At 63.8% G+C, this 50,568-nt stretch carries 38 protein-coding genes (1 of these 38 cut by a window edge); 16 read left to right on the top strand and 22 right to left on the bottom strand.

Annotated elements, in window-relative coordinates; genetic code table 11:
- Nucleotides 1-164 precede the first annotated feature (164 nt).
- On the bottom strand, nucleotides 165-548 hold the full coding sequence (locus ACVOKO_RS02620; RefSeq protein WP_346496985.1) for a GtrA family protein: 384 nt from the start codon (nucleotides 546-548) through the stop codon (nucleotides 165-167).
- An 81-nt stretch (nucleotides 549-629) separates the two neighbouring features.
- Between ACVOKO_RS02620 and glmU the strand changes: the two genes are divergently transcribed.
- Both glmU and ACVOKO_RS02610 read left to right on the top strand, forming a co-directional pair.
- Complete coding sequence (gene glmU, locus ACVOKO_RS02615) at nucleotides 630-1,997, top strand: bifunctional UDP-N-acetylglucosamine diphosphorylase/glucosamine-1-phosphate N-acetyltransferase GlmU (RefSeq protein ID WP_346496983.1); 1,368 nt, start codon at nucleotides 630-632, stop codon at nucleotides 1,995-1,997.
- A gap of 34 nt (nucleotides 1,998-2,031) precedes the next feature.
- Nucleotides 2,032-2,499, top strand: coding sequence for a GNAT family N-acetyltransferase (locus ACVOKO_RS02610; RefSeq protein ID WP_346496981.1), 468 nt, complete (start codon nucleotides 2,032-2,034; stop codon nucleotides 2,497-2,499).
- Between the two features lie 147 nt (nucleotides 2,500-2,646).
- Here ACVOKO_RS02610 and ACVOKO_RS02605 read toward each other — a convergent pair whose 3' ends face one another.
- The 13 genes from ACVOKO_RS02605 to ACVOKO_RS02545 all read right to left on the bottom strand — a co-directional run bounded on the left by ACVOKO_RS02605 (nucleotide 2,647) and on the right by ACVOKO_RS02545 (nucleotide 18,525).
- On the bottom strand, nucleotides 2,647-4,005 hold the full coding sequence (locus ACVOKO_RS02605) for a sensor histidine kinase (RefSeq protein ID WP_346496979.1): 1,359 nt from the start codon (nucleotides 4,003-4,005) through the stop codon (nucleotides 2,647-2,649).
- Between the two features lie 10 nt (nucleotides 4,006-4,015).
- Nucleotides 4,016-5,353 carry a sigma-54-dependent transcriptional regulator gene (locus ACVOKO_RS02600; protein WP_430980696.1) on the bottom strand — a complete coding sequence of 446 codons (1,338 nt, stop codon included), beginning with the start codon at nucleotides 5,351-5,353 and terminating at the stop codon, nucleotides 4,016-4,018.
- A gap of 54 nt (nucleotides 5,354-5,407) precedes the next feature.
- The gene (locus tag ACVOKO_RS02595; RefSeq protein WP_346496977.1) at nucleotides 5,408-6,628 is read right to left on the bottom strand and encodes an ABC transporter permease; all 1,221 of its coding nucleotides are present in this window, start codon (nucleotides 6,626-6,628) and stop codon (nucleotides 5,408-5,410) included.
- A gap of 13 nt (nucleotides 6,629-6,641) precedes the next feature.
- Nucleotides 6,642-7,973, bottom strand: coding sequence for an ABC transporter permease (locus ACVOKO_RS02590; protein ID WP_346496975.1), 1,332 nt, complete (start codon nucleotides 7,971-7,973; stop codon nucleotides 6,642-6,644).
- Complete coding sequence (locus ACVOKO_RS02585) at nucleotides 7,970-8,461, bottom strand: nuclear transport factor 2 family protein (protein WP_346496973.1); 492 nt, start codon at nucleotides 8,459-8,461, stop codon at nucleotides 7,970-7,972. The genes ACVOKO_RS02590 and ACVOKO_RS02585 overlap by 4 nt, the downstream gene beginning before the upstream one ends.
- A gap of 31 nt (nucleotides 8,462-8,492) precedes the next feature.
- A complete protein-coding gene (locus tag ACVOKO_RS02580; protein ID WP_346496971.1) occupies nucleotides 8,493-9,710 on the bottom strand; it encodes an ABC transporter permease in 1,218 nt (405 codons plus the stop codon).
- Nucleotides 9,711-9,764: 54 nt separating this feature from the next.
- The gene (locus ACVOKO_RS02575) at nucleotides 9,765-11,075 is read right to left on the bottom strand and encodes an ABC transporter permease (protein ID WP_346496969.1); all 1,311 of its coding nucleotides are present in this window, start codon (nucleotides 11,073-11,075) and stop codon (nucleotides 9,765-9,767) included.
- Between the two features lie 22 nt (nucleotides 11,076-11,097).
- Entirely contained in the window at nucleotides 11,098-12,321 is a 1,224-nt protein-coding gene (locus ACVOKO_RS02570; RefSeq protein ID WP_346496967.1) for an ABC transporter permease, read from the bottom strand.
- Nucleotides 12,322-12,443: 122 nt separating this feature from the next.
- Nucleotides 12,444-13,748 carry an ABC transporter permease gene (locus ACVOKO_RS02565; protein WP_346496965.1) on the bottom strand — a complete coding sequence of 435 codons (1,305 nt, stop codon included), beginning with the start codon at nucleotides 13,746-13,748 and terminating at the stop codon, nucleotides 12,444-12,446.
- 17 nt (nucleotides 13,749-13,765) lie between these two features.
- On the bottom strand, nucleotides 13,766-14,989 hold the full coding sequence (locus ACVOKO_RS02560) for an ABC transporter permease (RefSeq protein ID WP_346496963.1): 1,224 nt from the start codon (nucleotides 14,987-14,989) through the stop codon (nucleotides 13,766-13,768).
- Nucleotides 14,990-14,992: 3 nt separating this feature from the next.
- Nucleotides 14,993-16,318 (bottom strand): ABC transporter permease, encoded by a 1,326-nt coding sequence (locus tag ACVOKO_RS02555; protein ID WP_430980699.1) that lies wholly within the window; start codon nucleotides 16,316-16,318, stop codon nucleotides 14,993-14,995.
- A 13-nt stretch (nucleotides 16,319-16,331) separates the two neighbouring features.
- Nucleotides 16,332-17,057, bottom strand: coding sequence for an ABC transporter ATP-binding protein (locus tag ACVOKO_RS02550; RefSeq protein ID WP_346496959.1), 726 nt, complete (start codon nucleotides 17,055-17,057; stop codon nucleotides 16,332-16,334).
- A gap of 199 nt (nucleotides 17,058-17,256) precedes the next feature.
- A complete protein-coding gene (locus ACVOKO_RS02545; protein WP_346496957.1) occupies nucleotides 17,257-18,525 on the bottom strand; it encodes an efflux RND transporter periplasmic adaptor subunit in 1,269 nt (422 codons plus the stop codon).
- 215 nt (nucleotides 18,526-18,740) lie between these two features.
- On the opposite strand from ACVOKO_RS02545, the gene glmS reads away from it, so the two are divergent.
- The 3 genes from glmS to ACVOKO_RS02530 all read left to right on the top strand — a co-directional run bounded on the left by glmS (nucleotide 18,741) and on the right by ACVOKO_RS02530 (nucleotide 27,230).
- Entirely contained in the window at nucleotides 18,741-20,573 is a 1,833-nt protein-coding gene (glmS, locus tag ACVOKO_RS02540; RefSeq protein ID WP_346496955.1) for a glutamine--fructose-6-phosphate transaminase (isomerizing), read from the top strand.
- A 624-nt stretch (nucleotides 20,574-21,197) separates the two neighbouring features.
- Nucleotides 21,198-26,423 carry an autotransporter domain-containing protein gene (locus ACVOKO_RS02535; protein ID WP_346496953.1) on the top strand — a complete coding sequence of 1,742 codons (5,226 nt, stop codon included), beginning with the start codon at nucleotides 21,198-21,200 and terminating at the stop codon, nucleotides 26,421-26,423.
- Nucleotides 26,424-26,633: 210 nt separating this feature from the next.
- Entirely contained in the window at nucleotides 26,634-27,230 is a 597-nt protein-coding gene (locus ACVOKO_RS02530) for a PAS domain S-box protein (RefSeq protein WP_346496951.1), read from the top strand.
- 294 nt (nucleotides 27,231-27,524) lie between these two features.
- On the opposite strand, the gene gloA is transcribed toward ACVOKO_RS02530, so the two are convergent.
- The gene (gene gloA / locus ACVOKO_RS02525) at nucleotides 27,525-28,052 is read right to left on the bottom strand and encodes a lactoylglutathione lyase (protein WP_346496949.1); all 528 of its coding nucleotides are present in this window, start codon (nucleotides 28,050-28,052) and stop codon (nucleotides 27,525-27,527) included.
- 391 nt (nucleotides 28,053-28,443) lie between these two features.
- On the opposite strand from gloA, the gene ACVOKO_RS02520 reads away from it, so the two are divergent.
- The 4 genes from ACVOKO_RS02520 (at nucleotide 28,444) to ACVOKO_RS02505 (ending at nucleotide 34,240) form a co-directional block, all read left to right on the top strand.
- Nucleotides 28,444-28,869: a CopL family metal-binding regulatory protein gene (locus ACVOKO_RS02520; protein ID WP_346496947.1), complete on the top strand. Its 426-nt coding sequence runs from the start codon at nucleotides 28,444-28,446 to the stop codon at nucleotides 28,867-28,869.
- Nucleotides 28,870-28,965: 96 nt separating this feature from the next.
- Nucleotides 28,966-31,680 carry a TonB-dependent receptor gene (locus ACVOKO_RS02515; protein ID WP_346496945.1) on the top strand — a complete coding sequence of 905 codons (2,715 nt, stop codon included), beginning with the start codon at nucleotides 28,966-28,968 and terminating at the stop codon, nucleotides 31,678-31,680.
- 56 nt (nucleotides 31,681-31,736) lie between these two features.
- A complete protein-coding gene (locus ACVOKO_RS02510) occupies nucleotides 31,737-32,429 on the top strand; it encodes a PepSY domain-containing protein (RefSeq protein WP_346496943.1) in 693 nt (230 codons plus the stop codon).
- Nucleotides 32,426-34,240 carry a 2Fe-2S iron-sulfur cluster-binding protein gene (locus tag ACVOKO_RS02505; RefSeq protein WP_346496941.1) on the top strand — a complete coding sequence of 605 codons (1,815 nt, stop codon included), beginning with the start codon at nucleotides 32,426-32,428 and terminating at the stop codon, nucleotides 34,238-34,240. Before ACVOKO_RS02510 ends, ACVOKO_RS02505 begins: the two co-directional genes overlap by 4 nt.
- 452 nt (nucleotides 34,241-34,692) lie before the next feature.
- Here the strand turns inward: ACVOKO_RS02505 and ACVOKO_RS02500 are convergent, their stop codons facing one another.
- The 5 genes from ACVOKO_RS02500 to ACVOKO_RS02480 form a co-directional block, all read right to left on the bottom strand.
- Nucleotides 34,693-35,235, bottom strand: a complete 543-nt coding sequence (locus ACVOKO_RS02500) for a DUF411 domain-containing protein (RefSeq protein WP_430980695.1) — start codon at nucleotides 35,233-35,235, stop codon at nucleotides 34,693-34,695.
- A gap of 58 nt (nucleotides 35,236-35,293) precedes the next feature.
- On the bottom strand, nucleotides 35,294-35,593 hold the full coding sequence (locus tag ACVOKO_RS02495) for an EF-hand domain-containing protein (RefSeq protein WP_346496939.1): 300 nt from the start codon (nucleotides 35,591-35,593) through the stop codon (nucleotides 35,294-35,296).
- Nucleotides 35,594-35,654: 61 nt separating this feature from the next.
- The gene (locus tag ACVOKO_RS02490) at nucleotides 35,655-36,803 is read right to left on the bottom strand and encodes a copper resistance protein B (RefSeq protein WP_346496937.1); all 1,149 of its coding nucleotides are present in this window, start codon (nucleotides 36,801-36,803) and stop codon (nucleotides 35,655-35,657) included.
- The gene (locus ACVOKO_RS02485) at nucleotides 36,800-38,617 is read right to left on the bottom strand and encodes a copper resistance system multicopper oxidase (RefSeq protein WP_346496935.1); all 1,818 of its coding nucleotides are present in this window, start codon (nucleotides 38,615-38,617) and stop codon (nucleotides 36,800-36,802) included. Before ACVOKO_RS02485 ends, ACVOKO_RS02490 begins: the two co-directional genes overlap by 4 nt.
- 119 nt (nucleotides 38,618-38,736) lie before the next feature.
- The gene (locus ACVOKO_RS02480) at nucleotides 38,737-39,108 is read right to left on the bottom strand and encodes a CopL family metal-binding regulatory protein (RefSeq protein ID WP_346496933.1); all 372 of its coding nucleotides are present in this window, start codon (nucleotides 39,106-39,108) and stop codon (nucleotides 38,737-38,739) included.
- 413 nt (nucleotides 39,109-39,521) lie between these two features.
- Here ACVOKO_RS02480 and ACVOKO_RS02475 point away from each other — a divergent pair, with 413 nt between their 5' ends.
- The 3 genes from ACVOKO_RS02475 (at nucleotide 39,522) to ACVOKO_RS02465 (ending at nucleotide 43,135) form a co-directional block, all read left to right on the top strand.
- Complete coding sequence (locus ACVOKO_RS02475; RefSeq protein WP_346496931.1) at nucleotides 39,522-40,643, top strand: PLP-dependent cysteine synthase family protein; 1,122 nt, start codon at nucleotides 39,522-39,524, stop codon at nucleotides 40,641-40,643.
- A gap of 34 nt (nucleotides 40,644-40,677) precedes the next feature.
- Entirely contained in the window at nucleotides 40,678-42,708 is a 2,031-nt protein-coding gene (locus tag ACVOKO_RS02470) for a M3 family metallopeptidase (protein ID WP_346496929.1), read from the top strand.
- A gap of 79 nt (nucleotides 42,709-42,787) precedes the next feature.
- A complete protein-coding gene (locus ACVOKO_RS02465) occupies nucleotides 42,788-43,135 on the top strand; it encodes an SH3 domain-containing protein (RefSeq protein ID WP_057627557.1) in 348 nt (115 codons plus the stop codon).
- 566 nt (nucleotides 43,136-43,701) lie between these two features.
- Here the strand turns inward: ACVOKO_RS02465 and ACVOKO_RS02460 are convergent.
- Nucleotides 43,702-44,304 (bottom strand): lipocalin family protein, encoded by a 603-nt coding sequence (locus tag ACVOKO_RS02460; protein WP_346497003.1) that lies wholly within the window; start codon nucleotides 44,302-44,304, stop codon nucleotides 43,702-43,704.
- A 136-nt stretch (nucleotides 44,305-44,440) separates the two neighbouring features.
- On the opposite strand from ACVOKO_RS02460, the gene ACVOKO_RS02455 reads away from it, so the two are divergent.
- From ACVOKO_RS02455 to ACVOKO_RS02445, 3 genes are all read left to right on the top strand, one after another.
- Entirely contained in the window at nucleotides 44,441-44,758 is a 318-nt protein-coding gene (locus tag ACVOKO_RS02455; protein ID WP_346496927.1) for a hypothetical protein, read from the top strand.
- 68 nt (nucleotides 44,759-44,826) lie between these two features.
- Nucleotides 44,827-46,926 (top strand): prolyl oligopeptidase family serine peptidase, encoded by a 2,100-nt coding sequence (locus ACVOKO_RS02450; protein WP_346496925.1) that lies wholly within the window; start codon nucleotides 44,827-44,829, stop codon nucleotides 46,924-46,926.
- A gap of 156 nt (nucleotides 46,927-47,082) precedes the next feature.
- Complete coding sequence (locus ACVOKO_RS02445) at nucleotides 47,083-47,304, top strand: hypothetical protein (RefSeq protein ID WP_346496923.1); 222 nt, start codon at nucleotides 47,083-47,085, stop codon at nucleotides 47,302-47,304.
- An 83-nt stretch (nucleotides 47,305-47,387) separates the two neighbouring features.
- On the opposite strand, the gene ACVOKO_RS02440 is transcribed toward ACVOKO_RS02445, so the two are convergent.
- A complete protein-coding gene (locus ACVOKO_RS02440; RefSeq protein ID WP_346496921.1) occupies nucleotides 47,388-48,596 on the bottom strand; it encodes a pyridoxal phosphate-dependent aminotransferase in 1,209 nt (402 codons plus the stop codon).
- Nucleotides 48,597-48,699: 103 nt separating this feature from the next.
- On the opposite strand from ACVOKO_RS02440, the gene ACVOKO_RS02435 reads away from it, so the two are divergent.
- A protein-coding gene (locus ACVOKO_RS02435) for a S9 family peptidase (RefSeq protein ID WP_346496920.1) crosses the window boundary here: on the top strand, nucleotides 48,700-50,568 show its 5' portion. 240 nt of this gene lie beyond the right edge of the window; 1,869 of the gene's 2,109 nt are visible here — the first part of the coding sequence; its start codon is at nucleotides 48,700-48,702; the stop codon falls past the right edge of the window.

The raw sequence follows: 50,568 nt of genomic DNA, 5'->3' as shown, positions 1-50,568 counted from the left end.
GCCATGCTCGGCAGGGGCTTCACCGGTAGAGCCTCTGCCGAGCATGGCTCGGCACTACAGGTGCCGCGTTCGCGGGGAACGGCATGCTGCTGGGCGCAGTAATGCTGTGCTGGGGCTTTCTCGGTAGAGCCTCTGCCGAGCATGGCTCGCACTACAACCTCGGTTCAGCGGTAGACCACATGCCGCAGCAACAGGAAAGTCACTCCAGCCAGGCCGGCCTCCACCAGCGGCTTCGCCAGCCACGCATACTGAAGACCCAAGGACTGGGCCACCCAGTCGATCAACCAGGTGCTGATCACGGTCATCAGCAGCCATAGCACCAGGAAGCGGGCAAAGCGCTTCCAGCCGTGGCGGTGCTCGCCCTGCGCGGCAAAGGTATAGCGCCCATTGAGCCAGAAGCCGAGCAGGGCGCCGCTGACCCGGCCCAGCAGGTTGCCCGGTGCTACCTGCAGTCCCAGCGCGGTGGCGGCAACAAACACGCCCCAGTCCAGCACCAGCTGCAGCAGGCCAATGGCGATGTATTGGCTGCCCTGGCGGAACAGGCTCATGGTTGTGCAGGCTTGAGTGACGGCCTGCAATGCTAACCCCTTGCGCTTAGAATCCAGAGACTCTCGAAGGAAGTTGTAGGCATGACCCAGCCGCTGCACATCATCATCCTCGCTGCCGGTGCCGGCAAGCGCATGAAATCGCTGCTGCCCAAGGTGCTGCAGCCTATCGCCGGGCGGCCGATGTTGGCCCATGTGATCGAGACAGCGCGTCAATTGCAGCCGGCCGGCATCCATGTGGTTTATGGGCACGGTGGTGAAGCCGTGCGTGCCGCCTTCGCTGATCAACCGGACCTGCTTTGGGCTGAGCAGAGCCAGCAGCTGGGTACCGGCCATGCCGTGCAGCAGGCCATGCCACAGGTTCCTGATACCGCGCAGGTGCTGGTGCTGTATGGCGACGTGCCGTTGATGCGCGCGCAGACCTTGAGCGCGTTGTTGAAAGACGGCCCGCGCCTGGCGGTGCTGGTGGCTGAGCTGGATGACCCGAATGGCTACGGCCGGATTGTCCGTGATGCCGAGGGCAGGGTTGCGGCTATCGTTGAGCAGAAGGATGCCAGCGATGAGCAGAAGCGCATCCGCACGGTGAACACCGGCATCATCACCGCCGAATCGACGGCTCTGCGGCGCTGGCTGTCGGGGCTGTCCAATCGCAATGCGCAAGGCGAGTACTACCTGACCGACATCTTTGCCTCCGCTGCAGATGAGTACGCGGCCGCTGAGCTGGTGCTGGTAAGCGACGCGCAGGACGCCGAGGGTGCGAATGACCCGTGGCAGCTGTCGCAGCTGGAACGTGCCTGGCAGCTGCGTGCGGCCAAGGCGCTGTGCGAGCAGGGCGCGCGTCTGCTGGACCCATCGCGCTTCGATCAGCGCGGCACGGTCACGGTTGGCCGCGACGTGCAGATCGATGCCAACGTGATTCTGGAAGGCGAGGTCGAGCTGGGCGATGGCGTCAGCATCGGCGCCTTCGTGCGTTTGAAGGACGTCAAGCTGGGTGCGGGCACCGAAGTGCGACCGCATTGCGATCTGGAAGGCGTGGTCAGCGAGGGCGCGGCACAGATCGGGCCATTTGCACGGCTGCGTCCGGGTACGGTGCTGGCCGATGGCGTGCACGTGGGCAACTTCGTTGAGACCAAGAAGGTCACGCTGGGCAAGGGCAGCAAGGCCAACCACCTGACCTACCTGGGCGATGCGGTTATCGGCAGCGGCACCAACATCGGCGCCGGCACCATCACCTGCAACTACGACGGCGTGAACAAGTTCCAGACTACGATAGGCGACAAGGTTTTCATCGGTTCCAATAGTTCGCTGGTAGCGCCGCTGACCATCGAGGATGGCGCCACGATTGGTGCGGGCTCGGTGATCACGCGTAATGCGCCGGAGGGCAAGCTGACGGTAGCGCGCACCCGGCAGCAGACCATTGAAGGCTGGGTGCGCCCTGTCAAAAAGTCCTGAGCCACGGCGGGCGCAGCGCGACGAACTCGCGCTGTTGCCGCGGATCGAAGCACGCGCCGCTGAACGCCTGCAAGGACATCCGGCTGCGCAGATATTTGCTGTCAGCCCGACCGACCCGCAGTTGTTTGAGCAGGCATGGCAGCAAGGAATGCTGTGGGTGATTACCAGCGAGCACGAACTGGCTGGTTACCTGATGGCGGGTGTTCTTGAGGCTGATTTCCACATCCAGCAGATGGATGTTGCGCCGGAACATGGGCGCAAAGGTTTGGGCCGGGCATTGCTGCGGCATGCACTGGAGCAGGGCAGGGCGCGTGGCCATCAGCGTGCGGTGCTGAGCACCCTGAGCGACGTTGCGTGGAATGCGCCTTTCTATGCCAGCGAGGGTTTCCGCGAGTGGCCATCGCCGGACTGGAGCGCGGGCATGCGCGAGGTGATGGCGGCAGAGGCAGCGGCAGGCTTCCCGATGGAGCTGCGTTTGGCCATGCAGCGAGCCTTGGAATAGCCGCAAATCGTTTCTTGTGGGAGCGGCGACAGCTTTTGTAGGAGCGGCGTCAGCCGCGAAGTCGGGGCATTTTCAGATCCCCGCTATAACAAGCGCTGATGCGATGTCAGCTTCGCGGCTTACGCCGCTCCTACAAAACGGTGGCTTTCAGTCATGCGGCAGCAGTATCGCCACGCACAGGCCGCCGTCCTTGCGGTTCTGCAATGAAATGCGCCCGCCGTGTGCTTCGATGATCTCGCGGGTCAAGGCCAACCCCAGGCCGGTACCGTTGCGCTTGGTCGAATAGAACGGCATCAACGCGTTCTGCAGCACGGCTTCGTTCATGCCGCTGCCGCGATCCAACACTTCGATGCGCAGCCAGTTGGGCAGCCGTGCGATCCGCACTTCCACCGATTCATCCGCTGCGCCATTGTCGGCGCCGGCTTCGTGCGCATTCTTCAGCAGGTTCAGCATTGCCTGCGAGAACTGCGATTGATCCAGGCGGCTGTACTGCTCATCCACCATCGGTGCCATGCGGAAGTTGATCTGCTGCTGCAGGCCCTGCAGGAACTGGCTCCAGGCGACGGTCTGCAACTGCGGCTGCGGCAGCTTGGCAAAACGGGCATAACCGCGAATGAAACCTTCCAGGTGGCGCGCGCGTTCTTCCACCGTACCGAAGATGTCTTCCAGCCGGTCATAACGGCCACGTCGTACCAGCTCCGCACCGGAATGCGCCAGCGAGGCGATCGGTGCCAGTGAGTTGTTCAGCTCATGGCTGATCACCCGGATCACCTTTTTCCAGGTCTGCACTTCCTGGCGGCGCAGCTCGGCGGTGAGCAGGCGCAGCAGCAGTAGTTCATGCGGGCGGCCGTTCAAATGGAAGGCGCGACGCGACAGGTGATAGATCTGCTCGTCATCGTCATCGTCATCGTCTTCGGCTGCATCCGGGTCACGTACCGCGAACAGGCTGTCGCCGCCGCGAGCGATGGCGTTGCGCAGCTCGATCGGCATGTTTTCCAGCAACTCGTGCATGCGCTGGCCTTCCAGCTTCCAGCCGCCGTGCAGCAGCTTGCGCGCGGCGGTGTTGGAGAAGGTCACGCGCTGCACGCCATCGCCGCCATCGGTGAGCAGCAGCATCGCCACCGGCGTGTTCTGCACCATGGTGTCCAGCAGCAACTCGCGCTGCACCAGCGATTGCCGCTGTTCGCGCAGCACATCGCCGAGCTCGGCGTGGGCCTGCACCAGCTGTGCGAATTCATCATTGCCGCGCCAGTGCACACCAAAGTTGAACTCGCCATCGCGGTAGCTGCTGGTGGTGCCGGCCAGCGCCCGCAGCAGTGAGCGGATCGGTGCGGTGGCGCGGCGCAAAGCCCACCACATGAGTGCAAGCAGGATGACGGTGGACACGCCCGCCACCACCCAGCCACGGTCCATCCAATACGCCAGGAACCACGGCAAGGCCGCCGCCAGGGCCAGCACCGGCAGCAGCCGCAGAAACAGGGTGAAGGTGAAGGAGCGCGTTTTCACAGGGATGTGCTCACTCGCGCGGGATGCCGTGGCGATCCATGCGCCGGTAAAGCGCCTGCCGGCTCAGCCCCAGCTCGGCGGCAGCCTGGGCGATGACGCCGCCGGCCCGTTCCAGTGCAGTGACGATATGCGCGCGATCAGGCTCGTCCGCCGGTGCGGTGGAGCGGGCTGGTGCACGTGGCAGGTTCAGGTCGGCAACCTCGATGCGCGGGCCCTGTGCGAGCAGGGCGGCACGTTGGATGACGTTGCGCAGTTCGCGCACGTTGCCTGGCCAGTTGTGGCGTTGCAGGGCCTGCAGCGCAGGCGCCGACAGCGGCTTGCCGTCGGCGAGGAAGTACTGCGCCAGCGGCAGGATGTCCTCGCGGCGCTCGGCCAGCGGCGGCAGGCTCAGTTCGACGGTGTTGAGCCGGTAGTAGAGATCTTCGCGGAAGCTGCCGGCGCGGATCATCGCCGGCAGGTCGGCATTGGTGGCGCTGACCACGCGCACTTTCACCTGTCGCTCGCGGTTGGAACCCAGCCGTTCAAAGCGCCCGGTTTCCAGTACCCGCAGCAGTTTCATCTGCCCGGTCAGCGACAGGTTGCCGATTTCATCCAGGAACAATGTGCCACCGTCGGCCGCCTCGAATTTGCCTTCGCGCGCCTTGTTGGCGCCGGTATAGGCACCGGCCTCGGTGCCGAACAGTTCGGCTTCGATCAGCTCGGACGGAATGGCACCGCAGTTGAGTGCGACGAACGGCCCTTTGCTGTGCGCCGAGTTGGCCTGGATGATCTCGGCGATCTTCTCCTTGCCGGCGCCGTTGGGGCCGGTGATCAATACCGGCAACTCCGATCGCGCCACCTGGCAGGCCAGGGCGATGATGCGTTCGCTGGCGGGGTCGGCAAACACCACGCCGCGCAGGTCGTAGCGATCATGCAGGGCCTGCTGATGGCGCAGCTCGCGGGCGCGGCGGCGGGCCAGCTCGCGGCGCGCTTCGGCCAGTTCCAGCAGGTTGTTGACGGTGGTCAACAGACGACCGTCATCCCAGGGCTTGGCCAGATAGTCGGCGGCACCGGCTTTGACCAGTTCCACCGCGCTGTCCAGGTGGGTCCAGGCGGTAAGCAGGATCACCGGCAGGTCCGGGTGGGCCTGGCGGATGCGCCGGAACAGATCCTGGCCCTCCTCGCCGGAGGTGGTGTCGGCGGTGAAGTTCATGTCCTGCAGGACCAGGTCGAACTCGTGCTCGGCCAGCATCGCCAGGCCCAGCTCGGGCGAGATGGCATGGCGGGTGTCGATGTCGTGCAGGGAAAACAGCACGTCCAGCGCAGTGGCCACGGCAGTGTTGTCGTCGATGATCAGGATCTGTGGCATCAGTTGTCGCAGAAGAAGATGAAAGGGCGGTGGTGGCCTGCTGGAGTCAGCACATTACACGCTGCGGGTCGCGCTGGCAGGCGGCAACTGCGCGGCACGCCGCGCGGGCGCGGTGACCGCCAGCTGGCCGAGCAGCAGCATCAGGCCGCCGGCGACCAGCAGGTAGGCCCACGGCAGCCGCGGCAGCTCGTAATGCTGCATCAGCCATTGGTTGATCACCAGTGCCAGCACCAGTCCCATCACCAGCCCGGCGCTGGTCAGCAACAGGTTTTCGGCGAGGAAGTGGCGCATCACCTGCATGCGGGTGGCACCCAGCGCACGGCGGATGCCGATCTGGCGGGTGCGCTGTTGTATCCAATAGCCGCTGAGGCTGGCGATGCCGATCAAGGTGATGGTCGCCACCACCAGGTTCACCGTGAGCAGCAGCCATACCGCAGCGCGGCGGTTGCGCAGGCCATTGCTGCGCAGCTGCTCGTAGCTGGATACGACCGGGTTGAAACTCTTGGCCATCTGCCCGGCATACGTGGACTGCAGCACGCCCGGTACGGCCTTGATCACCGCGTCGCGTTGATCCGCGTCGGTGCGCAGCACGAAGCTGAGCAGCGGCAGCCCGGCGGGACGGCGTGGCAACAGGATGGCGTACTCGGCCTTGCCATCGTCCAGTTCGCTGAGCTGGTAGCGCAACAGGTGCGCAACCACGCCGACCACCACGTAGTGGCTGCCGCCATCGCCGGAGGTCAGCGGCTGCCCGACCGGATTGCCTTCGAACAAAGCCCTGCCCAGCGCTTCGGTGATGATGATGGGCGTGGTGGCGGCGTTGCCGTCATCACCCATCTGCAGGTCGCTGTATTCGTTGTCCGTGAAGTCGCGGCCACGGCTGAGCCGCAGGCCCAGCGTATCGATCAGCTGGTTGCCGATGAAGCCGCTGACCATCGCGCTGGCGCCGGTATGCGATTTGAGGTCGTAGACCATGGTCAGGGTCTCGCGCATCGGCGCGCCGACCACTGCGGTTGCATGCTTCACGCCAGGGATATGCGCCAAGGCAGCAGCACCTGCGCTGCCCTGCGCGGCGCTCCAGTTGCCGTCCGGGCGCACTATCTGGTCGATGATGATCACCTCCTTGTCGGCGATGCCGTCGTCGATCAACAGCGGGCCGGCCTGCTGCGCGAGCAGGAACAAGGTATTGCAGAGGATGGCGCAGGCCACGGTGATCTGCAGCACGATCAGCCAGGGCATCAACGGCTGGCGGCGCATGGAGGAGAGCAGCGGATTCATGCGATGGCCTCGTTCAAAGGGTTTTGACCTGCAGCGCAGGTTCCTGGCGGGCGGCGCGGATGGCCGGCAGCAGCCCGACCACCACGCCGGTGATGACCGCCATCAACAGCAGGCCGGCAAACAATGTGGGGCTCAAGCGGGCCAGTGATGAGTAGGCCTCGCCCTGTTGCCGCATCAGCCACAGGCCGGCCAGCGTCAACGGCAATGCAATCAGCCCGCCCAGCAAGCCGGCCAAGGTCGATTCGACCATGCAGGTGGCAATGATCGCGCGGCGCGGGGCGCCGAGCACACGACGCACGCCGTGCTCACCGGCGCGGCGCAGGAAACGTGCTGCGAGCAGGCCGGCGACGTTGACCAGGCATAACACCAGCAGGCCAAGCGCAAGCCACAGATTCAGCCGCACGCTGTCCGGGACCACCCGGTTGAAGTGCAGCCACTGCGCCATTGATTGCAGGCGGGTACTGGGCGCACGCGCGAAGATGCCGGCGGCGTGGCGGTCGGCGGCAAAGCTCTGCAGGCTCTGCATATAGCTGTCACGTTGCGCGCTGTCTTTCAGCTCGGCCCACAACACCAGCCAGCGGCATTGCTGGGTGTCGATCTGATCGAAGCGGAAACCGCCAAAGCCATTGCCATCGCAGATGCGGGTGCTGGTGATCTCCGTGCCGGATGCCAATGCGGCTTCGGCGGGGGCGAACAACTCATCGCCGTCACCCTCCCAGCCTGCGTTGTAGGACGGCAGGAAGTGCGGGCGCGGACGCGGCGCCCAGCGCTCGCTGATGCCGATCACGCGGAAGTTGTGCTTGCCGAGGCGGATTTCCGCGCCAGTGCCGTCCTCGCGGCCGAGCAGGTGCTCGCTGAGCGCGCGGCTGATCACCACCACCGGGGTGCGCGCGGCCTCTTCTTCTGCGGTCCAGAACCGGCCGTAGCGCAGCGGTACGCCGAACATCGGCAGCATCGGCCCGATTGCCAGTGTTGCCGAAACATTCTTGCTGAGCGTGTTGTCGGTGTTGCTGGCGGTGACCGGTGCACTCAGCAAGGCGGTCTGTGCCACATCCGGGCGCAGCTGACGCATGGCCTGCACGTCGGCCAGCTTCCACAGCGGCGGCACGGGTGAGCCGTCGCCGTAGCTCTCGCTCTCGCCGCTTTTGGCGGCCTGGCGCGAGTCGGCCCAGGCCAGGTACAGGTTCTGGCTGACGCCGGGCAGCGGATCGGCCGCCAGCACCGACAACAGGGTGAGCATGGTCATCACCGAGGCCAGGCCCAAAGCCAGCGTGACCACCACCAACGCCATTGTCCTGGGGTGGCGGATGCAGCCGCGCAGGCCGGTTTCCAGCGTGTAGTTCATGGCGTTGGTCCTGCCGCCGCACGGTGTGCATAACTCAATACCCGCGTGGCCTGCCATTGGCCATCGCGCAGGCGCCAGATGATGACGAAGTCGGCCAGGCCGTCGCAGTGTTCGCCCTTGAGGTTGCAGAAGCGGTGCTGGCCGCGAGCGATCGCACCGAAATCCTTGATCGGGAACACTTCCAGCGTGCCCGGCAACAGCTGCCGGGTGTAGTTGCCGCAGACATGTTTGCGGGTATTGGCGAGCATCGCCTCGCGGGTCCAGGTGACGCCACCAGTGTCGTGGTAGAACTCCACCGCCGGGTCGAAATAGCCTGCGTGCTTCTCGAACTGCGCGGGATCGCTGCAGTGGTTGAAGCTGTCGAACATGCCGTGGTCCAGCGCGGCGATGGTGTCGTGGAGGCTGGCGTTGTCGGCATCGGCGGCGTGCGCCGGTACTGCCAGCAACGGGGACAGCATCAGCAGCAGGCACAACAGCTTGGTATTCATCAAGGCAACTCCGTAACGCAGTGGAAGAGGATCAGGCCGCACGGGTGGCGACGGCAGGTGGCACCGATGCTGCGCGCCGTGCGGGACCCAGCACGGCAATCTGCCCCAGCAACAACAGCAATACCGCTGCGATGGGCAGGTACATCAATGGCAGACGCGGCAGCTCGTACTGGGCCATCAGCAGCAGGTTCAGTGCGTAGGCCAGGACCAGCCCAAGGACGATGCCGGCGCTGCTCAACAGCAGGTTTTCCAGTTGGAAATACCGCAGGATGTGGCTGCGGGTAGCACCCAGCGCACGGCGGATGCCGATCTGGCGGGTGCGCTGCTGCACCCAGAAGCTGGCAAGGCCGATGATGCCGAAAGCGGTTACCGCAAGCAGCGCGATGCACACGGCCAGCAGCAGCCATATCACCGAGCGGTCGCGGTGGTGATAGTTGTCGCGCATCTGCGCCAGCGTTCCCTGTTCTTCGATGATGCGGTTGGGGTCTGCCTTGTTGAGGGCGGCAATGGCCGCCTTCAGCACGGCCTCGCGCTGCCCGGGGCTGGTGCGCAGGGCGTAGGCGCCGTTGGAGACCCGGATCGGGAACACCATGGTGTCGAAGCGGCCGCTGAACTCGTTGCTGTCGCCCGGTGCCAACAGGTCGTCGATCACGCCGACTACCTGGGTCGGCTTGCTGCCCCAGACGTAGATGTTGCTGCCCACGGCATTGCCATCGGGAAACAGCGTCCTGGCCAGCGAATGGCTCAACAACACGCTGGGCACAATGGGGTTGGCGTCGCCACCGGCGAAGGCGCTGTTCTCCAGATAGTCCTCAGGATTGAAACTACGGCCTTCGCGCAGCTGCAGGCCGAAGGTGGGCAGCAACTGGCCGTCGTCCATGTAATTGGAGGCATGCACGGTGGGCCGCGTCTGGTCCGGCTGCAGGCGTATGCCCGAGCCCCAGACGTTGCTGCCATAGGGGATCTGGTTGATGCTGCTGGCCGCCTTCACTTCGGGGATGGCAGCAAGTGCGGCGAGGTCCTGCTTGCGCAAGGCGTCGTAGTTGACGTCCGGCAGCAGGCTGCTGGTGGCCAGATAGACCAGTTCGTCCTCGGCCACGCCGCTGTGCTGCTGGATCTGGGCGATACGGTTGCTGATGATGAACACCGCATTGCAGATGATGGCGCAGCTGATCGCGATCTCAAGCACCACCAGCAGTGCGGCGATCTTGTGCCGTGACATTATCGACAGGATGGGGCGGATGTCCAAAGGGATTCTCCATGGCGGCAGCCAGTGGTGGTTGGGGGCTTCAATGGCGCTGCGTCATTGGCTCTTGAGCTGCAGCGCGGGAGGGATACGCATTGCCCGCCAGGCCGGCAGCAGTCCTGCAACCAGGCTCACACCGATGGCCAGCACAAAGCTCATCCACAAGGTGGTGACATCCATCTGCGCCAGTTGTGCGTATTCGTCCGGCTGCTGGCGGATCAACCACAGGCCCATTGCTGCAAAGCCCACACCCAGCACCCCGCCGGCCAGGCCGATGAAGCCGGCCTCGGTGAGGCATTGCTTGAAGATGTCCGCACGCGATGCGCCCAGCGATCGGCGTATGCCGATCTCGCCGCTGCGGCGCAGGAACTTTGCCAGCAGCAGGCTGACCGTATTGATCATGCACACCAGCAGGAAGCCGAAGGCCAGCCACATCTGCAGGCGCACGTCGTTGGGCACGATGCGATTGAAGTCCAGCCAGCCCATCACGTCGTGCAGGCGCACATTGGTGGGCCGTTCAAAGCGGCCACTGGCGCGCTGGGTATCGGAATAGTCGGCCAGGTATTTCAGGTAATCACGGGCTTTGCCCGGCGTGTCCAGCTGCACCCAGTACTGCACCCAGGCACAAGGTGCGGTGAGGCCGCGATTGCCTTCATCGGCATCGCTGTTGCCCCAGCAATTCATGCTGCCCTGGGTATCAAGCTTCAATGCGCGCGAGGTGGAGAAGGGCAGCAGAATCTGCTCGTCACCGCCATAGCGCTGGCTGGTCAGGTCGTAGAAGCGGGGCGCCGGCTTCCAGTCGCCCAGCAGCCCGATCACCCGGAACACACCCTGTGGAAGCCGTAGTTCCTTGCCGATGACCTGCTCTGTGCCGTACAGGCGCCGTGCCAGCTTGCGGTCGATGACCGCAACCAGCGCACGTCCATCGTCATCGGCTGCACCCCAGGCGTTGCCGGCAGCCAGCGGCACTTCGAACATTGGGAAAAAGTCTGCCGAGGTGTAGCGCGCCATCGCCCGGAACGGCTGCGCGGTGTTGCCGCTGGGCAGCACCGTCACCGAGCCGGCGCTCATCGCTGCCTGGCGATCACCGCGCTTCTGCCGCAACAGTTCTTCGGCATCGTAGCGGGTCATCTGCTCCAGTGGATCCGATTCCAGCCGGGCGTCCTTGCCCATGCTGCGCGGTTCCAGCTGCGGATAGAACAATTGCTTGCTCTTGTGCGGAATCGGATCGCCCGACAGCACGAAGTACAGGCCAAGGGTGGTCATGGTCGCGCCGATACCTACTGCGATGGTCAGCACCATCAAGGTGGTCAGCACCTTGTTGCGGCCGAAGCCGCGCCATGCCAGTTGCAGGTAATAGCCGAACATGCCCACTCCTTGAGCCAGATGATCAGGCGCTGCGTGTTGCCACTGCCGGTGGAATCGATGCCGCCTTGCGGGCCGGGCCGAACACCGCGATCTGGCCCAGCAGCCACAGCAGCACCGCACCTACCGGCAGATACAGCAGCGGCAAGCGCGGCAGCTCGTAACGGCCCATCAGCCACTGGTTGAGCAGGTAGGCCAGCAACATGCCGACCACGATGCCGATGCCGGCCAGCAGGAAGTTCTCTGTCTGGAAGTAGCGCAGGATCTGTGCGCGGGTAGCGCCCAGTGCGCGGCGGATACCGATCTGCTTGGTGCGCTGCTGCACCCAGAAGCTGGCCAGGCCGATGATGCCCAATGCGGTGACCAGCAACAGCAGGCCGCTGACGATCAGCAGCAGGCCGATCATGTCGCGGTCGTCGGCGAAGTACTTGGCGCGCTTCTCTTCGACGGTCTGCTTGCTGTAGATCAAACGATTGGGATCGTTCTTTTCCAATGCTGCCACTGCCTGCTTCAGCACTTCAGCGCGGCGCGCAGGATCGGTCACGCGGATGACGAAGCGGCCGCCGTTGGCGTAGTTCATGCGGATCGGGAACATCAGCGAATCGGTGCGGTTGCCGTTCTGGTTGTTGGGCCGCAGCAGGGTCTGCACCACACCGACGACAGTCATCGGGATGTTGGCCATGTACAAGGTCTTGCCAACGGCGGCACCATCCGGGAACAGTTTCTTGGCCATCGATTCGGTGAGGATCACCGAGAACTTCATGGCTTCAAGGTTCTGCTCTTTCTCCAGGGTGTCATTGCTCATGTACTCGTCGGCGTTGAAGTCACGTCCGGCAGTCAACTTCAAGCCCAAGGTCTTGAGCGTGTTCTCACCGATGGTGTACTGCGCGCCGTTGACCGACTGCGCATCGGGTTCGGGGCTGGCGGACAACGAGGTGTTCCAGGAACCGCCCTGGAACGGCAGCTGGTTGATGATGGCAACGTTCTCAACGCCGGCGATGCCGCGCAACGAGGCAATGTCCTCGACCGTGCGTGCATCGCCATCGACCTGCTTGCCGATACCGCTGAGGCCGATTTCGATCAGCTGGCTTTCATCGATGCCGCTGGCCTGCTGCATGTTCTCGATGCGCTGGGAGACGATGAACAGTGCGTTGCAGATGATGGCGCAGCTCAGCGCGATCTCCAGCACGATCAGCGCGGCGGCTGTCTTGTGCCGTGACAGCGTGGAGAGGATGGGACGGATTTCCATGAGGTATCTCCGAGGAAGCGTGGAGCTGGGAATGGGGTTTGGTTGGGAGAAGCGGGGGCGAGAGCAACTGCACCCCTCCCCAACCCTCCCCTGCGCGTTGCGCAAGGGAGGGGCTAATGGCGTTACTGACTCTTGAGCTGCAGTGCCGGTGCTACCTGCATGGCACGCCAGGCGGGCAGGATGCCGGCGAGCATGCTGGCGAGCACCGCCAGGGCGAAGGTGAACAGCAGCATCGATCCGTCCAGATGGGCAAGCGATGCGTACTCGGCCGGACGCTGGCGCACCGCCCACAATCCGAACAGGGCAAATACCAAGCCGAGCAGGCCACCGGCCAGGCCAATCGTGCCGGCCTCGATCAGGCACTGCTTGAAGATCTCGGCGCGGCTGGCACCCAAGGCACGGCGCACACCGATCTCACCACTGCGACGCAGGAACTTGGCCAGCAGCAGGCCGACAGTGTTGACCAGGCACACCAGCAGGAAGCCGAAGGCCAGCCACATCTGCAGGCGCACGTCGCCCGGCACGGCGTTGCGGTATTCCATCAGCTCCATGACATTGCGCACGCGGGTATTGGCCGGGCGCTCGAAACGACCGGCAGCGCGCTGATTCTCGGAGTAGTTGTCCAGGTAGCCCTTGAAGCTTTTCGCATCGCCCGGCGAATTCAACTCCACCCAGTACTGGACCCAGGCGCAGGGCACATTCAAGGCCATCGCATCGTTGACGATCTCGCGGCCAAAGCAGTTCATGCTGCCGTTGCGGTCCAGCTTGAGTTCCAGTGAGGTGCTGAAGGGCACGAACACGTCTTCTTCGGAATCGAATTTGCCGGAGTACAGGTCATAGAACTTGGGCGCAGGCTTCCAGTCCTTGAGAACGCCGACAATGCGCAACGCGTGGCCTTCCACCAGCACTTCCTTGCCGACGCTGTTCGCACCTTTGAACAACTTGTCATTGAGGGTCTTGCTGATCACCGCAACGCGGCTGCGGCCCTGGTCTTCATCGCCGCTCCAGCCCTGGCCGAACGCGAACGGCGTATCGAACATCGGGAAGAAGTCAGCCGAGGTGTAGCGCATGCTGATGCTGAAAGGCTTGAGTGCATCCACGCGCGGATCAACGATGCCGCCACCGCCGGTCATCAGCGCCTGGCGCGGCGCCTTTTTCTGGCTCAGCAGGGTCTCCGCATCGAAGCGGGTCAGCTGCATCTCCGGCTCCTCACCGGCCTTGTAGCCTTCGCGCATGCCGGGGTCCAGCTGCACATAGAACAAGCGGTCGCTCTTTTGCGGAATCGGGTCGCCGGAAAGCACCTTGAACACCGTCAAGGTGGTCATCGCAGCACCGATGCCGAGCGCGATGGCCAATACCATCAGTGCGGTCAGGATCTTGTTGCGGCCGAAGCTGCGCAGCGCAAGTTTGAAGTAGTAACTGAACATGGACGATCCTTGGCAGCTCAGGCGCTGCGGGTGGCGACGATGGGTGGAATGGACGCAGCGCGCAGGGCAGGGCCGATGACGGCAGCCTGGCCCAGCAACCACAGCAGTACGGCACCCAGCGGCAGGTAATACAGCGGCAGCCGGGGGATTTCGAAATAACGCATCAACAGCTGGTTGCCGGCGTAGGCCAGCAGCATGCCAAGCGCGATGCCGGCGCTGGTCAACAGCAGGTTTTCGGTCTGGAAGTAGCTGATGATCTGGCGGCGGGTTGCGCCCAGTGCGCGGCGCACGCCGATCTGTTTGGTGCGCTGCTGCACCCAGAAGCTGGCCAGGCCGATGATGCCCAGCGCGGTGACCAGCAGCATCACCAGGCAGATGCCGAGCAACAGCCGGGTCATGCTGCGGTCCTGGCGGAAATAGCTTTCACGCAGCTGCTGCAACGGCATGCTGTAGTCGGCCGAGATGATTGCTTCAGGGGTGACCTTGGGCGCTGCGGAAACCGCATCGTTGACGATGCGCGGCAGATCGCGCGGGTTCGCCCGCAGCACATAGGTACCGGCCTGCGCATCGGTGGTGACCGGTACGATCACCGACCATTCCATGCCGGCCACTCCGTTCTCGCTGCGGCCCGGATCCGGGCGTGAGAAATGCGCCAGCACACCGGCCACGGTATAGCGGTAGTCGCCCATCCAGAACTGCTTGCCGAGTGCGTCCTGGTCCGGCCACAGGTGCTCGGCGAACGCACGGGTGATCCATACCTGTGCCTGTTCCGGCAGGAAGTTGCTGATCGGCTGATAGTCGCTGTCGTTGAACATGCGGCCTTGCACCGGCTTCAACTGCAGGGCATCGATGGCACCGGCGTCCATCGTGTAGAAGTGCGGCACGCCGCCGTGATGTTTGCCCTCGGCGTCCAGGGTAATGCCGGCGACAGCGGCGCGCTGGCCGAACGGCACGGCATTGGCCACGCCGACCGCCTGTACACCGGCCTGGCTGCGCAGCTGCTGCAGCCAACGGCTGTTGAGGTCCACCGCAGTGCAGGACTCGCAGTCGTTGAGGGTGAGGGTGGCGATGGCGGCTTCGTCGACGCCGCTGTTCATGCCGATCAGCTCCATCCGCGAGGCGGCCAGGAACAGCGCATTGCACAGCACCGCACAGGCCAGCGCGATTTCCAGCACGATCAGGCTGGCGGCGATGCGATGCCGCGACAGGGTGACGAGGATGGGTTTGATGTCCAGGGTCATGGCTTACAGGGCCTTGATCTGCAGGGCCGGGTCGATGCGGGCGGCGCGCAGCGCCGGCAGCAGTCCAGCGATGACGGTGGTCGCCACGGCGGTGGCGAAGGTGAGCAGCAGCATCGTCATGTCCAGCTGCACCATGTCGGCGTAGGCCAGCGGCTGCTGGCGGATGCTCCACAGCCCGATCAGGGTGAACAGCAGGCCCAGCACCGCGCCGCCAACACCAATCAAGGCGGCCTCGATCAGGCATTGCTGGAACACCATCGCGCGGGTCGCACCCAGTGCACGCAGTACGCCGATCTCACCGGTGCGGCGCAGGAACTTGGCCAGCAACAGGCCGACGGTGTTGAACAGGCAGATCACCAGGAAGGCGATGGCCACCCATGCCTGCAGCTTCACATCACGCGGCACCACGCCGTTGTAGTCCATCCATTCCATCAGGCTGCGCAGCCGCGCCAGTTCCGGCTGGCTGATACGGCCCAGCTGCTGTTGCTGCTGTACATAGGCCTGCAGGTGCTGCTGGTAGGCAGCGACCTTGGCCGGGCTGTCCAGCTGGACCCACAACTGCAGCCACGCGCAGTCGGTGTTCTCCAGATGGCCCGGGTTCTCCGGTAGCTTGTTGCAGGTGAACTGCTGGAAGTTGCCGGCGTTGATCTGCAGGCCGCTGAAGAAGGGCACCATCACCTCTTCGACCGGGCCGTAATAGTCGGCGGTATCGCCCTGTGCAAAGCGGCCGCCGGCCACGGTGTAGAACAGCGGCGAGGGGCGCCACGGCTTGAGCACGCCGATGATGCGTACTTCGCTGTCGCGGATGCGCAGCATCTTGCCGGTGCTGTCCTTGCCGCCGAACAGGCGCTGGTTCAATTCCGAGGAAATAACCGCCACGCGGGCGCGGCGCTGATCATCCTCGGCCGACCAGCCGGCACCGAAGGCCATAGGGGCCTGGAACATCGGGAAAAAATCGGCGGTGGTGGACAGCATCGTGGTCATCATCGCCGGCACTTGGCTACCGGGAGCGGACAACTTGATGGTGCTGTCCACCACCAAAGCCTTGCGATCGGCCGGACCGTCACGCCACAGGTCCGTCGCCGAGGTGTAGTCGAGCACGTCCAGCGGTTCACGGCTGGCGCGTTCACCGCGCGGGGATGCATCCACCTGCGGGTAGTAGATCTGCGCGCTGCGCCCGGGCAGGGGATCGCCCGAGAGCAGGTGCGTCACTGTCAGCGTAGTCATCGACGCACCAATGCCCATTGCAATGGACAGCACCATCAGTGCGGTCAGCACGGGGGTGCGGCGCAGACTGCGCAGGCCTTGGCGGAAGTGATAGGCGAACAGCGACATGGGTGGCTCAGCCCTGGTTGTCGGCAACAGCGGCGATGCGGGCGGCGTGTGCCAGCACCGGCTCGCGGATCAGATCGGTGGCCTGGCCATCGACGATATGCACGTTGCGCTGGGCGCGGGCGGCCAGTTCCGGATCATGGGTCACCATGACGATGGTGGTGCCCTGGCTGTTGATTTCTTCCAGCAGCTCCATCACGCCGCGTGCCATCTGCGTATCGAGGTTGCCGGTCGGTTCGTCGGCCAGCAACAGACGCGGGCTGCCGGCCAGGGCGCGGGCGATGGCAGCACGCTGCTGCTGACCGCCGGACAGTTCGGCCGGGTAGTGCTTCATGCGCGAGCCCAGGCCGACATCGGCCAGTGCCTTCTCGATGCGCTGCTTGCGCTCGGCCGAGGGCATGCCACGGTAGCGCAGCGGCACGTCGACGTTGTCGAACAGGTTGAGGTCGGGGATCAGGTTGAAGCCCTGGAAGATGAAGCCGATCTTCTGGTTGCGCAGGCGCGAACGGGCGTCATCGCCGAGGTGGCTGACGTCCTGGCCATCGAGCAGGTACTGGCCGCTGGTGAAGGTTTCCAGCAGGCCGGCAATGTTGAGGAAGGTGGTCTTGCCCGAGCCCGACGGGCCGGTGACCGCGACGAACTCGCCTTCGCGCACATGCAGGTCCAGCGAACGCAGCGCATGGGTTTCAACCTGTTCGGTACGGAAGACCTTGGAGACGGATTGCATCTGGAGCATGGGTATTCCTTTCAGCGACGGGGAATGTGGAAGGTGGAGCGGGAACGGGGTTCTTGGACTGCGTTTGAATGGGTGATGCCAGGGCCGGCGATGGGGGGCTGTGTTCGAAGGTTCCAGTGCCGGCGGCAGGGCTCACGACAACCCCGACGACTGCTGCTGTTTCCAATCCCGAAACCCAACTCCCCAATCCCGGCCACAATCAATTGATCGATACGCGCTCGATGTCGCCGAACAGATCGGCACCGGAGACAACGATCTTGTCGCCCGGCTGCAGGCCGGAGACGATTTCAACTTCGCCCAGGCTGCTGACGCCGGTCTGGATCGGGCGACGCACCGCAGTGCCGCCGCTGACCACATAGGCGTAGCGGCCACCGGACTGTTCGACGAACGGACCGCGCTCGACCTTCAGCACGTTGTTGCGGGTATCCAGCAGGATGCGCGCGCTCATGCGCTGGCTCTGGCGCAGGCCGGGCGGCTGCTTGTCGGAGAAGCGCAGGCGGGCGACAACTTCGCCGTTCACCACTTCCGGCGACACCGCCGCGATCTCGCCCGGGAACGGCTGGCCCGAACCACTGGTGAGCTGGGCCGGCATGCCGATGGCCAGATCACGGGCAAAGCTCTCAGGCACCTTGATTTCAATCTCGAAGCGCGACAGATCAACCACGCCCAGGATCGGTGCATTGGTAGCGACCTGGGTGTGCTGGGTGGCCTGTACCTGGCCGACCTGACCGTCGAACGGCGCGCGCAGGGTCAGTGCATCGACCTGGCGCTTTACCTCGGCCACCACGGCTTCCTGGCGGTCCGCCATCAGGCGCTTGTTGCGGGCGTCCAGGCTTGCGCCCTGGCTCTGCAGGCTGGCGTCCTGATGGGCGTGCTGCAGTTCGATGTCGGCTTTCTTCAGTTCGTCCTGGGCCTTGGCCAGATCCACCTGCGGCACCGCGCCGCCATCGTAGCCGCGCTGGTAGCGTTGCAGGTCGCGCTGTGCGGCGACCTTTACCAGCCCAGCCTGGTCCGACATCTTGGCGCCGGTGGCGCGCGCCAGGGTGGCGTCCAGCGCGGCGCGGCCGGCCTCGGCTTCCAGGCCGGCCAGTGTTGCCTGCTCCTGGGCCAGCTTGCTACGCAGTTCCGGGCTGTCGATCACCGCCAGCTCCTGGCCCTGCTTGACCACGTCACCTGCAACGACCTTGAGGGTCACCGTGCCGGAGGAGATGGCATACAGCACCGGGCTGTTGGCGGCGATGACGCGGCCATCGGCGGCGATGTCGCGCACCAGGTTGCCGCGGCTGACCTCGGCCACGCGCAGGCGGTCACCATCGAACGAGCGGCTGGCGCCGAGCCAGTTGCTGATGACGTAGCCGATGCCGGCCACCACCACCACGGTGGCGACCGCAGGCCACATATAACGACGCCAGACGGGTTGCGGGCGCTGAGTACTTACCTGGTCCTGGGCGGAGGTGTCGCGGATCATCGTCGGCTTCGCTGCTGGGGTTGGTATCTATTAAGCAGGTCGCGTGCCAACTCCAACTTGTTGAAATTGTTTGGAAAGTATTCAGAAAGGTGAGTGTCCGGGTGTCCGCGGACGCTTTCGCGGACAGTGTCCGGGCGCCGATGTCCCGGCATGTCCGCTGGTTGTCTGATCCAGCTGACTTAGAATGTCTGCTCGTAAACACGAATGGATAGGCTATGTGCGGGATTGTGGGAGCGATCGCGGATCGCGATGTGGTTCCAGTACTGATTGAAGGGCTCAAGCGGCTGGAATATCGCGGTTACGATTCCTCCGGCATTGCAGTGCTGGATGGCGAGCACATCCGACGCGTACGCCGCACCGGCCGCGTCGCTGAAATGGAAGGCGCGGCCATCGCCGAGCAGTTCCATTCGGTGCTTGGCATCGGCCACACCCGCTGGGCCACCCATGGCGGTGTCACCGAATCCAATGCCCACCCGCATATCAGTCAGGGCGTGGCGCTGGTGCACAACGGCATCATCGAGAACCATGAAGAGCAGCGCGAGAGGCTGCTTGCGCTGGGCTATGTGTTCGAGTCGCAGACCGATACCGAGGTGATCGCGCACCTGATCCATCATCATCTCAAGGCCGATCACGACGATCTGCTCAGTGCCCTGCAGCGCACGGTCAAGGAATTGACCGGCGCCTACGCGCTGGCGGTGATCAGCGAGAACGAGCCCGAACGCATGGTGGTGGCACGCATGGGCTGCCCGCTGCTGGTCGGTCTGGGCGAGGGTGAGAACTTCGTTGCCTCGGACGTGTCGGCGATTCTGCAGGCCACCCGTCGGGTGATGTTCCTGGAAGAAGGCGACACCGCCGAGCTGACCCGCCACGGCGTGCGTGTATTTGATGCCGACAACGCCCCGGCGCAGCGCGAACAGCGCATGTCGGACGTGTCCCTGGCTTCGTTGGAGCTGGGGCCGTACCGCCACTTCATGCAGAAGGAAATCCACGAGCAGCCACGTGCACTGGCTGACACCATTGAAGCGGCGATTGACGCCGGTGGTTTCCCGGCAACGCTGTTCGGCCAGAACGCCGAAGCGGTGTTCAAGGACATCGAAGGTGTGCAGATCCTGGCCTGCGGCACCAGCTACTACGCTGGCCTGACCGCGCGCTACTGGATCGAGGCCATCGCTGGCCTGCCGTGCAGCGTGGAAATCGCCAGCGAATACCGCTACCGCGCCGCCTATGCCAATCCCAAGCACCTGATCGTCACCATCTCCCAGTCCGGCGAAACGCTGGACACGATGGAGGCACTCAAGTACGCCAAGTCGCTTGGTCACACGCACACGCTGTCGATCTGCAACGTGCCGGAAAGCGCGATCCCGCGTGCAAGCGAGCTGGTCTGCTACACCCGTGCCGGCGCCGAGATCGGTGTCGCCTCGACCAAGGCATTCACCACCCAGCTGGCCGCGCTGTTCCAGCTGACCGTGGTGCTGGGCAAGCTGCATGGCAAGGTCGATGCCGAGCAGGAGAGTGGTTATCTGGAGCAGCTGCGGCATCTGCCGGGCAGCGTGCAGCATGCGCTGAACCTGGAGCCGCAGATTGCCGCTTGGGCCGAACGTTTCGCCGGCAAGTCCAACGCGCTGTTCCTCGGTCGTGGCCTGCATTACCCGATCGCGCTGGAAGGCGCGCTCAAGCTCAAGGAAATCTCCTATATCCACGCCGAGGCCTACCCTGCCGGCGAGCTCAAGCACGGCCCGTTGGCGCTGGTGGATGCGGAAATGCCGGTGGTGGTCATCGCCCCCAACGACAGCCTGCTGGAGAAGGTGAAATCCAACATGCAGGAAGTGCGTGCACGTGGTGGCGAACTGTTCGTGTTCACCGACCAGGACAGCAACTTCAACGCCTCCGACGGCGTGCATGTGATCCGCACGCCGCGTCATGCCGGCGTGCTCAGCCCCATCGTGCACACCATCCCGGTGCAGATGCTGGCCTACCACACCGCCCTGGCACGCGGCACCGACGTGGACAAGCCGCGCAACCTGGCCAAGAGCGTGACAGTGGAGTGATATCTGTCACAGGGGTGTAACCGAGGCTGCGGATAATCACCAACAGCAGCCCGGTCCTCTCTCCCCGACGTTGCTGCGAAGCCCGGCCTTGAGCCGGGCTTTTCTTTTTCCGGAAGGCCTGCATCGCCGCCTTGCACAAAGCCCACGCGCGACTGCCTGGCTGAGCGCGATCATGTGCCATTGCACGATATGGCAGCTATATCGAGCGCAATGCAGGTTCTGCTGCGGCCGAAGGGGTCCTGCCGATACCGCGTGGGAAATCCGGCAGCTGGGGTGGGGCGGCCTGTCTACCCTGCTAAATAGCAGGATTGGGGTGCGGCCCGGCGTTGAATAGCATTGCGCCCTGCGCTGCTGACCTTATGCATCATCCGGCCAGCGCGCCTGATCGGTAACGGCGCTGCACTGGGGGCTGGTTTGGTGCCATTCGGGATAGTGCGCCTAACAGTGGTTCCGGGGGGGGCTTGCCACCGGCGGCAAACAGCGTGGTTCCTATCAATTACAGACGCGACGCGGGGCTTGCTGGCGTTGTGCCTTGGTGTGTCCTTTCCTGCCAGCGTCATGGTCTGGCTGCGCGGCTTCGCGCAGCAGCGGGCCGCTGCTCCCCGCTCTCACAAGGTGCAATCCATGTCCGCTCCCGGTTTTCTTGCACGTATCGCCTGGGTGATGCTGATCATGGCGCTGACGACAGCGTCGGCGACGGCTGCCATTACCGCGCGCGTCACCTACCAGACCCACTCGGCGTACCTGGCAAACAATAATCCCGGTGTTGGCCATCTGATGTTCTTCCGCTCGGACGTCGAACACACCGACGGCTATTACGACGAGGTGGCCAACGACAACAACGCCAGGCTGAACCTGCCGGCGAATGTGAGCAATGCAACGGTGGACCTTGGAACTACCGCAGGTTGGTTCACTGTGGGCTTCAACCATGGTGAAGCAGCACAGGCAATGGGCTGCAGCACCGCGCCGATCACCTTTTCTTCCGCGCGACGGCTGGTAGATGGCCAATCCATCGATGTGACCGTCACCTGTGTGGCGCCGGGAGTGGTGCCGGTAGTGAAGGCCGCTGATATCAGCCTGTCCGGGGCAACAGGTACCAGGGGAAGTTATCGGATTGGCGATGTAGTCCGTGCAAGCTGGGACAATACGAGCAGTCGCGGTGGCAATGCCGGAGTCAGCGGGGTCAGCGTCGATTTCAGTGAGTTCGGCGGTGGCGCGGCAGTGCCTGCGACCAATATCGCGGATGTGTGGAGTGCAAGCTATACCCTCGTCGAGGGGAACATCGACGCGGCCGACCGCAATGTGCGTGTTGTTGCCAGCAGCAGTGCAGGTAGCGCAGGCGCCTGGGGAAGCAATGATGTGGTGGTGGACGCCGTCTTGCCGGTAGTGAGCGGCGCGCGGATCACCCTGGCTGGTGGTAGTGGCACGGGCGGTGCTTACCGGATCGGCGACACGGTTACCGCGCGTTGGGATGGCGGCGCAGGCGGCGACAACAACCTCGACACCATCGCCTCCGTCCGGCTTGATTTCAGCGCTTTTGGGGGTGGCAAGGTGGCGGCCAACAACGCTGCCGGCAAGTGGACGGCAGCGTATGTCATCGTCGCCAAAGCCATTGATACCACCAGTGCAGGGGTGGTGGCCACGGTTGTTGATGATGCGGGCAATAGCCGCTCCGCCACCAGCAACGACAAGGTGAGTGTGGACGCAATTGCACCGCTGGTGACTGCGATCAACGTGATCGGAACACCCGCTGCGGGCGCGACCGCGGTTACGTTTGCCGTTGCTTTTGGTGAAATGGTGCATGACATCGACAGCGGCGATTTCATGCCGCTATCGAGTGGCTCGGTGGGCTTCACCAGTATCGGTGCCTCCGTCTCCAGCGGCAATGCGGTGAATGTCACCGTCTTCGGCCTGTATGGCAACGGCACGCTTGGCCTGCGTGTTGAAGGCGGTGATCACATCGTCGACAAGGCAGGAAACCCGGTGGCCGCCTTCAGCAAAGCCGGAATCCACACGGTGGCAGTGCCGCGTCTGCCTGGCGCGCCGACGATCGGGGCGGTCACGGTGACCTCGCTGAGCAGTGTCACGGTGGGATTCACACCGCCCGTAGACGATGGCGGCGCGGCCATCAGTCGATACCAGGTGATGGTGATGCCCGCGGTATCCGGCAGTCCGTTCACGGGCACCAGCGCGCCGATTGCTGTCAGCGGGCTCAGCCCTGCCAGCACCTATACCTTCCAGGTTGCGGCGATCAACGAGGTGGGTGTGGGCGCCGCATCGGCCGCGTCTGCGCCGGTCAGTACCAAACATCAGCAGAGTATCGAGCTGCTGCCGCGTGGCGGTGTGGTGCGCGTGGGCGACGTCCTGCAGGTGTCCACACTTGCCCGGGCCAGCTCGGGCCTGCCATTGGTGCTCACCGTGCAAACACCTGCAGCGTGCACCGCAAAAGCAGATGGAACACTGGTCATCACCGCATTGGGGCCGTACTGCGAGGTGACCTTCAACCAGCCCGGTGATGCCCAGTGGCAAGCGGCGGAAGCGGTGACCGCGCAGATTCCGCTGCAGGCCGGTATGCCGGGCGCGCCCGTCATCGGAGCTGCGCTGGCCATGACGTGGGACGGCGTGCAGCTTGATTTCACTGCACCGGCATCCAATGGTGGTGCCACGGTGACGGGCTATCTGGTTACCAGGATGCCGGGCAGTATCACCACGCGGGTTGCTGCTTCGCCAGCACTGCTTACCGGCCTGCTCGCCAATACGCGCTATGCATTCACCGTGGCAGCGATCAATTCGGTGGGGACCGGCGCGCCTTCGGCCCTGTCTGCGGCGGTCACCACGCCCAAGCGACCGCAGTCCATCACCGACACCTTGGGCAATCGTCATGCCGCAGGCACCGGGCATGTTGGTAGTTACTACTTCGTGGCAACCTCGGCGTTGCCCGTATCAATTGAATCGACCACGCCTGCCGTGTGCACCGTTGATGCAGATCAACACATATTGCTCGAGGTGGCGGGGAACTGCGATCTGATCATCCGCCAAGCAGGCGATGCGACCTGGCTGGCGGCAGCGGATCTTTCGAAGCGGATAGAGGTGGTTGCGGTCAGTCCATCGGTACCGCTTCATCCCGTGGCGAAGTTGCTGCCTCCCAACAGTGCCAGTGTGGGTTTCACGCCGCAATTCAATGGTGGTACGGCAACGGTGGACTATGAGGTCATTCCATCGCCAGCAGTGCCCGGCGCCCGCTTCGTAGGCACGGCATCCCCGCTCAGTGTTACCGGTTTGAGTCCGGGCACCACATATACCTTTACGGTCACCGCCAGCAATAGTGCCGGTGCCAGCATGCCCTCCAGCAGCTCCAATGCGATCAGCACGACGCCAGCGGTGTCGGTCGCTGCGGTTGCCGTCGCGGTGCCCTATGGGGCGCCGGTGACGCCCATCGCGCTCACCATCAGCGGGGCGGCAAGCGAGGTACGCATCGTTTCACCACCAGCGCATGGGACTGCCGTGGTCAGTGGCATGGGTATCGACTATCAGCCCGATGCAGGCTATGCCGGTAGCGATCAGCTCAGCTATGCGGCGGTTGATCTCTACGGTGTGTCAGCGGCAGCGGCGGTGAACATCACCATCGACGCACCGACGCTGCGGATTGATACCGCGAGCCTGCCTGCGGCACGGGGCAGCAGTGCCTATGCGCAGGTGTTCAGCGCCAGCGGTGGCAGTGCGCCCTACCGCTATGAACTGGCAGCGGGTGGCAAGCTGCCGGACGGGCTGAGTCTGGGCGTGGATGGAAAGCTGCAGGGCACCCCAAAGCAGGCCGGTAGCTTCAACTTCAGCGTCACCGTCACGGATGCGAGTACCGGTCTGGGTCCGTTCTCGGCAACACGGCCATATACCCTGGCGGTGGCAGCCGCCGACGTGACGCTGGACATTGGCGGTCTGCCGCCGATAACAGGCGGGCAGACGTATCACTACGTGCTGCAGCCTGCCGGCGGTGCCGCGCCCTATCGTTTCGAACTGGTCGGTGGGCAGTTGCCACCGGGCCTGGAAATCAGTGCAGATGGTGAGATCAGCGGCCGCGTCGAGGCAGCCGGGGATTATGGTTTCAGCGTCCAGGTGACCGACGCCAACGGTTTCAACGGTGTGCAGTTGATCACGTTGCGGGTCGACCCACTTGCACAGGAAATCACCGGTTTCAGTACCGATCCAATTGCGCCGGTGTATGCCGAGGGCGCCAGCTTCACGGTAGTGGCCAACGGTGGCAACTCCAGCAGCGCGGTGGTGTTTGCCAGCGCGACGCCGGCGATCTGTTCGGTGAGCGGCGACCGGGTGATGATGTTGGCTGCGGGTAACTGTGTGCTCCGAGCCGACCAGCCGGGCGACGCGCTTTACAGCGCGGCGCAGCAGCAGCGGTTCGAACTGCTGATTGGATTGGCCACGCCTTCCCTGCAATGGGGCAATGCAATGAGCAGAACCCATGGCGAGCCGGCTTTCGATCTGAGCGACCCGGTCAGCAATAGCCTTGGCGCGTTCGCCTTCAGCAGCAGCGATACGACGGTGGCAACCGTCAACGGACGCACGGTGACCTTGGTGGGGCCTGGCAGCACCACCTTGCTGGCACGCCAGGCTGCTGATGGCAGCTATGCCGCTGGCGAGGTTGCCCTGACCTTGACGGTCAACGGCCGTCCCGACCCCACTACCGACGCGGAGGTACGTGGCAGTCTGCAGGCGCAGGTGGATGCCAGTGTGCGTTTTGCGCGGGTGCAGCTGGGCAATATCCAATCGCGCCTGCAGCAGGTGCGGGCGGGTGGCAATTCCTCGTCGGTTGCGTTGACCCTGGCCTATGCCGGAGATCAGCTCGGGCAGGGGATGTCGTTGCCACTGCAGATGTCGGTCAATCGCTTCAATGCGATGCCAAGTGGCTGGGGTGGTTGGATGTCGGGTACCGCCACCTTCGGTAATAGTGGCCCGCGTAATGGAAGCTTTGACTTCAACACCGATGGCATCAGCCTGGGGCTGGACCGCAGCGTCGGCGATAGCGGTCTGCTCGGCATGGCTGCCAGCCTGGGCCGCAATCGCACACGTTTTGATGCGTCGGTATCGCGAATGGACGCAGACCAGTACTCGTTGGCGATGTACGCCTTGTGGCGTGCCGGCGAGCGTCTATTTGTTGATGGCATAGTCGCGCAGGGGCGCTTGGACTTCGATATCGTCCGCTGGAGCAACCCTGCCAATGCCATGGCATTGGGCCAGCGTGAGGGCAGCCAGAGTTTCGCTGCGTTGACCTTTGGCTATCAGCAGCAGCACGGGCGTTATGCACTGTCCGGCTACGGTCGCTTTGACGGCAGCCGCAACCGTCTTGATGGGTATCGTGAGCACGGCGTAGGCATCTACGATCTGACCTACGCCGGGCAGACGCTCAATAACAGCGGGGTGGCGCTGGGCTTTGACGGCAGTTACCGCTGGCAGGGCGAAGGCCTTGAGCTGCGCCCGTTCTGGAAGCTGGAATACCGACAGTCCCTGTCCAACAGTGGCCAGGCATGGATGAACTACGTGCAGCAGCCCACGGCCAATGGCTACATGCTGGACCTGCAGAGTTATGCCGACAACATGCTGACACTGGGGGCGGGCCTGGAGCTGCAGACCCGCACTGGCTGGCTGCTGTCGCTGCTGTTCGGTCGCGATCAAGGCAGCAGCGGTTCATCCAGCAATAGCGTTGGCCTGCGCATTTCCTACGGCAAGGGCGCCGCTGCTGCGGGCAACAGCAACCTGGACCGGGAGCAATGCGCCGGCAGACGCTGCAGCGATGCGCACGGTCAGCCGGGGATGGCGGGGATGGCGGGCAGCCGCTGAGGCGCCTGGCCAACAAGCGCTGCCAGCATCAGAACAGGACTCAGCCCGGCCAAGTGCCGGGTTTTTGTTGTCTGTGCGGACAGTAAGACTTATCTTGCGTTTCGCTTTCAGCTTGGCGAAGAGGGCAGGCCGGTGTGTCGTCAGGCGGCTGCAGCAAGCGCGTTGAGGGGGATCTGGGGCAGCGCCTCGGCATTGGATACGGGGGACGTCATGGTGGGGAACATGCTGGGCGAAGGGTACGAGGCTTATGACCGGCTGCCGGATGCGGTGTTCATGGTCGATGCGGGCAATCGCATCGCCTACGCCAGTGCCGCGTGTGAAGACGTGTTTGGGTATCTTCCCGGTGAGGTGATCGGCGTGTCGATGCTGGACCTGCTGTTACCGGAGGAACAGGATCGCACCCTGCGTGAAGCGCGCAGCGTGGTGGCCTGCCAGGCGCGCACCGGCTTCGAGAACCGCTACCAGCACAAGCACGGCAACGCAGTGCAGGTGATGTGGTCGGCCCGCTGGCTGCAGGCGCAGCAGCTGCGCATTGGCATTGCGCGCGACGTCACCGTGTTACGCTGCAGCGATCCCTCCGCAAGCCAGGCGCTGCTGGCCAGGGCCAACCTTGCGCCGCATGAAAAGAAGGTGCTGCGCTTGCTGCTCACCGATGCCACTGAAAAGCAGATTGCCGACCAACTCGGTTTGGCGGTATCCACGACGCATTCCTATGTGTCGGCCATCTTCCGCAAGTTCGGCGTACGCGGACGCGCCGGGCTGATGAGCCTGTGGCTGCGGTCGATGAAGATCGACACTCACTTCTGAGTCTACTGTTGTCACCCAAGGTCAGCAGCAAGCGGGGATCGTAGCTGCCCATCCTGCTCGATAGCTGCGCTGGGCAGCATTGAACGGGACACGCGCTTCCGATCTCGCGTTGGCAAGGCGAATGCCGGGCCCGGTGTAGGAGTGGCGTAAGCCGCGGAGCACGTACATCATCTAACCTTGCAGAAAACGTTTGTTTCAACAATGTCAGCTTCGCGGCTTACGCCGCTCCCACAAGGAAGCGTTTAAGAAAAACGCCGGCAATGCCGGCGTCTTCCTGATCGGAGCAGCGTTGGCTCATGGCCGCACGGTATTGGAAATAATCTCCACCCAATAGCCATCCGGGTCCTTGATGAAGGCCAGGCTCTTCATCCGGCCATCGCTCAGACGCTTCTGGAACGGTACGTTCAAGGCCTCGAAGCGCGCGCAGGCGGTTTCGATGTCCGGCACCGAGACGCAGATGTGGCCGAAACCGCGCGGGTCGCTGTTGCCGTCGTGGTAGACCGGGCCGTCCTGGTTCTCGGTGCCGTGGTTGTGGGTGAGTTCGAGCACGCCGGGGATGCCGGCCATCCACAGGCGACGTTCGGCGTCGTCCTGCGGCACCTGCACGCCGGCCGGCACGTACGCCAGGAAGTACAGGCTGAATTGCGCCTCGGCAAAATCACGCTGGTCGATCAGCTGGAAGCCCAGCACGCGGGTATAGAAATCCAGCGAGGCGCGGATGTCCTTGACCCGCAGCATGGTGTGGTTGAACACGAAGCCGTTGGTTTCGGCCGGCACCTGTGCGGCGACGCCGGGCTGTTGAACAAGGGTTTGAAGACTCATGGGGGCAATCCTGTTGCGATGAATGGGGTAGGTGCGATGTGCTGCAGCCGCAGCGCAATGCCGATGCAAAAAGTTGCATATGAAATCGCTAGCCCAGCTTGCATGCGTCGATACAAAAAATCATCACCGGCATACCTTCAATGGCTAGGCGGCTGCGCGCGCGCTGGCTATGCTGCGTCGCAGGATAGTCGTTGTTCCCCACGTTTTGATGAAGCGCACATGCATTGCCGGATGTGCGCCGGGAGCGACGCTGGCGCAAGGCTTGCGCAGTTTGGTGGCAGGGGATGCCAGCACAGACGTAGCACGGCGTGACCAGCGGCGGTTGACAAGCTTTCTCTGGTCGCGTTATTCATTGTATGTATATACAAATAACGAGGCTGTTCGGATTTCCATGTCCTACCGTGTGTGGCTGCCGTTGCTGCTGATGCTGGTGCTCGCCGTCGAAGGCGTGCTCGGTGCGTGGGCGAGCACGCGCATGGTGCTGCACGCGGAAGGCATTCCGAGCGTTGCCGGTATCACCCGTGCCGCCAGTGCCAGCTGTGACCCGGCCCCGCGTGCTCTGGCCCAACGCAGGCCAACCGCTGGCGACGGCCACGACGCGCATGCGGGAACAACGGCTTCGGCCACCCACGCCGACGAGTGCAGCTGCGCCGACAGCGTGGGCTGTGAATGCCTGTGCGTGTTCACCATCTATCCCCCCGCGACGGCGCTGTTGTTCGCCGGCGCGCACCCGCCGGTAGCGGCCGATACGCCATTGCCGGCGCTGGTTCTGCCGGCTGGCAGGCTTTCCCGCGTCTTCCGACCTCCCATCGTCTGAGCGGTTGTTCTCGCGTCACCACGACGTTGCAGTGAACCGTGCTCGCGCCCGCGACTGCGGCTATCGCCACGAGATAAAACCCCAGCGAGAGAGAACATGTATTTGAAGCCCCAAGCCTTGGCTGCGGCCATTGGTGCACTGCTGTGTGCCGCCGCCGTCCACACCGCCAACGCGCAGGATGCGCAGCCCCCGAATGAAGCCGCGCGCACGCTGGACGCAGTGCAGGTAACCGGCAGTCACATCAAACGCGCGCAGTTGTCGGGCGTAGGCCCGGTCAGCGTGATCGATGCACAGGCCATTGAACGCTCCGGTGCTACTTCGGTTGACACCTTGTTGCAGCGGCTGCCGGCCTCGGCTGGTTTTGCCGGCAGCCAGAGCAATGCCTACTGGGCCGAGAACGGCTACGGCACCACCCAGGTCAACCTGCGAGGGCTAGGCATCAACCGCACCCTGGTGCTGCTCAACGGCCGCCGCATCGTCAACGGCGGCACCGGCGCCAACAGTTCGGTCGATCTGAACATGATTCCGGTGTCGCTGATCGAGCGCGTGGAAGTGCTCAAGGACGGCGCTTCGGCCATCTACGGCGCCGATGCGGTGGCCGGTGTGGTCAACATCATCACCAAGCAGGGTTTTGACGGTGCCGAGGCTGCCGTGCGATACGGCCAGACCACACGCGGCGATGGCGATGAAACCGCCGCGGATCTGGCCTGGGGTGTCACCAGTGAGCGTGGCTCGCTGATGGCTGGCATCAACTATGCCGAAGGCGGCACGGTCAACATGGGCTCGCGTGCACCCTGCGGCCTGGCCGAAGTGGATGGCAAGCTGGTGTGCTCGGGCAGCTCCACCACGGTGGGTGGGCGTGCGCTGCTGGCCGATGGCAGACGGGTCAATTTCAACCAGGTGCTGGGTGGCAATGGCGATTTCTACGAGCCGTATTTGGCCGCCAAGCACAACTACAACGGCAACCCCACGCTCAACGCGGTCAATCCGATCAAGCGGATCAGCATGAGCGTGTTTGGCGACAGCCAGCTCAGCGAGAACACCAGCGTGTTCACCGAGCTGATGTATACCAACCGCCAATCCGATCAGCTCGCTGCGCCCGGCGGATTGGGCGTGTACCGGCCGATCAACATCGCTGCCGATCACCCGACCAATCCAACCGGGCAGGACCTGCTGCTGCAGCGCCGACGCTTGGAAGAAGCCGGCCCGCGCCATTTCTCGCAGGAGGTGAATACCTTCCGTGGCCTGGTGGGCGTGAAGGGACATTTCGGTACAGGCTGGGATTGGTCGGCGGCCCTGAACTGGGGCCGCAATACCGGCGTTGATGGCTCCGACAATGTTGCCAATCTTGATCGTGTCGAGCAGACCCTGGACCGCCGCCTCTGCAGCCCGGTGCCGGGCGCGGCCATTCCCTGCGGCGATTATCTGGGCTATGGCGACCTGAGCCGCGAAGTGCTCGATTACATCCTCTACACCTCGCGCGATACCGGCGGCAACGAGCAGAAGAGCTTCACCGCCAACCTGAGCGGGCAGATCTTCGAACTGCCAGCCGGTTGGGTGGGCTTCGCCGCCGGCGTGGAAGTGCGCAAGGAACGCGGCTGGCGCAATCCCGATCCACTGACCGTGCTTGGCATCGGCAATACCAACCAGCAGGACCCGATTGCCGGTGAATACACCGCCAAGGAAGTCTTCGCCGAACTGGCCATCCCGCTGCTGCAGGACAACGTCATCGCCGATTCGCTTTACCTGAACCTCGCAGGTCGTGCCTCGGACTATGATCTTTTCGGCCGCGATTACAACTACAAGGCCGGCCTGGACTGGCAGGTCAGTCCATCGCTCAAAGTACGCAGCACCTATGCCACCGCGTTCCGCATCCCGAACATCCCGGAGCTGTTTGGTGGCGTTGCCGAAGGCAACCTGACCACTACCGACCCTTGTAGCAACTGGTCGGCGTTGCCGGCGGGCTCCACGGTGCGTGACAACTGCCAGGCCTATGGCGTGCCGGCCGGCTATGTGCAGCCGGGCAATACCATCCTCACCACCTCCGGTGGCAATGCCGACCTGAAGCCGGAAGACGCCACCTCGTTCACTGCCGGCGTGGTGTGGACGCCGGAGTTCCTGTCCGGCCTGACCTTGACGCTGGACTACTACAACATCCGCATCAAGCACGCGATCCAGCGCATCGACGGCTCCACCAAGCTGGCCATCTGCTACAACACGCCGGGCTTGGCGCATCCGTTCTGCGACGCCAGCAACTTCACCCGCAACCCGCGCACCGGCGAAGTGGATTTCCTGTCCTCGCAGCCGGTCAATGCCGCCAACGAACATGTCACCGGCTATGACTTCGGCGCCTTATACGAATTCAAGGCGGCAGGCTTTGATGCCAGCGTCAGCGCCGATGTGTCCTACCTGCAGCGTTACGACGTGCGGCCGTATGACGGCGCGGACCTGATCGAGTACGCGGGCAAGATCACCGGCGGCCGTGGCAGTTACGCCAAGTGGCGCGGCCTGGTGTCGATGAGCGCATCGCGCGATCAGTGGTCGGGTACCTGGAGTACGCAGTACATCGGACGCGCCGAAGACATCAACGCGGCACGTGGGGACATCGGCGATCACGCACCGTCGGTGTTCTATCACAACCTGCAGCTCAAGTACGCGGTGAGCAAGGCGCTGGATATATCGCTGGGCCTGGACAATGTCTTCGACAAGAAGCCGCCGTTCATCCAGAGTTATACCGATGCCAACACCGATACCATGACCTACGACCTGCTGGGTCGCCGCTGGTACGCACGCATCGGCTACCGCTGGTGACTGGATGCGCCCCGTCGCCAAGTGGCGGGGCGCGTCATTGAACGAGGACGATGTTGATGAAACCCGCATTCTGGGCACGCCGTGCCCACAAATGGATCGGCCTGGTGATCGGTGTGCAGGCGCTGCTATGGATGCTCAGCGGCGTCTACATGACCGTGGTACCGCTGGACGTGATCCATGGCGACCACCTTGCCCATGTGCATGGCACGCCGTTGCCGGCGCAGAGTGCCCGTGCAGGCGCCGACGTGCTGGCTGCGCGCTACCCGCAGATGGAGTCGTTCCGGCTCAAGCATGTGCTGGATCACGAGGTCTATGAAATCCGCCAGGGCAGACAGAAATTCCTGGTGGATGCTGCCAATGGCGAGCGCATGGCACCGATGGATCGTGAGCAGGCGATAGCGCTGGCTCAGTCGCTGTATCAAGGCGAGGGCGAAGTGGAACGGGTGGAATGGATTACCCGTGCGCCTTCGGAAGTGAAGACCCGCCCGGTGCCGATGTGGGCTGTGCATTTCAGCGGTCGCGGCGATACCACGCTGTACCTGTCACCGGACAGCGGCGAACTGCTGGCGCGTCGGCACGATTTGTGGCGTGGGTTCGACTTCGTGTGGATGCTGCACATCATGGATTATGAAAACCGCACGGACGTAAACAACACCTTGTTGCGTGTTGCCTCGATTGTTGGCTTGGTATTCGCACTCAGCGGCATCTGGTTGTTGTTCTACAGCTTCGGCAAGCGGAGGAACGCATGACGCCCTGGATGCGGACCCTGCACAAGTGGGTGGGCCTGATTGTCGGCCTGCAATTCCTGCTGTGGTTGGGCAGTGGCTTGATGATGAGCCTGCTCGACCCGGAAAAGATTGAAGGCAGCGCCCAGCAGGCTGCAGTTGTTGCCAATCCTGCGTGGCCAGCCGCGACAGTGTCCCCGAGTGTGGCGCTGGCTGCAGCCAAGGGCGAGGTGGCGACACTGGACAGTGGCTGGTTGTTGCAACAGCCGGTGTACCGCCTGCAATCGCCGGAAGGCACCGAGGTCATCGATGCCCGTGATGGCAAGCGCATCGCCATTGATGCGGCGGTGGCGGCGAAAGTCGCACAGGCCGCGTATGCCGGTGATGGTGTTGCAGCAGCGCCGCAGTATCTGCAGAAGACCCTGGAAACCCGCGCGAATCCCGATCCGGTATGGCGCGTGGACTTCAGTGATGTGCAGGACACCAGCATCTACGTGTCCGCACACAGCGGCCAGGTGATGGAGCACCGCACCGCGACGTGGCGGCTGTTCGATATCTTCTGGATGCTGCACATCATGGATTACAGCAGCAGGGTCGACTTCAACAACCCGCTGGTAGTGGGCATGGGCATTGGCGGCCTGTGGCTGGCGCTGACTGGCGTGTGGTTGTTGATTGCCAGCTTCCACCTGCAGGAGTTCATCCCGCGTCGCTGGCGCTCGCGCCGGCAGTTGATGGTGTACGCGCCGGGCGGGGCGCATCTGCGCACGGTCGATGTTGCCAGCGGCGACAGTGTTTATGTGGCACTCGCCCGCGAAGGAATCCATCTACCTTCCAACTGCGGCGGTGGCCAGAGCTGCGGCCTGTGCGAGGTGCGTGTGCGTACCGGAGCGGGCAAGGCAACGGCGGCCGACCGCGCGCACGTACCTGAAGCCAAACGCAAGGTCGGATGCCGTTTGGCCTGCAACCTGCAGGTGGATGACGATATCGAGATAGAAGTGGCCGGCGGTGCCAGCCTGTGGACCGAGCACTGGGCCAGTGTCGAGAAAGTCGTCGCGGTGACACCCTTCCTGCGTGAGATTCACCTGCGGCCGGAGCAGGCGGCGGATACCCGGTTCCAGCCGGGCTGCTATCTGCAGCTGCACGTGCCCGAGTACGAATTGCCGCGCAGTGCGGTGTGGCACCCGGCCGAGCATGACGAGGACTGGAAGGCGCTGTCCTTGCCTGCGGCCTTGCAGAACAAGGCAGCGGTACGCCGTTCCTATTCGCTGGCAACGCCGGTATCGAACGCAGACGGCGGCTTGGTGTTGCTGGTGCGCTTCAGCCCGGGCTGGCAGGAGAATCGAAAGCATCCGCCGGGCAAGGGTTCAAGCTACGCCTATACGCTGCGCGAGGGTGACCGTGTCCGCTACAGCGGCCCCTTCGGCGACTTTGCACTCAGCGGTAGCGAACGGGAGAAGATCTTCATCGGGGCTGGTGCAGGCATGGCGCCGCTACGTGCGCTGATCCAGCAGCGGCTGGATGAAGGTGGTGGCGAGCGTATCCACTATTGGTACGGTGCCCGTTGCGGGCGCGATTGCCCTTATGTCGAGCAGATGCAGGAGCTGGCGCATGAGCATGCCAACTTCAGTTGGCATCCGGTGTGGTCTGGGCAGGGCAGTGATGCGCGCCGTGTGCATGAGGCGATGCATGAAAATCTGTTGAAACAACATCCGGATCTGGCGGGTTGCGAGTTCTACCTGTGTGGCCCTCCGGCGATGTTGGCGGCCACCAGGCAGCTGCTACGCAAGCTGGGTGTTGCAGATGAGCGGGTTGCGTTTGATGACTTCAAGATCTGAGTAGTTGCGGGTCTGGCTGTTGCGGCTGCAGATGTCGGAGGTCTGCAGCTGTTGTAGCTGCTGTTGCTTTGGCTGTTGCTGTTGCTCCGGCTTTCGCTCTAGCTTCGGCTTTGGCTTTGGCTTTGGCTTTGGCTTCGGCTTCGGCTTTGGCTTTGGCTTTGGTTTCGGCTTTGGCTTCGGCTTCGGCTTTGGCTTTGGCTTCGGCTTCGGCTTCGGCTTCGGCTTCGGCTTACGCTTTGGGTATTCCCTTCTCCCGCTTGCGGGAGAAGGTGCCCGGAGGGCGGATGAGGGGAGCTTTTTGACTTGGCTTAGCTGGAAGCTTCCCCTCACCCCAACCCCCGCTCCGCGCCCCGGCCCTTGCGCTAGCGCAAGGGCGTTCGAATGGCTGCGAACCTTTGGTTCGCAAGCAGCCTTTCTCACCCCGTAAACGGGAGAGGGGCTTCAAGCGCAGGTCACTCGTGCTTTGAAAACTCGCTCAACGAACCATCGTTGCCCAACAAAGCAACCGTGAACGCCTGGCGGTAACCATCCGGCGACTCCATCCCCGGCGTACCGACCGGCATGCCTGGCAGCACCAGGCCGCGCGCCTGCGGGCGCTCGGCCAACAGCTTCTTTATGTCTTCCACCGGTACATGGCCTTCCACAACATAGCCGTCGATCTCGGAGGTGTGGCAGGACATCATGCCGTCACCGATTCCCAATCGCTGCTTGACCGCCATCATGTCGCTGGTGTCATTGAGCTGCACCGGGAAACCCGCTGCCTGCATATGCTCGGCCCAGCCGCCACAGCAGCCGCAGTTCGGGTCCTTGTGCACAACCACCAGCGGCAAGGCTTTGCTGGCCGGTGCCGCTTCAACAGTCTTTGCAGGCGCCGCAACTGTAGGCGTAGCTGCTGCGGACGCAGAAGCCGACGGACTTGCATTGCAGGCGCTGATCAGCAAGGTACCGGTAGCCAGCACCAACAGCGATAACATCGGCTTTGAACGAATTTTCATGATCTTGATTCCTTGGGAAGTTCACCGCACCGACCACTTGCGGGTGCGGCAAAGGGCGTCACAGCATCGACAAGCCGCGCTCGAATTCCTTGGCATCCAGCTTGCCGTCGCGGTTGCCGTCGCTCATGCCGAAGTGCGGCAGCAGCGGGTGACGGCTGGGCAGCTCCTCACGGCTGATGAAGCCATCCTTGTTGGCATCAAAGCGCGTGAAAACGGCCGCTGCATCAGCCTGTGGTGCCTTCGCAACAGGCTTGGCAGCCGGCGCGTGATGCTCATGCCCGGCATGTTGCGCATGCGCGATGGAAATGGAAGCAAGGACAATCGCGCCGATCAGCGCAGTTTGGAAACTGGATTTCATTGAATGCATTCCTTGTAGGAAGAATAGGGATGGCGCCGACACGCGGCGCCATCACGGCAGATCAGAACCAGAAGCGCACGCCAGCAACCCAGCGCGATTCACTCACGCCTTCGCCGGCATCACGGTGCAGGTCGGCGGTATCGCCGAACGCGCGCTCGTGCACGAAGCCCACATACGGTGCGAACTTGCGGGTGATCTCGTAGCGCAGGCGCAGGCCGGCTTCCACGCTGCTCAAGCCCTTGCCCACACCACGACGCGGGTCGTCATCGGCAACGATGCTGGCTTCCACCACCGGCTGCAGAATCAGTCGGTTGGTCAACAGCACGTCGTACTCGACCTCGAAGGCCAGCTCGGCCTTGCGCGGTCCGCCGATGTAAGCCATCGCCGAGACTTCGAACTTGTACGGCGACATGCCCTGCAGGCCGAACGCAGCGCGGGTCAGGTCCGGCGATTCACGGTTGTTGTCCTGCCGCACACCGGCTACCACGTCCCACCACGGCGAGATCGAATGCCCGTAAAGCGCGTCCACCGACCAGTCGCCAAGCGCGTTCTCACTGCGCTCACCTTCGCTGCGGATCCACAGGCGGTTGATGTCATTGCCGAACCAGGAATCAATGCCCCAGGCCTGACCGCTGCCGTGCGCGTTGTCCCAGGCTTCCAAGTGGTCGAACACCACCAGGCTGTTGAATGACGGTGCGTGCTCCATGGCATGCGGCTTCAGTACCGGGAAGGCATCGTCGAAGTCCTGCCTGGTAGGCGTCGGGATTGGCTCGCGTGGTGCGTCGCTGGCGCTGCTGCCCTGCATGTTGTGGCCGGCATGCGGATCGGCCGGCATTGCATGCCCCGCGTGCGGGTCTACCGCCGTGCCGTGGCTGGAATGATCTTCCGCCTTGGGCATGGCATGGCCTGCATGCGGATCGGCCGGCATTGCGTGCCCCGCGTGCGGGTCTACTGCCGCGCCGTGATTGGAATGATCTTCCGCCTTGGGCATGGCATGGCCTGCATGTGGATCAGCCGACTTGGCCTTTTCGCCATGGCTGCGATGCGCGGCATGTGGATCAGCCGGCTTGGTCTGGGGCATGTTGTGCCCGGCATGCGGATCCACCGCCGGCTTTGCTTCCACACTGTGGTCCGCATGCGGGTCCTGCGCGAAGGCGCTGCCACTGGCGGCCAAAGCAATGAACAGCAACGAGTGAGAGAAAGTCTTCATGCGTCGATCCTCACTTCGCGCATCATGCCCGCTTCCATGTGGTACAGCAGATGGCAGTGGAAGGCCCAGCGGCCCAGCGCATCCGCGCGCACGCGGTAACTGCGGCGGGTGCCTGGTGGCATGTCGATGGTGTGCTTGCGCAGCTGGAATTCGCCGTCGGCGTTTTCCAGGTCACTCCATACGCCGTGCAGATGGATCGGGTGCTGCATCATGGTGTCGTTGACCAGCACGATGCGCATGCGCTCGCCGTAGTTCAACTTGATGGGTTCAGCACCGGCAAACGGAATGCCGTCGAAGTTCCAGGCGAATTTTTCCATGTGACCGGTGAGATGCAGTTCGATCTCGCGGCCCGGTTCGCGCCCGTCCGGATCCTCGAACAGCGAACGCATCGCGCCGTACGTCAGCACTTTGCGGCCGTTGTCACGCAGGCCGATGCCGGGATCGTCGAGCTTGGGCTCGGTGGCCGAGGTCTGCATGTCGATCAGCGGATTGCCGGCTTCGCTGGGCTTGTGCTTGGGCGACTTGTCACCCGCCGCCGCGCCATGGCCGGCATGTGCATCGTGGCCCATCGCGGCGCCACAGCCGCCTTCCATACCCTTGGCGCCCATGTTGGCACCGCAACCGCCTTCCATGCCGGCATGGTCGCCATGGCTGCCCATGTCGTGGCCCATGTCGCTCATGGTCAGCAGCGGGCGCGGATCGATCTGCGGAATCGGTGCCTGCAGGCCTTGTCGCGTCGCGAGCGTGCCGCAGGCATAGCCGGTGCGGCCCATGTCCTGGGCGAACAGGGTGAAGGCATCCTGGCCGGTGGGTTCGACGATCACGTCGAAGGTTTCGGCCGGGGCGATGCGGAACTCGTCGATGCTGACCGGATGGATGTACTGGCCGTCGGCGGCCACCACAGTCATCTTCAGGCCGGGGATGCGCACGTCGAAGTACGTCATCGCCGAGCCGTTGATGAAGCGCAGCAGCACCTTCTCACCGCTGCGGAACAGGCCGGTCCAGTTGCCGGCCGGCGCAGTGCCGTTCATCAGATAGGTATAGGTGTGGGCATTGATGTCGGACAGGTCGGACGGCGTCATCCGCATCCGGCCCCACATGCCACGGTCGCTGAGCGTCTCGCGCAGGCCGTCCTTGCGCGCGTCGCGCATGAAGTCACCGACCGTGCGCTGGTAGGTGTTGTCATGCATCGGCATCTTCTTCATGCGCCGGAACAGCGCAGTCGGATCCATGTCGGTCCAGTCAGAAAGCATGACCACGTGCTCGCGGTCGAAGTGGTACGGCGGCGGTGCCAGCGGATCGACGATCAGCGCGCCATACAGGCCGGCCTGTTCCTGGAACATCGAATGGCTGTGGTACCAGTAGGTGCCCGACTGCTTGAGCTGGAACCGATATTGGTAGGCCTCGCCCGGCGCGATGCCGTTGAAGCTCAAGCCCGGCACACCGTCCATGTTGGCCGGCAGCAGGATGCCGTGCCAGTGGATGGAGGTCATTTCGTCGGTGAGCGTATTGGCCACGCGCAGGTTGACCGTATCGCCCTCACGCAGGCGCAGAATCGGCGCCGGCAAGGAACCATTTACGGTGATGGCAGGGCGGGTGCGGCCGGTGAAATTGACTGCCGAGCGGCCAATCGCAAGGCTCAGTTCGGTACCGCGCAGCTCAACCGGCGGCACTGCCATGGCACTACCGGCGGCGAAAGCCTGTGGAATGCGGGCCAGGCCGGCACCGGTAACTACGCCGCCAATGGCCAGGCCCTGCACGAAACGACGTCGCGACAGCGCCGAGCGCGGGTCGGAAAGAAAATCAGATGACATGTGGAACTCCCGGTCATGCAGCCGCATCACGATGCGGTGCTGCATGTCCTGAACAGATCAGGGATGCGCCAGGGCGAAGGCCACGGCACAGGTATCTGCAGGGCGCACAGGCGCCGGGTTCAGGCGATGGGAGGGCGGTTGAGCTGGCCTGGGGCCACGTCGTCGCGGGAGGGCAGTGCCGGCATCGGCGCCAATGCATGGCGCATTGGTGCAAGCCGCGTCATCGCGACGCTGGGCAGCATGTTGCAATGCTGTTTGCAGTCGCAGCTGTCACCGCTGGCACAGGGCGAGGCTGCCTTGTCGGCGTCGCCGGCCTCGCACTGCAGGTTGGCTTCCTGCTCGTGGCAGCAGTCGTGTGCGCTGTCGCCGGCTTCCATTGCCATCGACATCGCCTGCATCGGCATGGCCATCGCCGTTGCAGACCACACCGAACCGACCGCACCAGCGATCAGGGTCAGGCACAGCAGCAGGGGCAGCAGGATACGCGGCACGGGCTTTGCGGTTGGAAGCGAGGCTGAACCATAACATTCCTGAGTAGGGGCTGGGCTGAATGGTTGGGGAGAGCGGGTGCGCATACAGGCTGGGTGGAACCGGCTCTGTTACGTCTCTCAAAGCCAAAGCACCCCTCCTCAATCCTCCCCTGCGCCTGCGGCGCAAGGGAGGAGGTAGAAGCCGGCATCGGCCAACTCAACGAGGGCCGCAACCCCCTTGCGGCTGCGCAGGAAGGGAGGAGGTGCGTCCTCCCCGATCAATTGACGACGCCGGCGCTTCTACCCCCTCCCTTGCGCCGCAGGCGCAGGGGAGGGCTGGGGAGGGGTAAGGCTCTGGCAGTAGCTATTGCCAATCCCCAGGCAACCCAAGCAAGTAGAATCCACTCCAGCTTTCACCAATGAAGTGGCGATCCATGTCCCAGCGTGCTTGGGTGGCGGCGGCCATCCACAAGATTGAAGCCGACTACAACCGTTCGGCCGATACCCATCTGATTCCCGTCGATCTGCCCGGTTTCCCGGGTATCGATGTCTATCTGAAGGATGAATCCAGCCACCCGACCGGCAGCCTCAAGCACCGTCTGGCGCGTTCGCTGTTCCTGTACGCGCTGGCCAATGGCTGGCTGCTGGAGGGCCGCCCGGTGATCGAGGCCTCCAGCGGTTCCACCGCCGTGTCCGAGGCCTACTTCGCGCGCCTGCTGGGCCTGCCGTTCATCGCGGTGATCCCGGCCAGCACTTCGCCGGAAAAGATCGCCGCCATCGAATTCCACGGTGGCCGCTGCCATCTGGTGCAGCGTGCCTGTGACCTGAACTGCGAATCCGAGCGACTGGCACGCGAAACCGGCGGCCACTTCATGGATCAGTTCACCTACGCAGAGCGCGCCACCGACTGGCGCGCCAACAACAACATCGCCGAGTCCATCTTCAAGCAGATGGCCGAGGAGCCGCATCCGGTGCCGGAATGGATCGTCTGCAGCCCCGGTACCGGCGGCACCGCCGCTACCCTGGGCCGTTACGTCAGCTATCGCCGGCACGACACCCGCATCCTCTGCGCCGATCCGGAAGTGTCCATCTTCTACGACGGCTACTGCGCCGCGCTGGAAGGCCGCGACTGGCGCACGATGACCTGCGAAGGCGGTTCGCGCGTGGAAGGCATCGGCCGCCCGCGCGTTGAGCGCAGTTTCATCCCCACCTGCGTGGATGCGATGGTCAAGGTGAGTGATGCGCTGAGCCTGGCCGCGATGCGTCATGTCAGCGCCACTTTGGGGCGCCGCGTCGGTGGTTCCACCGGCACCAATTTCATCGGCGTGCTGTATGCGGCGCAGCAGATGCGCCAGGCCGGCCGTGACGGCTCCATCGTCAGCATTCTGTGCGATGCCGGCGAACGCTACGCGCACAGCTATTACAACCCGGACTGGTACACCCAGCAGGGCATCGAGGTAGCCAGCGCCGATGCGGTGGTGGCTACCGCCGTGGCCGGGCAGGGCATGCCGGAGCTGCCTTGTGCCTGGTTGGAAGCGTCGCCATATCAGGTCTGATACCGGCGCAGCCGGAACTGTTTGAAGGAATGCCGTGAACACCCCCAATCCCCTGCTCGATTTCTCTGGCCTGCCGCGGTTTGACGCGATCCGTGCCGAACACGTCACCCCGGCCATCGACACCCTGCTGGCCGAGGCCGAAGCCGCAGTGAAAACCGCCGAGACCGTGGCGCCGGTGAGCTGGGAGGCGTTCGTGGTGCCGCTGGACGATGCCACCGAGCGGCTGTATCGCGCCTGGGGCCAGGTCTCGCATCTACAGGCAGTGGTCAATACGCCGGAGCTGCGCGAGGCGTACAACGCCAATCTGCCGAAGATCAGCCGCTTCGGCAGTTCGGTCGCTCAGAACCCGGCGCTGTACGCGCAGTACAAACTACTGGCCGCCGCGCCGGAAGCCACCAACTACGGCGAAGCACAGCGCAAGGCGCTGGAAAACGCATTGCGCGATTTCCGCCTGGGCGGTGCGGAGCTCGACGACGCAGGCAAGGCGCGTTTCGCTGAATTGCAGGAAGAACTGTCCGGGTTGCAGGCAAAGTTCTCGCAGAACGTGCTTGATGCCGGTGACGCGTTTGCCTTGTACGTGGATGTGGCCGACGACCTGCTGGGCCTGCCCGATGATGTGATTGCCAGCGCCCGCGCGGCCGCGCAGAAGGATGGCCGCGACGGTTACAAGCTGACCCTGCAGATGCCGTGCTACCTGCCTGTGCAGACTTACGCCGACAACCGCGCGCTACGCGAGCAGCTGTATCGCGCCCATGCCATGCGCGCATCGGAGTTCGGCGACGCCGCGTTGGACAACACCGGCAATATCGATCGCATTCTCGCCGTGCGCGCCGAACTGGCGGTACTGCTGGGTTTCGACAATTACGCCGAGTATTCCATCGCCACCAAGATGGCCAGCGATGCAACGCAGGTGTTGAGCTTCCTGCGTGACTTGGCTGCACGTGCCAAGCCCTATGCGCAGCGCGACCGCGCCGAGTTGGAGGCCTTCGCCCGCGAACAGCTGGGCATGGACGAACTGCAGGCCTGGGGCCTTGCCTACGTGGCCGAGAAACTCAAGCAGGCGCGTTATAGCTATTCCGAGCAGGAAGTGAAGCAGTACTTCACCGAACCGAAGGTGCTGGCCGGCCTGTTCGGCGTGATCGAGCGTCTGTACGGCCTCAAGGTCGAGCAGGACAGCGCGCCGGTCTGGCACGAAGACGTGCGCTTCTATCGCCTGGTGGGCGCCGATGGTGCGCTGGTCGGCCAGTTCTACATGGACCTGTACGCGCGCGAAGGCAAGCGTGGCGGTGCGTGGATGGATGACTGCCGCAACCGTCGCGTCACTGCAGCTGGCGTGCAGACGCCGCTGGTCTACCTGGTCTGCAATTTTGGCCGCGGCAATGACGGCAAGCCGGCAACCTTCAGCCACGACGAAGTCACCACCGTCTTCCACGAAATGGGCCACGGCCTGCATCAGTTGCTGACCCGCATCGGCGAGCTGGCAGTTGCCGGCATCAATGGTGTGGAATGGGATGCGGTGGAGCTGCCCAGCCAGTTCATGGAGAACTTCTGCTGGGAGTGGGAACAGGTGCGGGCGATGACCGCGCATGTCGATACCGGCGCGCCGCTGCCGCGCGAACTTTTCGACAAGATGCTGGCGGCCAAGAACTTCCAGAGCGGCATGTTCACCGTGCGCCAGCTGGAGTTCGGCCTGTTCGACATGTTGCTGCACAGCCAGTACCAGCCTGAACAGGAAACCGTGCTGCAGCTGTTGGAGCGCGTGCGTAACGAGGTGGCGGTGAACATCCCGCCGGCCTGGAACCGCTTTGCCAACCAGTTCAGCCATATCTTCGCGGGCGGTTATGCGGCCGGGTATTACAGCTACAAGTGGGCCGAGGTGCTCAGTGCCGACGCCTATGCCGCCTTCGAGGAGGCGCCGGCTGAATTGACTGAAACCGGTGCCCGTTTCCGCGACGAAGTGTTGTCGCGCGGTGGCAGTCGCAGCGCCGCTGAGAACTTCCGCGCCTTCCGTGGCCGTGAACCGCAGATTGATGCCTTGTTGCGGCATAACGGCATGACTGCCTGAACACCGGCCACGGCCAGGGCTGGTCAGCCGGGGCGATGAGGATCAAGCTTGGGGGCACGTATTCCCCGATCTATACGACATGCCCCGGCTAATCACCCGCGTCGCAGCCTGCGCGGCCATCATCGGCGCGGTTCTGTGGTTCCAACCGCGCATCAATGAGCCCGCCGCCCAGGTCAGCAATGGCTTGAACCTACGCAGCGCACCGGACCAGCGCGCCGAGCGCTTGGCGGTGCTGCCGGTAGGTACCACGGTGGAAGTGCAGCGCTGCCTGGCCGATCTGCAATGGTGCAACGTGCGCGCCGATGGCAAGAGTGGCTGGGTAGCGGCCGACTATCTGATTGCCCGCAGCGACGGCAAGAAGGTCAGGCTGGCCGAAGCCGGCAAGCAGATGGGCGTGGTGATAGAAACCGCCAAGCCCGGCGGTTGACCCCGCACCTGTAGAGCCGAGCCATGCTCGGCAGAAGCGTTATGCATAATCCAGGTAGAGCCGAGCCATGCTCGGCTGGGGCATCACACACAATCCAAGTAGAGCCAAGCCATGCTCGGCTCGGGCGTTACCTGTCCGGCGAGACTGCAGCGAAACTTTGGGATTACAGCAAACCTCGTCCCTTCTCCCGCTTGCGGGGGAAGGTGCCCGCAGGGCGGATGGGGGGCTCTGGGTTTGGCTGTGTAGCCGTCGTTTTCCCCCAGTTTCGCGGCTTACGCCGCTCCTACAACAGCGTGATCACGCCGGCCCTGAAGCTGCACCTGTAGAGCCGAGCCATGCTCGGCTGGGGCGTTATCGGTAAAGCCTGCCGAGCATGGCTCGGCACTACGGTTTTGCCCCCTCCCTTGCGCCGAAGGCGTAGGGGAGGGTTGGGGAGGGGTTGGCTCTTCGCTGGGCTGCCGGAATGCCAGCTTCGTGGCTTACGCCGCTCCCACAGGTCCCACATCCGAATTGGCAGCGGGGAAAGCCCCTTGCCGAGCATGGCTCGGCACTACATGAGCAGCCTTTTACTTCTTGTTCGGCACTTCAAAGCCCAGCTTGTCCACCTGCTGTGGATGCTGCGGCACGCGCTTGAGCTTGTCGGTGTTGACGTCGTACTTGTCGCGCAGACGGGTGGCCAGCTGGCGGTAGGTGGCGTTGTCCATGTCCGGCTCGCGGGCGAAGATCCACGCCATTTCGCGGCCTGGGTAGCCAATCAATGCCCAGGAATAATCCGGCGCCACTTCCAGGATGCGGGTGTGGGTGGGCACCACGCGGTAGAACCAGGTGCGCCAGCGGCGGTTGCCGCTGTCTTCGTCAACCTTGGCGCGGATATCTATTTCCTCTTCCGGCTCGGCGAAGCCTTCGCGGAACTGGTAGTGGATGGCGACCTTGTTGTCGTCGCGCAAGGTATAGGTGTTGACGCTGGCCACATGGCCGCGCTCGACGAAGTTGGGCACGCGGCCAATCACATACCAGCGGCCCATGAAGCGCTGCAGGTCAATCGGGCCCTCGGCGATTCCTTCCTCCACCGTCGTTGCCGTCGGGGCAGCCTCCTGCGCGTGGGCCGGGATCAGCGGCAGGGCAAGGCTCAACAACATGACAGACAGGAAAACGGGAATGGGTCGCATTGCGGGCAGGGCACCAGTGAAGGTCAGGGCAGCATGTTCGACGGGCAGCGATGGGCGCGTCAATGGCAGGTCGCAGTCTGTGAGATGGCGGCCGCCGAGGATGCACTCCAACACAGCCATGTTGCCGGAGAACGTCATGACCAAGCCGCTTGCATCGTCATCCCGTCGTAACGCGCCAGAAGCGCCTGATCCGCGCGTGCTGCGCTGCGTCAGGCAGGCGGCGCTGGCCGGTCTGGCGCTGGTGCTGGTGTGGCCGGCGGCCCGCGGCCACAGCCAGTGGATCGGCTGGTTGCCGCTGTGGCTGCTGGGGATGCCGCTGTCCGCGTGGTGGGCGCTGTACCGCTTTCGCCTACCCGCAGCTTGGCGGAACCGCCACGCCAAGCCGCGTAAGCGCGGCCCGCAGGCTACCCGTGGCCGCCCGCCGGCCCGGCGCCGTCTGCCACAGGCGGCCTGACCTTCGACACGTGGGGGCGGGGCAGGGCCTGTGCTAGCGTTCGCGGCTTATGACCGCATGGAGCCAACATGTCTCGACTCACCTCCGCCTGCCTTGTGGCAGGTCTGCTTTCTTCCGGCCTGGCCGGGGCCGCCATGGCCGCTGACGATTCCCAGGACAAGTACGCCTGGCTGGAAGACGTCACCGGCGACAAACAGCTGGGCTGGGTGAAGGAGCAGAACGCCAAGTCCGAAGGCCGCCTGGCTGTGACCCCACAGTTCAAGGCGATGGAATCCGGCATCCGCGAGGTACTGGATTCGGACGCCAAGATCCCGGGTGTGGAGAAGATTGGCGACTATTACTACAACTTCTGGAAGGACAAGCAGCACGAGCGCGGCGTGTGGCGCCGTACCACCCTGGTGGAATACCGCAAGGCCGAGCCGCTGTGGGAAACCGTGCTGGACCTGGACGCGCTGAACAAGGCCGAGGGTGAGAACTGGGTATGGCATGGCGCCAACTGCCTGCGCCCGGAATACAACCGCTGCCTGATCGCGCTGTCGCGCGGCGGCGCTGACGCCGATGTCACCCGCGAGTTCGACATTTCCAGGAAGGATTGGATCAAGGACGGTTTCTTCCGCGCCGAGGCCAAGGGCGGCCTGGGCTGGATCGACCAGGACAACGTCTTCGTCTACACCGACTTCGGGCCGGGCTCGATGACCACCTCCGGTTACCCGCGCGTGGTCAAGCGCTGGCAGCGCGGCACCCCGATCACCGCCGCTACCCCGGTGTATGAGGGCAAGCCGGAAGACATGTACATCGCGGCGATGCATGACGACACGCCGGGCTTCGAGCGCAACTTCGTCAGCCGCACGATTGCGTTCTACAACAACGAACTGTTCCTTATCGGCGCCGATGGCAAGTTGACCAAGGTCGACGCGCCGAACTCGGCCGAAAAGGGCGTGCGCCGCGAATGGCTGACCCTGGAACTGCGTGAGCCGTGGACTGTAGGTGGCAAGACCTACGCTGCCGGCTCGCTGCTGGCAACGAAGTTTGATGACTTCATGGCCGGCAAGCGCGAGTTCGACGTGCTGTTCGCCCCCACCGAGACCACTTCGCTGGCCGGCACCACCTGGACCAAGTCGCACGTGGTGTTGAACGTGCTGGACGACGTCAAGAATCGCCTGAAAGTACTGACCCATGGCAAGGATGGTTGGGTTTCCAGCGATTTCACCGGTGCACCGGCTTTCGGCACGATTGGTGTTGGCGCGGTGGACGCGGATGAAAGCGACGCGGTGTGGATGACCGTCACCGACTACCTGACCCCGACCACGTTGGCACTGGCCGAAATCGGCAAGCAGCCGGAAGTGCTCAAGACCATGCCGGCGTTCTTCGACGCCAGCGACAAGGTGATCGAGCAGCACTTCGCCACCAGCAAGGACGGCACCCGCGTGCCCTACTTCGTGGTGCACGACAAGGCGATGAAGCTGGACGGCTCCAACCCGACCCTGCTGTACGGCTACGGTGGCTTTGAAATCTCGCTGACCCCGGGTTATTCCGGCGGCATGGGTCGCGCCTGGTTGGACAAGGGCGGCGTGTATGTCGTTGCCAACATCCGTGGCGGTGGCGAGTACGGCCCGCGCTGGCACCAGGCGGCGCTGAAGCAGAACCGTCACAAGGCGTATGAGGATATGGCAGCGGTGGCGCAGGATCTGGTCAGCCGCAACATCACCTCGGCCAAGCACCTGGGCGTGCAGGGCGGCAGCAACGGCGGTCTGCTGACCGGCAACATGCTCACCCAGTACCCGGAGCTGTTTGGCGCAGTGGTGGTGCAGGTACCGCTGCTGGACATGAAGCGCTACAGCCATCTGTTGGCTGGTGCCTCGTGGATGGCCGAGTACGGCAACCCGGACACGGCCGATTGGGAATTCATCAAGACCTTCTCGCCTTACCACCTGTTCGACCCGGCCAAGAACTACCCGCCGGTGCTGTTCACCACCTCCACCCGCGATGACCGCGTGCACCCGGGTCACGCCCGCAAGATGGCGGCCAAGATGATCGACGCAGGCAAGGACGTGACCTACTACGAGAACATCGAAGGCGGCCACGGTGGCGCGGCAAACAATGCGCAGGCTGCGCATATGTCGGCACTGGCTTACAGCTTCCTGTGGGAGCAGCTGAGCAAGAAGTGATGCTTGGTTTGAAGTTGTTTTCGTTTTGAAGTGATGCAAAACAAACGCCACCGAAAGGTGGCGTTTGTTTTTGCTCCGCTTTGCTTTGCTTCGGCTTAAGCCCCTCTCCCGCCTGCGGGAGAGGGGTTGGGGTGAGGGCAGGGCGGAGTCTAGTTAGTGAATTGCGGTAGGAATTTCAAAAGCTCAAAAGCGCCCCCCCATCCGCCCTCCGGGCACCTTCCCCCGCAAGCGGGAGAAGGAACAACCCAAGCCAAGATCAAAACCGAGGCCGAAGCCAAAGCCGAAGCCGAAGCCGAAGCCAAAGCCAAAGACAAAGCCAAAGCCAAAGCCAAAGCCAAAGCCAAAGCCAAAGCCAAAGCCCCCCTCATTGCCGCTTGAGGCGTTGCTTCTGCTCCCTCCCTTTCGCCGCAGGCGAAGGGGAGGGCTGGGGAGGGGTGCCTTTAGCTTTCAGCTTTCAGCTCTCAGCTCTCAGCCAACTTTCCCAGCCAGCCAGCTCTCCAACCCCGCCCAATCCGCGCCACCGCCTCCTGCAAACGCCCAACATCCTGCGTATAGGCAATCCGTACATGCTGGTTGGCGCGGTAGTTCCCAAAATCCAAGCCCGGCGTAAACGCCACATGCTCGGTCTCCAGAAAGTGCGCACAGAACGCCTGCGCGTCATCGGTGAACGCACTCACATCGCAGTACAGATAGAACGCACCCTGCGGCTCCACATCAATCCGGAACCCAAGCGCACGCAACGCCGGCAACAGATAATCCCGCCGCTGCTGGAACTGCTCCCGCCGCTGCTCGAAGATGGCAATCGTTTCGGGCTCGAAACACGCCAAGGCAGCATGCTGCGCCATCGACGGCGCGCTGATGTACAGGTTCTGCGCAAGCTTCTCCAACTCGGGCACCGCACGCGGCGGCGCCACCAGCCAGCCAAGGCGCCAACCTGTCATGCCGAAGTATTTGGAGAAGCTGTTCAACACGAACGCTTCGTCATCCACTTCCAGCACGCTGGGTGCATCAAAGCCATAGGTCAGCCCGTGGTAGATCTCATCCACCACCAGGTGCCCACCGTGTTCCTTCAACGCCGTCGACAAGCCAGCCAACTGCCCGGCATCCAGCGTGGTACCAGTCGGGTTGGCAGGCGACGCCACCAGCGCCCCCACACTGGCCGAATTCCAGTTGGCCGCAATCGATTCCGGGGTCAGCTGGTAGCCACTGTCCGGCCCCACCGGCACCAGCTGTGCCGCGCCTTCCACCAAGCGCAGGAAATGCCGGTTGCAGGGGTAGCCGGGGTCGGCCAGCAGCCAGTGCTTGCCCGGGTCGACCAGCAGGCTGGAGGCCAGCAGCAGGGCGCCGGAGCCGCCGGGGGTTACCAGGATGCGTTCCGGGTCGATATCCAGACCGTAGCGCTGGCCGTAGAAGCCGGCGATGGCCTGGCGCAGGGCGGGCAGGCCGCGTGCGGCGGTATAGCGGGTGTGCCCGGCGGCCAGCGCAGCCTGGCCGGCACGGATGATGGGTTCGGCGGTGGTGAAATCGGGTTCGCCGATCTCCAGGTGGATCACGTCGTGGCCCTGCTGCTCCAGTGCGTTGGCACGGGCCAGCAACGACATGACGTGGAAGGGCGCGATCTCCTGACTGCGGCGGCTATAGGGGGCTTGCGGGGCGTGGGGCGTGTTCATGCCTGCATGATAGGCGGCGTTGATGGCAACGGCGCAAGCGCCGGGCATGGCACACTGTGCGCTGTTGCACTGGATGCACCACCGCTGTTCCGGAGCGAACCTGATGAAACCCTTTCTTTGCCTGTTGGTTGCAAGCCTGATGATCAATACCGCCGCCGCTTCCCAGCCCACCCCGCCGGATGTTGAAAAGCGCCCGCACACGGTGACCGCACCGTTCGGTGCACAGCGCGAGGACGACTATTACTGGCTGCGTGACGACGCGCGCAAGGAGCCGGCGATGCTGGCCTACCTCAACGCCGAAAACGCCTATACCGATGCGCTGATGGCGCCGCTCAAGCCGCTGCAGGACAAGCTCTACGCCGAGATCGTCGGCCGCATCAAGCAGGACGATGCCAGCGTGCCGTACCGTGAGCGCGGCTACTGGTATTACACCCGCTACGAAACCGGCAAGGACTACCCCATCCACGCCCGCCGCAAGGGCGATATGCAGGCACCGGAAGAAGTGCTGCTGGATCTGAACGTGCTGGCCGAAGGCAAGGGTTACTTTGGCATCGACGACATGGACATCAGCCGCGACAACCAGTTGCTGGCCTTCGCCGAAGACGCCGTTGGCCGCCGCCAGTACACCATCCGCATCAAGGACCTGGGCACCGGCAAGATGCTGGACGACGTGATCGAAGGCGTGTCGGCCAATGTGGTCTGGGCCGATGACAACCGCACGCTGTTTTACGTCGAAAACGATCCGGAAACCCTGCTCACCGTCCGCGTCAAGAAGCACGTGCTGGGCACCCCGGTCAGCGCCGATGTGCTGGTCTACGAGGAGAAGGACGACAGCTTCTACATGGGCATCGGCCGCACCCGCGACGACCGTTTCATCACCATCGGCGTGGACAGCACTGTGTCCTCCGAGCTGCGTTACACCTCGGCCGCCAACCCGGGCGAGTTCACCGTGCTGGCAAAGCGCGAGCGCGACGTGGAATACGACGCCGACCACTACAACGGCCAGTGGGTGATCCGCACCAATGCCGATGGCGCCACCAACTTCAAGCTGGTTACCGCCCCGGAAGGCGCCACCAGCCGCAAGCAGTGGCAGGACTGGGTGAAGCACGATCCGCAGGTGCTGATTGAAGGCTTTGAGCTGTTCGACGGCTATACCGCCATCGCCGAGCGCGCCGAAGCGCTGGAGCGCGTGCGCCTGCTGTTTGCGGACGGCCGCAGCGAGTTCGTCAAGGCCGATGAGCCGGCCTACTCGATGGGCTTGTCGGTCAATGCCGAACCCGAAACCGAATGGCTGCGTTACACCTACACCTCGCTGACCACGCCGGCCACCACCTACGAACTCAACGTCAAGACCGGTGAGCGCCGCCTGCTCAAGCAGCAGCCGGTGATCGGTTACGACCCGAGCAAGTATGAAACCGAGCGCGTCTGGGTCACCGCCCGTGACGGCGCCCGTATTCCGGTGTCGCTGGTCTACAAGAAGGGCTTCAAGAAGGACGGCACCGCCGCCCTGTACCAGTACGCCTATGGCAGCTACGGCATGTCGATGGACCCGGGCTTCAACCAGAGCGTGGTGAGCCTGCTGGACCGGGGCGTGGTCTACGCCATCGCGCATATCCGCGGTGGCGAGGAGATGGGCCGCAGCTGGTATGACAACGGCAAGCTGCTGCACAAACAGAACACCTTCAACGACTTCGTCGACGTGACCCGCGCGCTGGTGGCACAGGGCTATGCCGCCAAGGACCGCGTTGCGGCCTCGGGTGGCAGCGCCGGCGGCCTGCTGATGGGCGCCGTGGCCAACCAGGCGCCGGGCGACTACCGGGTGATGGTGGCGCAGGTGCCGTTCGTCGACGTGGTCACCACCATGCTCGATGCCAGCATTCCGCTGACCACCAACGAGTACGACGAGTGGGGTAACCCGGAGCAGAAGCCTTACTACGACTACATGCTCAAGTACTCGCCGTACGACAACGTC

This window comes from Stenotrophomonas sp. STEN240, assembly GCF_056756175.1.
The sequence above is the reverse complement of the archived record's forward strand: the minus strand, read 5'-3'. Positions and strand labels throughout refer to the sequence as shown.

Coding starts and splice junctions, on each gene's coding strand:
- ACVOKO_RS02545 (WP_346496957.1), bottom strand. CDS start 18,525: ATGATCCGCGACACCTCCGCCCAGGACCAGGTAAGTACTCAGCGCCCG.
- ACVOKO_RS02575 (WP_346496969.1), bottom strand. CDS start 11,075: ATGTTCGGCTATTACCTGCAACTGGCATGGCGCGGCTTCGGCCGCAAC.
- ACVOKO_RS02565 (WP_346496965.1), bottom strand. CDS start 13,748: ATGTTCAGTTACTACTTCAAACTTGCGCTGCGCAGCTTCGGCCGCAAC.
- ACVOKO_RS02450 (WP_346496925.1), top strand. CDS start 44,827: ATGTCTCGACTCACCTCCGCCTGCCTTGTGGCAGGTCTGCTTTCTTCC.
- ACVOKO_RS02495 (WP_346496939.1), bottom strand. CDS start 35,593: ATGAAATCCAGTTTCCAAACTGCGCTGATCGGCGCGATTGTCCTTGCT.
- ACVOKO_RS02440 (WP_346496921.1), bottom strand. CDS start 48,596: ATGAACACGCCCCACGCCCCGCAAGCCCCCTATAGCCGCCGCAGTCAG.
- ACVOKO_RS02490 (WP_346496937.1), bottom strand. CDS start 36,803: ATGAAGACTTTCTCTCACTCGTTGCTGTTCATTGCTTTGGCCGCCAGT.
- ACVOKO_RS02595 (WP_346496977.1), bottom strand. CDS start 6,628: ATGAATCCGCTGCTCTCCTCCATGCGCCGCCAGCCGTTGATGCCCTGG.
- ACVOKO_RS02510 (WP_346496943.1), top strand. CDS start 31,737: ATGAAACCCGCATTCTGGGCACGCCGTGCCCACAAATGGATCGGCCTG.
- ACVOKO_RS02535 (WP_346496953.1), top strand. CDS start 21,198: ATGTCCGCTCCCGGTTTTCTTGCACGTATCGCCTGGGTGATGCTGATC.
- ACVOKO_RS02600 (WP_430980696.1), bottom strand. CDS start 5,353: ATGCCACAGATCCTGATCATCGACGACAACACTGCCGTGGCCACTGCG.
- ACVOKO_RS02560 (WP_346496963.1), bottom strand. CDS start 14,989: ATGACCCTGGACATCAAACCCATCCTCGTCACCCTGTCGCGGCATCGC.
- ACVOKO_RS02520 (WP_346496947.1), top strand. CDS start 28,444: ATGTCCTACCGTGTGTGGCTGCCGTTGCTGCTGATGCTGGTGCTCGCC.
- ACVOKO_RS02585 (WP_346496973.1), bottom strand. CDS start 8,461: ATGAATACCAAGCTGTTGTGCCTGCTGCTGATGCTGTCCCCGTTGCTG.
- ACVOKO_RS02530 (WP_346496951.1), top strand. CDS start 26,634: ATGGTGGGGAACATGCTGGGCGAAGGGTACGAGGCTTATGACCGGCTG.
- ACVOKO_RS02505 (WP_346496941.1), top strand. CDS start 32,426: ATGACGCCCTGGATGCGGACCCTGCACAAGTGGGTGGGCCTGATTGTC.
- glmU (WP_346496983.1), top strand. CDS start 630: ATGACCCAGCCGCTGCACATCATCATCCTCGCTGCCGGTGCCGGCAAG.
- ACVOKO_RS02570 (WP_346496967.1), bottom strand. CDS start 12,321: ATGGAAATCCGTCCCATCCTCTCCACGCTGTCACGGCACAAGACAGCC.
- ACVOKO_RS02550 (WP_346496959.1), bottom strand. CDS start 17,057: ATGCTCCAGATGCAATCCGTCTCCAAGGTCTTCCGTACCGAACAGGTT.
- ACVOKO_RS02475 (WP_346496931.1), top strand. CDS start 39,522: ATGTCCCAGCGTGCTTGGGTGGCGGCGGCCATCCACAAGATTGAAGCC.
- gloA (WP_346496949.1), bottom strand. CDS start 28,052: ATGAGTCTTCAAACCCTTGTTCAACAGCCCGGCGTCGCCGCACAGGTG.
- ACVOKO_RS02460 (WP_346497003.1), bottom strand. CDS start 44,304: ATGCGACCCATTCCCGTTTTCCTGTCTGTCATGTTGTTGAGCCTTGCC.
- ACVOKO_RS02455 (WP_346496927.1), top strand. CDS start 44,441: ATGACCAAGCCGCTTGCATCGTCATCCCGTCGTAACGCGCCAGAAGCG.
- glmS (WP_346496955.1), top strand. CDS start 18,741: ATGTGCGGGATTGTGGGAGCGATCGCGGATCGCGATGTGGTTCCAGTA.
- ACVOKO_RS02590 (WP_346496975.1), bottom strand. CDS start 7,973: ATGAACTACACGCTGGAAACCGGCCTGCGCGGCTGCATCCGCCACCCC.
- ACVOKO_RS02485 (WP_346496935.1), bottom strand. CDS start 38,617: ATGTCATCTGATTTTCTTTCCGACCCGCGCTCGGCGCTGTCGCGACGT.
- ACVOKO_RS02515 (WP_346496945.1), top strand. CDS start 28,966: ATGTATTTGAAGCCCCAAGCCTTGGCTGCGGCCATTGGTGCACTGCTG.
- ACVOKO_RS02465 (WP_057627557.1), top strand. CDS start 42,788: ATGCCCCGGCTAATCACCCGCGTCGCAGCCTGCGCGGCCATCATCGGC.
- ACVOKO_RS02620 (WP_346496985.1), bottom strand. CDS start 548: ATGAGCCTGTTCCGCCAGGGCAGCCAATACATCGCCATTGGCCTGCTG.
- ACVOKO_RS02500 (WP_430980695.1), bottom strand. CDS start 35,235: ATGAAAATTCGTTCAAAGCCGATGTTATCGCTGTTGGTGCTGGCTACC.